The sequence below is a fragment of the Ralstonia sp. OTU4908 genome, assembly GCF_038440115.1.
Lineage (GTDB): Bacteria > Pseudomonadota > Gammaproteobacteria > Burkholderiales > Burkholderiaceae > Ralstonia > Ralstonia pickettii.
The window spans coordinates 1-56,804 of the sequence record NZ_JASATD010000021.1 but is presented as its reverse complement, the minus strand read 5'-3'; the positions used below and the strand labels follow the sequence as shown (position 1 = coordinate 56,804).

The window sequence follows — 56,804 nt, the reverse complement described above, 5'->3', positions numbered from 1 at the left end:
CGCATGGCTGGTCGAAAAGACGCGCGCCGCAGGATGGCTGCAATCGGGGCTGCATTCGGCCATCCGCTTTGCCGTGCTGCTGCCGATGGCGGTGCCCGGCCTCGTGCTCGGTCTGGGCTACGTGTTTTTCTTCAACCATCCGGCCAATCCGCTCAACGGTCTGTATGGCGGCATGGCGCTGATGGTGCTCTGCACGATCATGCACTGCGCCACGGCGGCGCACCTCACGTCGGTGGCGTCGCTGGGGCAACTCGATCCTGTATTCGAGGCGGTGTCGGCCTCGCTCAAGGTGTCGGCGCTGCGCACGTACTGGCGAGTGACGCTGCCGATGTGCCTGCCGGCCGTGCTGTCGTGCGCGCGCTATCTGTTCGTGTCGGCCATGACCACTGTGTCGGCGGTGATCTTCCTCTACAGCCCGGACACCGTCCTCGCCTCCGTGGCCGTGCTGAACATGGACGACGCCGGCGACATCGGCCCTGCGGCGGCCATGTCCACTCTCATTCTCGTCACGTCGATCGTCGTATCGCTGCTGCTCGAACTGGCCATGCGCGGCGTCGTGCGCCGCACGCAGGCTTGGCGCACAGCGACGCGCTGAATCCGTCGTCCGTCATTCGTAGTCCGCAATAGCAACAAGCAACAAGCAGCAACTGCTGAAAGGAAGCAAGAACATGGGTGATTCCTCGCCAATCACGACGCGCCAGGCAAGCGCAGACCGCCTTAACCCCGGCGGCACGCCGTTGCGCCTGGAAGCCGCCGTGCTCGACTGGGCCGGCACCGTGGTCGACTTTGGCTCGTTTGCGCCCACGCAGATCTTCGTCGAAGCGTTTGCCGAGTTTGGCGTCGCCATCACGCTGGACGAAGCACGCGGCCCGATGGGCCTGGGCAAGTGGGACCACATCCGCACGCTGTGCAACGACGGTGCCATCGCCGCGCGTTTCTCGCTCGCGCATGGCCGCATGCCGACCGATGACGATGTCACGGCCATCTACAACCGCTTCATGCCGTTGCAGATCGAAAAGGTGGGAGCGCATTCCGCCATGATTCCGGGCGCACTGGACACCGTCGCCGCGCTGCGCGAAGCGGGTTTGAAGATCGGCACGTGCTCCGGTTACCCGCGCGTGGTGATGGACCGCGTGATCGATCTGGCTGCCAAGGCCGGCTACACGCCCGACTGCGTGATCGCTTGCGACGAAGTGCCCCGCGCCCGCCCATGGCCCGCGCAGGCACTGCGCTGCGTGGTCGACCTTGCGATTGGCGATGTGGCGGCCTGCGTGAAGGTCGACGACACCGTGCCCGGCATCGAAGAGGGCCGCCGCGCCGGCATGTGGACCGTTGCGCTGCTGATGTCGGGCAATGCGCTTGGCCTGCCGTACGAGCAGTACACCGCGCTGTCTGCGGACGAGCGTGCGCGCCATCGCGTTGCCATCTCCGCCGGCTTTGCCGCCTGCCGTCCGCATTACGAGATCGACACGATTGCCGATCTGCCCGAAGTCGTGGCCGACATCAACCGCCGCCTCGCGCGCGGTGAACGCCCGCAGTGCATTTGAGTTTGTTGTCCTGTTTGTTGTCTTGTCCCCTGCATCACACCATATCGAGGAAACCATGACCGCACGTCTTTCCCTGCTGGCCGCCGCAATCACGTCGGCAACGATGGCGTTTGCCACGTCGGCGTTCGCCAAGACCACGCTGACCGTGTACACGGCGCTGGAAGCTGACCAAGTGAAGGCGTACCAGGACGCCTTCGAGAAGGCCAATCCGGACATCGAAATCAAGTGGGTGCGCGACTCCACCGGCGTCGTCACCGCCAAGCTGCTGGCCGAGAAGAACAACCCGCGCGCCGACGTGGTGTGGGGCCTGGCCGCATCGAGCCTGGCCATCCTGGACAAGGAAGGCATGCTGACGCCTTACGCACCGGCCGATCTGGCGAAGATCGGTGCGACTTACCGCGACAAGGCCAACCCGCCGGCATGGGTAGGCATGGATGCCTGGGGCGCCGCCATCTGCTTCAACACCGTCGAAGCACAGAAGCAGAATCTGCCGAAGCCGACGTCGTGGGCCGACCTGACCAAGCCCGTCTATGCCGGCAAGATCGTCATGCCGAACCCGGCTTCGTCGGGCACCGGTTACCTGGACGTCAGCGCCTGGCTGCAGATGATGGGCGAGCAGAAGGGCTGGGCCTACATGGACGCGCTGCACCAGAACATCGGCCAGTACACGCACTCGGGCTCCAAGCCTTGCAAGATGGCAGCCTCGGGCGAGTTCCCGATCGGTATCGCATTTGAATACCGCGCAGTGAAATCGAAGAAGGAAGGCGCCCCGATCGATATCGTGTTGCCGTCGGAAGGCCTGGGTTGGGACGTGGAGGCGACCGGCATCATGAAGGGCACCAAGAACCTGGAAGCGGCCAAGAAGCTGGCTGACTTCTCGGCAAGCCCGGCTGCCATGGCGCTGTACGAGAAGAACTTTGCCGTGGTTGCCACGCCGGGCTTCTCCAAGCCGGATCCGCTGCTGCCGGCCGACTACGAGAAGCATCTGATCAAGAACGACTTTGCATGGGCCAGCGCCAACCGCGATCGCATCCTGGCCGAGTGGACGAAGCGCTACGACGGCAAGTCGGAGAAGAAGTAAGTGATTGAAGCTCCCGCAACTTCCGGGGGCCTGGATGCCAGCACCGACGTCGCGATTGTCGGGGCTGGCATTCTGGGCTTGGCGCATGCGGCCGCTGCCGTCAAACGCGGCCTGCGCGTGACGGTGTTCGAGCGCAGCGATATTGCCGTTGGCGCATCCATCCGCAATTTCGGTCAAATGCTGGTGACTGGCCAGCCGCCCGGCATCATGCTGGACCTTGCGCGCGAAAGCCGCGCGCTGTATCTCGACTGGGCCGACAAGGCCGACATCTTTGCGCGAGCGAACGGTGCGTTGCTGTTTGCCCGCAATGCCGCAGAAGAAGACGTGCTGGACGAGTTCATGGCAACGCGTGCACCGGCCTTCGGCTACAACGTGAAGCTGCTGCGCAGCGCAGACCTGGCGAATCTCTACGATGGCCGTTTCCTGCGCCACCGCGCGGCGCTTCAGGGCTTCGACGATTTGCAGCTCTATTCGCGCGAAGCCATTCCGGCGTTGGCGTCGTGGCTTGCCAAGCAAGGCGTGCGTTTCCATTTCGGGACGCTGGTGCGCCATGTGGAAGGCGGCCGGCTGGAGACGACCGCTGGCGTGTGCAACGCCCAGCGTGTGGTTGTCTGCAGCGGTCACGATTACCAGACGCTGTGTGCTGACCAGCTTCGCGCGCTGCAACCGCAGGTTTGCCGCCTGCAGATGCTGCGCGTCACGCCCGAAGACGGCTTCCGCCTGGAACACGCCGTGCTGACCGGCTTGTCATGCACGCACTACGGTGCCTTTGCAGACTTGCCGACCGCCCAGGCGCTGGCCATGCAGATCGAGCATCAGCGCCCGGAGCTGGCGCGTCATGGCATTCACCTGTTGGTGAGCCCGACGCCCTATGGCGACTGGATCGTTGGCGATTCGCACGACTACGGCCAGGACGCGCGCCCGTTCAATGCCGAGTCGGTCGACAACATCTTGCTGGATCTCGCACGTGACACCTTTGGAGCCAAGGTGCGCGTGGTCGAGCGTTGGCAGGGCGTATACGGCGCGAAGTGCCGTGTGCCGGGCAGCGGCGCATTCTCCATTACCCGCGTCGATGACCGCACCACAGTCGCGCTGATGCACAGCGGCATCGGCATGAGCGTGGGCCCGGCGCTGGCGCATCGGCATATGGATGCGCTGGTCGACGGCACCGAGCTGCCGCAGTGGACACCGCCGGCAAGCGTGCCCGCAGACGTGGCCGCCTGACATCGCTACTGTTCAGCACAGACGCCCGCACGGTTCACGCCGCGCGGGCGTTCTTGTTTTCAGGCAGGAAAGAGTTCGACGATGGGCCAGCCGCGCGATTCGGCCACGGCACGCAAAGTGCTGTCGGGGCTCACGGCCACCGGATGCGAAACGGCCTCGAGCAGCGGCAGGTCGTTGCGTGAATCGCTGTAGAACACGGTGCGCGTGAAATCCGTCATGCGCTGGCCGCGCTGTGCGAGCCATTCCGTGACGCGCACGATCTTGCCCGCGCCAAACGTGGCCGTGCCGAGCGGGTTACCCGTGAAGGCGCCATCGCTCTGGCCGTTGAGGGTCTCGCCTTCCACCGCCAGCAGATGTGGCACGTTGAACGCGGCGGCAATCGGCTCGGCCAGGTAGCGGTGCGTGGCGGTGACGATGCAGCAAAGGTCGCCGGCGCGCAGGTGTGTATCGACCAGTTGCCGTGCGCTCGGCAGCACGGCGGGCGTGATGACTTCGCGCACGAACGTCGCACGCCAGGCGTCGAGCCGCGTGCGCGGGTGCTGGGCCAGCAGGCCGAGCGAGAAGCGCGCGTGTCGCGCAAAGTCGAGCGTGCCGTCGCGGTATTCCCGCATCCAGCGTTCGTTGGCTTGCTCGAACTCGTTTCGGTCCACCGCGCCCTGGGCGACCAGGAAGCGGCCCCATTCGTATTCGCTGTCAATGGGCAGCAGGGTGTGGTCCAGATCGAACAGGGCAAGCGATTGCATACAGCGGGCGGGCAGGGGCGGTTGAAAAACCGCGAGGTTACGACCCTAGCGCGTCGCGGCTGTGTCCATCGCCATAACTTTGGCGATGAACGCATCGGCCTTTTTCTCGGGTGCGTGGGCCAACTGCGGGTCCAGGCAGTCGAGGAACGCCCGCACCAGCCGCGCGTCCTTGCGCTCCTTCAGGAAGTACAGGTATTCGTGGATGACCGGCGCGTTGCCAGCAAACGGCAGCACGCGCACATCGGGCCGGCGCGGTGCTTCACGTGCGGGAACGATGCTGCAGCCCAGCCCCAGGCTGATTGCTTCGTAAATGGCTTCCCGGCTGCCGATGATGCTCGTGCGGGCAGGCTCGATGCCGGCCGCGGCAAACGCGTCTTCGGTAACGCGACGGGTGACGGAGCCCGGTTCGCGCATCAGCAATTGGCAGCCGGCAACGTCATCCAGTGTGACGCTCGGGAGACGTGCAAGTGGGTGGTCCAGCGGCACCACCAGCACCATCGTGTCTTCGGCCAGCGTGATGCGATGCAGGCGTTCGTCGTCCACGGCGTGAGAGGAAACGGCCAGGTCGATACGTACTTCGGAGAGTGCCTCGAGCATCTGCTGCGAGTTGCCGAACTCGATCGTGATTTCGATGGTTGGATGGCGCGTTCGGAACGCCGCCACGCTGGGCAGGATGTAGTAAGGGCCCGTTGCGCCCACGCGCAGGTTGCCGGTGCGCAGATCGCCGGCATTGCGCAGGAGAAAATCGACGTCGCCTTCTTGCTGCGCGAGGCGCTCGACGATGGGCATGAGGCTCACGCCCAGATCGGACAGGTCCAGCCGGCTGCCGCGGCGGTGAAACAGCTCCACGCCGTACATCTCTTCCAGTTGGCGGATGCGCCCCGTCACGGTGGGCTGCGACAGACGCAGGCGCTTGGCGGCCGACGTGACGCTGCCCTGGCGCGCCACTTCGAAGAAGGACATCAATAGATCGGCCAGCATGCTTGTGTTTCCCTGATATGTCTTTTCTTGATCGTCAGGTGCCCAGTCTAGGCAGCGTTTGTGACGCTACATGCGGTAAAACCTTACGGTCAGCCATGGACAGGCGCGTGGGCGGCGGCGATTGCCACGCGCAGGTCAACGTGGCGTGGGTCGCATCGAAAGGAAGGGCGCGCGAGGACGGCGCGGGCGCACATCGTGCTACCGTGTCCACCTATGCGCGTAATAGAGGAGAGACCATGCCGGTGCTGAAGGTCGACGTCGTCACGGCAGAAGAACGGCTGTACGAAGGCAATGCCAAGTTTGTGGTGATCCCCGGCACCGAGGGCGAACTGGGCATCTTGCCCGGCCATGAACGTCTGCTGACGCGCATGCGCCCGGGCAGTGTCCGCGTTACGCAGGAGAACAACGAAGAAGTGATCCTCTTTGTAGCCGGCGGCTTTGTGGACGTGCAACCGGAGCAGGTGATCGTGCTGGCAGACACCGCCGTGCGCGCACACGACCTGGATGAGGCGAAAGCGCAGCAGGCCCGCAAGGCGGCCGAGGAGCTTATGCAGAACAGCCAAAGCAAATTCGACTACGCACGCGCGCAGGCGGAGCTGGCCGAAGCCGTCGCGCAACTGGCCGCCATCGAGCGTTTGCGCAAGCGCCGCCGCTGAGGCTTGGCCATCACAAGAAAGGGGCCATGCTGCCCTGCACCACAACGGCGCTGACGTGTCGTCCCACCACGGGTGGGGTAAAGAACCGCGCCGGTTCTCCGTTTTAGAGCAGAACGATCGAATTTCCCGCCGAACGTCGCCCCACAGACGTGATCGGTTCCGCCGGTTCTGCTGATGTCGCCCCTTGTTGTGATTGCCCGTGCGCTTGGGCCTGGTTGCTTGAAACATCCGAGTGCAGAGCATGTGTTCTCGTTGCCAATGCGCTTGCCGTGGGCGCTGCTCGACCCGAGCCGAATTGCGCAAATGTTTGCGGTGGCGGTTACGTTGCTTTCCACGGCAGCGCTGGCCCAAACAGACGCGACAGACCTGACCGCGTTGCCTATCGAACAACTCATGCAGGTGCAGGTCGTCACGGGCGCATCCAAGTACGCGCAAGCCGCGAATGAGGCGCCCGCCAACGTTTCGGTCATTACCGCGGCGGACATCAAAGCCTATGGCTGGCGCACGCTGGCCGACATCCTGGGGAGCCTTCCAGGGCTCTACACCAACTACGATCGCAGCTACAACACGCTTGGGGCGCGCGGCTTTCTACGGGCGGGCGACTACGACACCCGCTTCCTGTTGCTGATCGACGGTCATCGCACCAACGATCCGATCTTCGATCAGGCGGCCGTCGGCACCGAAGCCATCCTCAACGTCGACCTGATCGAGCGGGTGGAGTACGTGCCCGGAGCGGGCTCGGCGGTGTACGGGTCGAACGCGCTGTTCGGTGTGATCAACATCATCACCAAGCGCGGCCGTGACATCGACGGCGTGCAGGCCAGTGGATCGACCGGCAGCGCCAATGCGCGCGATGCCCGCCTGACGTGGGGCAAGCGAGCCGAGAACGGTGCCGAGTGGCTGCTGTCGGCCAGCGTGAGCGATGCCCCGGGCCGCGACCTGTACTTTGCCGAGTTCAATCAGCCCGGCGTGAGTGACGGTGTGGCCCGCGGCATGGATTTCGACCGCGCCAAGCGTCTGTTCGCCAAGGGCAGTTTCGGCGAGTTCGGGATGACCTTCGGCTACGTCGATCGGACGAAGGGCGTGCCGACTGCGCCGTACAACCAGAGCTTCAACGACCCGCGCTCGCGCGCTGTCGACACGCGGCAGATATTCAACGGCACCTGGCAACACGCACTGGACGACACGACCGACGTGTCCGCGCGGCTGTTCTGGGGGCGGTATGCGTCGCTGGGCGATTACACGTACAACCCGCCCCCGGCCGGCATCAACCGCGATGTGTTCGATACCGGGTGGTACGGCACGGAACTCAAGCTCGTGACGCGCCGTATCGAACGCCACACGCTGGTCATGGGTACCGAGCTGCAGCGCGACTACCGTGATGCAATGCGTAATTTCGATACGGTGCCCTACGTCAGTTACCTGGACGACCATCGCACCAACAACCGCGTGGGCGTATATGTGCAGGACCAATTCATGCTGCACCCGGACTGGCTGTTGGATACGGGCCTGCGCTACGACCACACGAGCTTTACCCCGGGCATCTTCAGCCCGCGTGTGGGCCTGATCTGGCATGCCGCCCCAACGACCACCGTCAAGGCGATCTACGGCATGGCCTATCGCGCGCCGAACGATTACGAATTGAATTATCAGAGCAGCGCGCCCGGCGGCCAGCAGGCTACCCACGGGCTGTCGGCCGAACGCATCCGTACGTATGAAGCGGTCGTCGAGCAACAAGTGGCTGTGGGCGGCAAGGCGACGTTGTCGGTGTTTCAGAACAACGTTTCCAACCAGATCAGCCAGAGCGAAGACCCGAACACCGGGCTGCTCTACTTCAGCAACGTGGCGCGCGTGCGCACGCGGGGCGCAGAACTCGGCTACGAGCAGACCTGGCCGGGCGGCACGCGCCTGCGCACCAGCTACAGTTTCCAGCGTTCCGAAGACATCGACACCGGCCAGACGCTGGCCAATTCGCCGCGTCACATGCTCAAGGTCAATGCCACCACGCCCGTGTGGCGTGACGACTGGCGCGCAGGGATCGAGGCGCGATACATCAGTAATCGGCTGACGACAACGGGCCAAGTGGGCGGTTACTGGATCGCCAACCTGACCTTGCTGGCGGCGCAGCTGGCACCCAATCTGGAGATGTCGGCCAGCGTCTACAACCTGTTCGATCGGCGCTATGCCGATCCGGCCGGGCCGGAGCAACCGCAGCCATCCATCGATCAGGATGGCCGTACCTTTCGCGTGAAACTCACCTACACCTTCCGATGAACACCCCGCACGGCACCGTCCGACGCGCCCGAAGAGCAGGCCCGCGCAGGTTATGTGCGGCGCTGGGTGCCGTGCTGGCTGGCGTGGTATGCATGGGCGCTACGCACGCGCAGATGCAGGCCAGCGAGGTGCAGGTCAAGGCAGCATTCATCTACAACTTTGCGCTGTTCACCAACTGGCCGGCTGATGCCATGCAGGCCGACGCCCCGATGGTGTTGTGCGTGACAGCACAGCATCCGTTGCAGGCAGCCTTGGAAAAACTGACAGGAAAACCCGTGCGCGGACACCGCCTGGAAATCCGAAAGATCAATGACGGTATCGTTGCCGGCTGCCATGTCTTGGTGTTTGACACGCGTGCTCCGAACGTCGTGCGTGTCGATCCGGCCACGCCCATGCTGACGGTGTCCGACAGCCCCAAGAACCAGCGCGCACCCGGCAACCCCGAACCGATGATCGCGTTGACGCTGCATGACGATCGCGTGGTCTTCGACATCGATTCTGTGGCCGCGCGGCAAGCCCATCTGCAACTCAGCTCACAACTGCTGCGCCTGGCAAGGACCGTGCAATGAGCCTGTACGTTACGACCCCTCGGCCCCGCCTGGGGCACTCCATGGTGCGAGCCAATATGGCCGGTGCCGGTGCGGCACTGACCATTGCCGGCTTCCTGCTCATCGTGTTCCAGTTCATCGCGCTGCATGCGGCGCTGGTGCGCGATGTGCATGTGCAGGCGCGCATCGTGGGTGCCAACAGCGTGGCAGCGCTGCTTTTCAATGACCGCCGCGCGGCAGAAGAAACGCTGGGCGCTCTGGGGGCATCGCCGTCACTGCGCGCTGCCGGCATTTTCAGCGCGCTGCGCAAGCCGCTGGCGCTGTATCAGCACGGCGATGCCGCGCCCGTCCGCGCACCCGATGCCGCCATGCTGCGCGAGTCGGCTGTATCGACGCTCACCACGCTGGAGGTGGTGGAGCCCGTGGAATCGGAGCGCCGCGTGATCGGCTACGTGGTGGTGCGCTCCAGCCTCAGCGAGCTGTACATGCAACTGCTCGGCTATGCGGTGCTGACCGTATCGGTGGGCATCGGTGCAATGGGCCTCGCGTATCTGGTGATCGCCCGCATGCGCCGCGCGGTGCTGCAGGCAGAGGCGCACCTGGACTACCTGGCCCACATCGATTCGGTGACGGAACTGCCGAACCGGCACGCCTTCAACGAACGCCTGCAGGTGTCGCTCAAGCGCGCAGGCCAGACGGGGGCGGTTGGGCTGCTCCTGCTGGATCTGGACAACTTCAAGGTCGTCAATGACACGCTGGGCCACAACAACGGCGACCGCCTGCTGCGCCAGGTTGCACGGCGGCTGAACGACGTGATCGAGCAGGCCAACCTGCGCGCCGTGCTGTGCCGCATCGGCGGAGACGAGTTCGCGGTGATCGCAGAGTTGTCGGGGCGCGCACAGATTGCCGCGACGGAAGCCGCAACGCTGGCCGATGGGTTGGCCAAGCGCATTCTTGCCGCGCTGGCGGCGCCGTTTGCACTCGACCTGCACCAGATCTACGTGACGGCCAGCGTGGGCGTGAGCCTGTATCCACATGACGCGCGCGACGTGCAGGCCCTGACGCGCAACGCCGACACGGCCATGTATCACGCCAAGAACCACGGCAAGAATGCGTCGGCGAGCTTCACATCGGAGATGGACCAGCAGGCGCGCCGCCGCCTGCGCGTAGAAGCCGACCTGCGCCGGGCGCTCGACCGCGAAGAGTTGTTGCTGGCCTACCAGCCGCAGGTGCGCCTGCGCACCGACGATGCTCACGACGCGGTGATCTCCAGGGCGAACGTCTACGGCGTGGAAGCACTGGTGCGCTGGCGCCATCCCGAGATCGGGCTGATCGGCCCGGGCGAGTTCATCGCCGTGGCGGAAGAAACCGGGCTGATCGTGCCGCTGGGCCTGTGGGTGCTGCGTACAGCGTGCCAACAAGCCGTGCGCTGGATGCGCGAAGACGGCGTCACGCTGCGCGTGGCCGTCAACCTGTCGGCTCGGCAGACGCGCGACCCGGCGCTCGTGGAAAACGTCATGGACGTGCTGCGCGAAACCGGCATGCCGCCGCATCAGCTCGAACTCGAAATTACCGAGAGCGTGCTGATGGAAGACATCGAAGCCAACATCGCGCTGCTCGAATCCCTGCACGCGGCTGGCATCAGCCTGTCGATCGACGATTTCGGCACCGGGTATTCGTCGCTGGCGTATCTGCAGCGTTTTCCGATCCAGAAGCTCAAGATCGACCGCAGCTTCGTGCAGCGCATGCCCGGCGACGGCGAGGCCATTGCCGGCGCGGTGATCGCCATGGCGCACAGCCTGCGCATGCAGGTGGTGGCCGAAGGCGTGGAAGACCCCGAGCAGCTCGCGTTGCTGCGCGACGCCGGATGCGACCTGGGGCAGGGCTACCTGTTCTCGCGCCCGCAGCAAGCCGACGCGTTGATGGCCTGGCTCAAGCGGCTGGACAGCGCCGAGGACGACGGAACCGCCGCGTTTGCCGACGGCGAAGCGGAGCCGAGCGCGTCGTTGCCGTCGTCGTTGGCCGGATAACTTCTCTCCCAGAAGACCGTCTTCAGAATTCACCTATTTGGTATACTAACCAACTAGGTTAATTTGGCGTGCATGGAAAAACGTACGCCACACGCCAAGCTGTCGCTCATCCGTGAACTGATCCGATCGGGCAGCGTACGGGCGACACGCAGTGCATACGAGGGGGCGCTCGAACTCGGCATCACGGATCTGGCGGGCATGTGCGCAGTCGTCATGACGCTGACGCTGCACTGCTTCTACAAGAGCATGACGACCCATGCCGACCACCGCGTGTGGCAAGACGTCTATCACGCCAAGGCGCAGGGTCAAGACGTCTACCTGAAGCTGACCGTCGTTGATGGCGTGCTGATCGTTTCCTTCAAGGAGCTTTGACCATGAAATGCCCGAGCTGCGGTGCCGCCGAGCTGGTTCATGACACCCGCGATGTGCCGTACGCCTACAAAGGCGAGACGACTGTCATCCCGTCCGTCACTGGAGAGTTTTGCCCGGCATGCGACGAGATCGTGCTCGAACGCGAGCAGGGCGACCGGTATGGCGAACTGGTGTCGGCGTTTCAGCGCCAGGTGAATGCCGGCTATGTTGATCCGGCCTACATTGCGGCGGTGCGGCGCAAACTGAATCTGGACCAGCGCGAGGCCGCCGAGATTTTTGGCGGCGGCGTCAATGCGTTCTCGCGCTATGAGACGGGGAAGACGAAACCGTCTCTGGCGCTGGTGAAACTCTTGAAGCTTCTCGACCACCACCCCGATCTGCTGGCTGAAATCAAGACAGCTTGACCGCCCTCCAAAGAAAAAGCCCGCCAATGTGCGGGCTTTTTTTCGGCCACCATCGGGCACGTTCAAGCAGCCGCCCGCCGCGCCGCGCGCGTTGCCCCGGCTGTCAGCACCACCACGGCCGCGAGGATGATGCCCGTTGCGCCCAGCGTCTGCGGTGCGACGACTTCATCGGCCAGCCATGCGCCCATCAGCAGGGCGATGGGCGGGTTCACATACACATAGCTTGTCGCCATGACGGTGGACACGCGTTCCACCAGCGCCATGTAGGCCGTGAACGCGATGGCCGAGCCGAACACCACAAGGTAGCCCCACGCAAGCGCGGCATGCGTGCCGATGTGGCTGGGCCACGTTTCGCCGGTGAGGAGGCTGAGCACGACGAGCGCCACGCCGCCAAAGGCCATCTCCAATACGAAAGCCGTCATGCCCTTGGGCATGTCGATGCGCTTGGAGAGCTGCGAGCCGAACGACCATGACGCAATGGCGGTGGTCAGCGCGAGCACGCCGACCGTGCTGGCCTGAAATTCCGCTCCGCGAAACAGCACCGCAATCCCGATGCTGCCCAGCGCGATCGCGCCAATTTCATACGCCCGCAGGCGGCCGCCGGCCAGCAGCGTCCACAGCGTGGAGAACAGCGGCATGGACGCAATCATCACCGTGGTCGCACCCGACGAGATGGTCTGCTCGGCCACCGCCGTCATGCCCATGCCGCCCACCAGCATGAACGCGCCGATCAATGCGCAGTTGCGGACCTGGCGCAAGGACGGCCGTTCTTCGGGCCGCTTGCGCTGTCGCAGGACGACCAGCGGGGCGAGCAGCACCGCCGCAGCCAAAAAGCGCGAGCCCATCATCAGAAAGGGCGGCAGATCGGTCAGCGCAAAACGGATGGCGAGATACGTTGTGCCCCACACCACGTAGGTGATGAGCAGGCACAGGGCGATGAAGGGGGACATGACGGAACCTCTGCGAGGAAGTCCCGATGCTACGCAAGGTGGGCTTATGCGCAAAACGAGTTTTGTTATCGCTCGTTGTGAACATTGTTAGCAAGCAAGTGAGCTGAGGCGTGTGTGGAGTTTGGAACTCCAATCATGGGGTTCCAGACCTCGCGTTCCCGGTTATGAAACCGGCGTGCGGGGTTTGGAACCCCATGCACGGCGTTCAGAACCTCAATGTTGGCGTTCGCACTACGAGTTATCGAGGTTCTGAACGCCACCCGTCACGTTCCGAACGCCAACGGTGGAGTTCGGAACCTCAAGCGTGGCGTCCGGAACCTCAAGCGTGGAGTGTTGGAACTTCAAGTGTCGAGTTCAGAACGCCAAGCGTGACGTTCCGAACCTTGGCGGCCAGTCAGATGACCCGGAAACCGTGCGTTCCGTCGCGCCGCAGCTGCTCGACCAGCCCGAACTCCCAGTCGAGATAGGCCTGCATCGCGGTACGCGGCGCGCTCGTGCCTTCGTACGGGCGGCGATAGCGGTCGATGCGGTCTGAGGCAAGGCGGGTCTCGCCGGCTTCAACGGGCAGGCCGGCAGCCACCCAGGCTGCGGTGCCGCCGTCGAGCACCCACACCTCGGCATGCGTCAGCTTGGCGAGGTCGGCGGCGGCAAAGCGGGCGAGCTGGCTGGAACCGCACGTCAGCACATAGCGGCGTGCGGCCGGGATGCGTTCCAGCGCTGCGGGCAAGTCTGAACGTACGGCAAACCACGCGCCCGGAATATGCCGCGCAACGTAGTTGGCGCTGCGTGTGACGTCGATGACGGCGGTGTCGCCCGCTTCGAGCCAGCCTGCCAGAGCGCGGGCGTCAACGGTGCGCACGGCGGGCGGCGGCGGGGCAGGTGTCTGCCACGTCCCGGTGACGCTGCGCTCGCTCGCGTCGACCGGATCGACGACATAAACCTCCCAGCCCATCTGTGCGAGCCACGAGGCGGACATGTCGGCGCGCACGCCGTCGTCATCGGCCAGGACGATGCGCGCGCCGCGCACGGCAGCCGTATGGTCGGTTTCCTGCACGAGCTGGCCGCCGGGCGCGCTGGCAAAGCCGGGCAGGTGGCCGGCGGCGTATTCCTCGGGCGTGCGCACGTCGAGCTTGTAGACCGTGCGGTCCGGTGTCTCGAGTTTGGCAACCTCAGCCAGCGCAATGCGCGGCACGTTGGCGCGCTCGGCCACGGCGCGCGCATCGGCCTGTGCCTGCGCGCGTGTTTCGGCAGACACCTCCTGCGGGTGACGGCGGCTGGCGCCATGGTCGAGCACCTGATCGGCCAGCAACCAGCCGATGGTGCCGTTGCGCAGTGCCGCCACCGGGTTGGGAATGCCGGCATTCACCAGCGATTGCGTGCCGATGATGCTGCGCGTGCGGCCCGCGCAATTGACGATGACCTGCGTGCTCGGGTCCGGCGCCAGCTCGCGGATGCGCAGCACCAGCTCGGCGCCCGGCACGCTCGTCGCCGTGGGGATGCTCATGGTCTGAAACTCTTCATAGCGGCGCGAATCGACGATCACCACGTCGCGCTTGGCATCAAGCAGCGCCTTGACCTCCTGCGCGCTGAGCGATGGCGTGTGGCGATGCGCCTCCACGTATTCGCCAAAGGATTTGCTCGGCACGTTCACGTCCTGGAACACTTCGCCGCCGGCTGCGCGCCAGCCATCGAGTCCGCCTTCGAGCAGGTACACGCGCGTATAGCCCAGTTCAGCCAGCTTGGCGGCTGCTTGCGGAGCGAGGTCCACGCCATCGTGCACGCCGTACAGCACGATCAACGTATCGCGGCGCGGAATGCGCGACCACGCTTCCAGCTCCAGCCGGGAGAGCGGCAGGTTGGCTGCCCACAACGGATGCGCCTGGGCATACGGGTCTTCCTCGCGGACGTCGACCAGCGCGATCTCCTTGCGGGCCAGCAGGGCGGCGCGCACGTCGGCATACGCCAGCGTCGGGACGTGGGTTTCGGCCAGCGGTGCAGCGACCGGCGATTCGATGGCGTCGATAGCGTCGATGATGGTGCTCATGATGCGGGCGTGTCCTTGGAACGGTCCCAGAGATTGGGCAGATGGGTATTCGAATAGCCGGAGACGAACGGCTTGCGCTCGCCGTCTTCCGTATAGACGGAGCGGTGGATGCCGCCGATGTTGCCGCCATAGACGTGGATGCTGATCGACGTGCGATCGTCAAAGGCGTTGTGCACGCGGTGGATGTCACCCACGCGCGGCGAGACGTGTTCCACAGCGCCTGGCTCCAGGCGAATCGCCGGGCCGTCGGGTTGGGGTTTGCCTTGGGCGTCGAGCTTGAACGGCTGCGAGTATTCGGCGCCGCGCAGCATGCCGATCAGGCCCCACGTGGTGTGGTCGTGAATGGGTGTGCGCTGGCCCGGGCCCCAGACAAAGCTGACGATGGAAAAGCGCTCGCCGGAATCGGCATGCAGGAGGAACTGCTGGAAGTGCTCGGGGTGCGGCTGGGCGTATTCAGCGGGCAACCAGTCGTCGCGGGCGACAAGCGCACTGAGCAGGGCGCCGGCGCGCGAGAGGATTTCGGCTTCGGTCGGTTGCTGATCCAGCAGGCGCGACAGCGCCGTCACGAACTCACGCAGCGGCGCGATGGACTGTGTTTGTGCGGGTGCCGCAGGCGAAGCAGCAGCGGAAACAGTGGCGAGTACGGGCGTGCTCATCGACAGGTTCCTGATGTGGGATTTTTGGGCATCTTGCTGGACTTGGTTGGCGGCGTCCAGCTAAACCCCGAGCGCAGTACGGCCGGCTGCCAGCAGGATGGAGTCGTTCTGCGGCGTGTGAATGCGGCTGCACAGCACATCGCGATAGTGGCGCTCGAGCGGGTTGTGGCGCGACAGCCCGTGATTGCCGGACACCTGCAGCGCCAACTCCACGGCGCGGATCGCGTTGGTGGTGACCGTGTACTTGAGCAGCCCGCTGTCGGTGATGGAAAGCGGCGCGCCCGCATCGGCGGCTTCGGCTGCATGATCGAGCAGCACGCGGTTGGTTTGCAGCGCGGCGGCAACCTCGCCCACCACTTCCTGCATGCGCGGCAGCGTGGCCAGCGGCCCGCCCAGGTTGGCCGGTGCCCGCGTGTTCAGAAACTGGATGAGCCAGTCGCGCGCGGCCTGCGCCACAGCGTCGTACAGGCTGCCGAGCAGCACGTTCATCCAGGCTTGCTGGTCGAGTTGCGCGCCCGTGTCGGCTTGCGCGGCACTGTGCGCTGCCCATTCCGAAGCAGGGCGGATATCGACGGCGTGGTCGAGCGGAATCTCCACATCTTCGAGGATGACGTCGTGGCTGCCCGAGGCACGCAGGCCAAGGTGGTTCCAGGTTTCTTCGATGCGGATACCTGGTGTTTCCGGCAACGGGCGCGGCACGAGAAAGATCCCCACGCGCGGCTCGGCCTCATCGGTGCGGCCCCACACGGACAGCCAGCGCAGGGCAGGGCTGCCGGTGCTGTAGAGCTTGCGGCCTCGGATGCGCCAGCTGTTGCCCACGCGCGTTGCCACTGTGGCGGGCAAACCGCCGCGTGCGGGCGTGCCGAGGTCGGGCTCCACGCGCAGCGCGTTGATGAGCGCGCCTTCATTCAGCGCAGTCGCAAACACCTGTTGCCGAACATGCGCGGGCCAGCGCGTATCGGCACGCGCAATGGCGCGGTGCTGTAGGTACGTCATGGTCAGCACAAGCGCGGTGGCTGCATCGGCATGCGCGATGGACGCAATGATCTGGCGTGCCGTTTTCAGGCCCGCGCCGCCACCGCCATGCGTTTGCGGAATGACCTGCGCGATCAACCCCGAAGCATGCAGCAACGCAAAGTTTTCGTGCGGGAAGCTGCCGTGCAGATCGTGCTCTGCGGCGGACGCGGCCAGCTGCGGAGCAATGGTGGCCAGCACTTCGGCAAGCCGGTCGGGCGGCGTTGGCAGACGATGCAAGGGAGCAGGCGACATGGCGATGCAATGTGCGAAGCAGGTGACATTGGCGCACAGCGTATCCGGGTTGCCAGCCGTCACGAACGACCTATGCCGTATATGCAGCGTTGAAATTATTCGTTAGTGCAATGCAGGTGGTGACGTAACTTCATTCGCATTCATGGCGGGGCGCAACGCCTCGCAAGTCTTCTAACGATATGCGGAACGGAGCCAGAATGAGCGTCGATTTCATCGGCATGATCCAGAGCCAGAAGCAGTCGGAAATTCACCCGCCCGATCCGAACGGGCCCGTGATCGACCGCGATTACGTGCGTGCCTTTGCCCAGGCGCATGAGCAGGCAGGCTTCGACCGCATCCTGGTGCCGCATCACTCGACGGGCCCGTCGGCCACGCTCACGATTTCGTATGCAGCGGCGTTGACGGAGCGCATTCACTTCATGCTCGCGCACCGGCCCGGGTTTACCAATCCGACGCTGGCTGCGCGCCAGATCGCCACGCTGGACCAGTTCACCGGTGGCCGCCTGGGCGTGCACTTTATCTCGGGCGGGTCCGACAGCGAGCAACGTCGCGATGGCGACTACCTCGACCACGACCAGCGCTATGCGCGCACGGACGAATATCTCGGCATCCTGCGGCGCATCTGGACAGAATCGAAGCCGTTCGACCACGAGGGCGCTTTCTATCGCTTCGAGCAAGGCTTCTCCGAGGTGAAGCCCGCGCAGAAGCCGCATGTGCCGATCTACTTCGGAGGCGCATCCGATGTGGCCGTCGAAGTGGCCGGCAAGCATGCCGACGTGTACGCGCTGTGGGGTGAATCGCTCGACCAGGTGCGCGATCTGACGACGCGTGTGCGGGCCGAAGCCGCCAAGCACGGGCGCAGCATCCGGTTCTCGGTGTCGTTCCGCCCGATCCTGGCGGAAACCGAAGACGCCGCCTGGGCACGGGCAGAGAGCATCCTTGAGCGGACCCGCGCGCTGCGTGTGCAGCAGGGCTACAGCCGAGGCGGCCCGCAACAGAGCGAGGGCGCACGCCGCCTGCTCGCGGCGGCCGAACAAGGCGAGCGCGTCGACAAACGTTTGTGGACGGCCATCGCCAAGGAAACCGGTGGTCGTTCCAATTCCACCGCGCTGGTCGGCACGCCGGAGCAAGTGGCCGACGCGCTGCTCGACTACTACGACCTGGGCGTCACCACCTTCCTGATCCGCGGTTTTGATCCGCTGGAAGACGTGGTGGATTACGGGCGCACGCTCATCCCGCGTGTGCGCGAGCTGGTCGCGCAGCGTGATGCGCAGCGCAAGGCCGCGTGAGGCACGGGCATGAGCGCAGTCTTCTCCATCGAGCGCCCGGCATCGTCCACGCTCAAGCTGAACAGCACGCCGCAGCAGAAATTCTGGTTTGACCCGCCCGCCACGCGCCCCACGCTCGAGGCCGAGCGGCGCCATCGGCAGGAGCGCCTTGCGGGCGCGTTCCGCCTGTTTGCGCGGCACGGCTTCGACCTTGGGCTGGCGGGGCATATCACCGCACGCGATCCGGAGTTGACGGACCACTTCTGGGTCAACCCGCTGGGGGTGCATTTCTCACGCATCAAGGTGTCGGACCTGCTGCTTGTGAACGCGCGGGGCGAGACTGTCATCGGCAACCGGCCGCTCAACAAGGCGGCGTTTGCGATTCATGCGGCGATTCACGAAGCGCATCCGCACATCGTGGCTGCGGCGCACACCCATTCGACCTACGGCAAGGCGTGGTCGACGCTGGGCCGGCCGCTGGATCCGCTCACTCAGGACGCATGCTCGTTCTACGAAGATCACGCGCTGTTTGATGACTTCACCGGCATGGTGGTCGATTCCAGCGAGGGCGAGCGCATTGCGCATGCGCTCACCAAGCCTGACGGCGGCACGCACAAGGGCGCGATCCTGAAGAATCACGGCATTCTCACGGCCGGCCCGACCGTGGAAGCGGCGGCGTGGTGGTACATCGCGCTGGACAACGCTGCCCACACGCAATTGCTGGCCGAGGGCGCGGGCACCCCTCAGCCGATCGATGCCGCCACGGCGCGCCACACGCACAGCCAGGTGGGCGGACAGGAGGGTGCGCTGCACGCATTCGAGAGCCTTTACACCGGCCTGGTTTCGGCCGAGCCGGACGTGCTCGATTAAGCCGTCGCCTGACAGAACAGATCGAACACATCATCACGGGGAGCTTTCAATGAGCGAAGAGACCGCGGGCATCTCGCGCCGCAAGATATTGCACGCAGCGGCCGCCACGGCGCTGGCCGCACCGGCATTGATCCTGGGCCGCAAGGCCTACTCGCAACAGCGCAAGCTGACGTTTGCGTGGAACCAAAACTCGTTCTGCCTGACGCCCATCGTGGTGGCGCAGGAGCGCGGCTTCTTCGAAAAGAACGGGCTGCACGTCGATCTGATCAACTACAGCGGCTCGACCGATCAACTGCTCGAATCCATCGCCACAGGCAAGGCGGACGCTGCAGTCGGCATGATCCACCGCTGGCTCAAGCCGCTGGAGGCGGGCTTTGACGTGAAGATCATCGGCAGCTCGCATGGCGGTTGTGTGCGGCTTGTGGGTTCCAAGGCGGCAGGCGTCACGAACCTGGCGGCGCTCAAGGGAAAGACCGTGGGCGTGAGCGATCTTGCCGCGCCGGGCAAGCACTTCTTCACCATCCTGCTGGCCAAGAACGGGATTGACCCGGACAAGGACATCACCTGGCGACAGTACCCGGCCGACCTGCTGGGCGTGGCGGTGGACAAAGGCGAGATCCAGGCGATTGCCGACGGCGATCCGAACCTCTACCTGCTGGAGAAACGTACGAACGGCGCGTATGTGGAACTGGCCACGAACCTCTCCGGTGAATACGCACGCAAGGTCTGCTGCGTCATCGGCGCACGGGGCGAACTGGTGCGCAATGACCGTCCGGCAGCATCAGCACTGGCGCGTTCGATTGTGCAGGCCACGGACTTCGTCAACGAGAACCCGAATGAGGCCGCCAAGGTGTTTGCCAAGTATTCGCCCAAGGTGGCGCTGGACGACTTGCGCAAGCTCTACGCCACGCTCACGTACACGCATCACCCGACCGGCGTCGACCTGCGCGACGAGATCGCTTTCTACGCGGAAGACTTCCGCCGCATCGGCGTCATCAAGAAGACCACCGATCCGCAGCGCCTGGCACAGCACGTGTACGTGAATGTGCTGGCCTGACACACGGCACCTGAGCAGATGAGCAGATGAGCAGATGAGCACATGAGGAACACATCGACATGAGCACCATCCCGCAAACACTGGAGGCGCCCGCCGCGCTGTCCAACCCTTTTGCCGATGCCGTCGGGCGCGGAGGCGCATGGCGCACCGGCGCCGTGGCCGCATTGGCTTGGGCCGCCTTCGGCCTGCTGACGTGGCGCTGGCCCAATCACGTGGTCGGTTTCAGCGACTGGGCATTCACGGTGGAGTTGGGCGTTACCGCGTTGATCGTTGGCATTGCGCTGTTCGTGGTGGCGTTGGCGGCGGGCCATGTGTCCCCGTTGCGGCCCGTGCAGGAAGCGCTGCAGCCGGCCGGGCCGTGGTTGATCGCTGTGCCTGTGGTGCTGGCATTGTGGGAGGTGCTGACCGCCAAGTCCGGTGCATTGCCCACACCGTTCTTTGCGCCGCCGCAGGCATTGATCGAGGTGTATTCGGAAGACTGGCCGCGTCTGGGCGACAGCGTGCTGAATACGCTCAAGCTGCTCGGCATCGGCTATCTGCTCGGCGCGTTGACGGGCTTTCTGGTGGGCGTGTCGATCGGCTGGTCGCGCGCAGTGGGTTACTGGGTGCATCCGGTGCTGCGCATTCTCGGGCCGTTGCCGGCGACGGCGCTGTTGCCGATCACGTTCTACTTCTTCCCGTCGAGCTATTCGGCGGCGGCTTTCCTGATCGCCCTGGCTGCCGGTTTTCCGGTGGCGGTGCTCACGTGGTCCGGCGTGGCGGGCGTGAGCAAAAGCTACTACGACGTTGCCCGCACGCTGGGCGCATCCAACGCGTTCCTGGTGCTGCGTGTGGCGATTCCGGCAGCGCTGCCGCAGGTGTTTGTGGGGCTGTTCATGGGGCTGGGCGCGTCGTTCACGGTGCTGGTGACGGCGGAGATGATGGGCGTGAAGTCGGGCCTCGGCTGGTACCTGACCTGGGCGCAAGGCTGGGCATCGTACGTCAACATGTATGCCGCGCTGATTGTCATGGCGCTGCTGTTCTCCAGCATCATCACGCTGCTCTTCAAGGTGCGTGACCGCGCGCTGGTCTGGCAGAAGGGGACACTGAAATGGTAGCCGTGCTCGAACGCGAGGCGCCGCCTGCGGCCGCTGTCGGCGCACGCATCGACGTGCAGGGCGTCAGCCACTGGTTTGGCAGCCGCGCCAATCCGCTGCAGGTGCTCGACGGTGTGAGTCTGACCATACAGCCGGGCGAGTTCGTGGCGCTGCTTGGGCCGAGCGGTTGCGGCAAGTCCACCCTGCTGCGCCTGATCGCGGGGCTGGAACCGCCCACGCATGGCCGCATCCTGCAGGACGACAAGCCCATCAGCGAGCCCGACCCATCACGTGTGGTGGTCTTCCAGGACCCGACGCTCTATCCGTGGCGCCGCGTGTGGGACAACGTCGCGCTGGGCCTGCAAGCCCGCGGCGTGCTCAATGCAGAGCGTGACCGCGTGGACGACGCGCTGGAACGCGTGGGCCTGGGCGGCTTTCATCGGGCGTTTCCGCATGAGCTGTCGGGCGGCATGGCGCAACGTGTGGCGCTGGCGCGTGCGCTGGTCAACGATCCGCAGTTGCTGGTGCTGGACGAGCCGCTGGGCAAGCTGGATTCACTCACGCGGCTGGCCATGCAGAGCGAGCTGGTGACGCTGTGGCAACGCGCCCGCTTCTCGACCGTGCTGGTGACGCACGATGTGGAGGAGGCGCTGTTTCTGGCGCAGCGTGTGGTCATTTTCAGCCCGCGCCCGGCGCGCATCACGGCGGAACTGACGGTGGACCTGCCTTACCCGCGCCATCGCGGCGACCCGCGCTTGAGCGCGTTGCGGCACGAGGCGCTCGGTCATCTCGGCTTGGGTGAGACCTGGTAGATGGCGGCACCATCATGAGCGGACCGGAAGCGACGGTCTGGCTCAACGCGTTGCTTGGCTTTCTGCAATGGGCGCAGCACGGCGTGCTGGTGCTGCTGCACACGCTTGGGCTGACAGGCGAGGCGCACGGGCAGCCCGCGTGGCCATGGGATGTACGCATCGCCGGTGAAACCCTGCTGATCGATCTTGGGCAAGCGCGGCAACTTGGCCTGACGCTGATTGCCTCGATGCTCGCGTTGGTGGCCGTCGTGATCGCCGTGCTCGTGCGGCGGTGGCGGCCGGTGTTAACCGGCGTCGCGGCGGGCCTGCTTGTGGTGACGCCGTGGCCGTCGGCGGTTGTGGTGGCGCCCGCCGTGCCGACGAGTTTCCATGTCAGCCCGACGGCGTTTTCGGTGGCATCCATCACGCAGGGCACGCGCATCTACAACGCGGCCTGTGCAAGCTGCCACGGCGCAGATGGCCGAGGCGAAGGCCCCTTGGCGGCCACGCTCAGGCGCTGGCCGCCCACGGTGGTCGGCCCATTGCTTGGCCGTCATGCCGATGGCGAACTGTTCTGGCACGTCGCCCACGGCATGGTCGATACACAAGGCGCGTCCACCATGCCTGCATTTGCCGATCGATTGAGCGACGCCGATATCTGGGCGGTGCTCGACGCGATGAAGGTGCTGGCCGCGAGTGGTGGCGTGCGTGCCGGAGGCTGGCCTCTACCTGTGGCGCTGCCGGCGCTGTCCGTGCGTTGCGGGGATGCGCCGACTCAATCCTTGGCGACGTGGCGCAACGGCCAACGCGTGAGGGTGGTGGCGGTGGATTCGGCATCGAGACACGACATCCCGCTGGAAGATCCGCGTTTCCAGACGTTGCTGATCACGCCGGATGGCACGTTGCCACCGCCAACGCGCGCGTTCCAGGCGCGTTGCGTGGCGACAGGCGCCGACGCCTGGAGCGTCTTCGCCGCCATTGCCGGTGCTGCGCCGCAAGCGTTCTCCGGCACGCAGTTGCTGGCCGATCGCAACGGCTGGTTGCGCGCACGCGGCGCTCCGGGCACGACGTGGTCCGACGCCGATTTCCTGTGCACTTCGGCTGCGCGCGGAACCGCCCGCAGCACAAGCGGCCTCGATTCCTTGATAGCCCGCATGGACGCCGAACCGGTGCGCTATGTGAAAGGCGGCTTCATCCACTGACCCTCGACCGCATCGCTCCATCACCATGCCGCAACATCGACGACGTTTTCTGCAATCCACGCTGGCGCTCGCTGCCGCGCCTGCCTTGTCCATCGCGCAACCCCGCCTCGTGCTCAAGGCGGGCGACCAGAAGGGTGGCCTGCGCGCGCTGCTGGAAGCGGCCGACGCGCTCAAGGGCGTGCAGTACGACATCCAATGGACCGAATTTCCGGCGGCCGCACCGCTGGCCGAAGCGCTGAACGCAGGTGCGGTCGACCTGGGCCCGATTGGCGATGCGCCGGCCATCTTTGCCTTGGCGGCGGGTACGCGCATCAAGCTGATCGGCGCCAACCGATCGGACCCGTACGGCACGGCAGTGCTGGTGCGGCCCGATTCTCCGCTGAAGACCGCGGCAGACTTGAAGGGCAAATCCATCGGCACAAACCGCGGGTCGATCGGGCATTTCGTGGCGCTCAAGGCGTTGGAGTCGGCCGGGCTGGGTCCGGACGATGCCAACTTCCGCTTCCTGCCGCCGGCGGATGCCAAGCTTGCGCTGGTCAACGGGTCGATCGATGCGTGGTCAACGTGGGAGCCCTACACGGCGATGGCCGAAACGGCCAAGCATGCGCGCGTGCTCGTCAGCGGGCGCGGGTTGTGGTCGGGCCTCAGCTACCTGGCAGCGACCGACGCGGCCCTGACCGCCAAGCGCGACGCGCTGCGCGATTTCCTGCAGCGCGTGGTGCGCGCGCAGGTGTGGTCGTATCAGCATGTCGATAGCTTTTCAGCCACGCTGGCCCGCATCATCGGCATTGCGCCGGAGGCCGCGCGGCTGCAGTTTGCGCGGCGGCAGACCGTGTGGCGCGCCATCGATCCGCAGCTCATTGCCGAGCAGCAGCGCACGGCCGATTTCTACGTGAAGGTGGGCCTGCTCAAACAGCGGCTGGAAGTGGCCACCACGTTTGACACGGGGTTTCCGCTGGTTGCCTAGCGGGCGTTGCCCGAATGGGATTCCGCACTGGGTCGCGAGCCGCCATGCGGGCCCGCCGTACCCGGCGCTTCTGCGACGTTCTTGGGCAGGTTGGCGACCGGCGTGACGGCGTCTGGCGCGTTGTTGCCGCCCTTGCCAAAGCGCGCCGCCAGACGGTCCTGCACTGCGGTCAGCTGGGCCTGCTCCTGTGCTTTCTGGGCGCGCTCGGTCTCGGCCTGCTGGGCAGCGGCGGCTTGCTCAGCCGGCGTGGGCGGTGGCAGTTTGCCGTGAGCCTGGTGCGGTAGTGTCACCGCGCTCAAGCCGATGGCCACAGCGGCGGGCCACATGGCGGAGCGTCGATAGTTTTGGCGTGTTTGCGGCATGGAGGCCTCCTTGTCGAGGGATCGCCCCATGGCCTCAGCAAATGCGGTGCCGGGTGAATTCAGCGCCCCTCGGCAAGCGCGTTGTGCAGCACCTTCTTGAGCAGGTTGAAGACGGGGTTGTCGTTGTCCTTGCGATAGGCCATCCAGAGTTCGACCGGCTTGGCCGGCGTGGTGCGTACCGGGCGATAGACCACGCCCTCGAAGTGCAGCATGGCCGCCGCTGCGGGAATGAGCGCTACGCCGATGCCGGCACGCACCAGCGCCAGCATCGAGTGGATCTGACTGACGTATTCAACGATGTCGGGCAGCACCTCCGCGCGCTCCAGCAGGCTGCTGACCATCTGGTGGAAATAGCGCGCCTCGTATGGGGAATACATCAACAGCGGCTGGCCCTCGCAGTCGCGCAGGCTGGGGCGTTGCGGCCAACTGTCGGCCACGGCTTCCGGAAGGGCGATCACCAGCGCTTCCTGCGAGCACGGCACGGCAATCAGCTCGCCGTGCTCCACCGGCGGGCGCAGCAGGCCCACGTCGATCTCGCGCGCATCCAGCGCCGAGAGCTGCGCGCCGCTCACCATCTCCTTGAGCGTCAGCCGCACGCCCGGTGAAGCCGCCCGCACGGCGCTCACCAGCGAAGGCAACTTCCCATAGCCGACCGACGCGGTAAAGCCGATCGCCAATTGCCCGGCAGCCCCCGTCGCCACGCGCCGGGCCGTGGCCGCAGCTTCGTCCGCCAAGCGCAGGATGCGAGACGCATCGGGTAGAAAACTGCGCCCAGCCGCCGTCAGCTTGACCGAGCGGCTGTTGCGTTCCAGCAGTGCCGTACCGACCTGATGTTCGAGCAGCCGCACCTGGCGTGACAGCGGCGGCTGGGTCATGTGCAGGCGTTCTGCCGCGCGCCCAAAGTGCAGTTCTTCGGCCACGGCAACAAAGCAGCGGAGTTGGCTGAGTTCAAACATCGATTCAAAAACTGTATGGATAGAGTCAGTGCCTATCTTGAATCGGAAAGATCGCCGATGCAAGAATCGGCTCGGTCTTAGCGCATCGGCGCGGGAAATAGCGGACTTTCACTTTGGGAATGCGCTTTTTACGTGGGGGCCGAGGGCGCCGTGTGACGCGGCGATGAGCCGGCGCAGCCAGCCGCCACGTGCAGCCGCAGCATCCGCATCGTCGACTCAGGGAAGACCCTGTATCAATACAAGTTCTGTATCAATCGAGTCAGCAGTTGGCTTGGACTTGAATCAATCCCAATGCAAGAATTCGCTCACCAACAACACGCATTCATCACGAGCGAGACATGTCCCGATACAGCCCTAAAGAATTTGCCCAACAGATTGGCTCCGGTCTGCTGTCCTTTCCGATCACGCACTTCAAGGCGTCGGATCTGTCGTTCGACGAGGCCGCGTATCGCGCCAACCTGAACTGGCTGTTCAGCCACGAGGCCGCCGGCCTTTTTGCGGCGGGTGGCACGGGCGAATTCTTCTCGCTCACCGCAGCCGAGACGGACCACGTGGTGCGTGCTGCCGTGGCTGAAACCGCCGGCAAGATTCCGGTGATCGCCCCGGCCGGCCGCGGCACGGCCGAATCGATCGAATACTGCAAAGCCGCAGAAGCTGCCGGCGCCGACGGCATCCTGCTGCTGCCGCCGTATCTGACCGAAGCCTCTGCCGACGGCGTGGCCGCGCACGTGGAGCAGGTCTGCAAATCGACCAAGCTCGGCGTGATCGTCTACAACCGCGCCAACCAGGTCCTTGACGAGAACCACCTTGAGCGCCTGGCAGACCGCTGCCCGAACCTCGTCGGCTTCAAGGATGGCGTGGGCGATCTGGAACTGATGACGCGCATTTACGCCCGCCTCGGCGACCGCTTCACCTATGTCGGCGGCCTGCCGACGGCCGAAACCTTTGCGCTGCCGTACCTGACGATGGGCGTGACGACGTATTCGTCGGCCATCTTCAACTTCGTGCCCAAGTTCGCGCTAGAGTTCTACGCCGCCGTGCGCGCGTTCGACAATGCCAAGGTCTACAAGATGCTCAACGAGTTCGTGCTGCCGTACATCCAGCTGCGCAATCGCAAGCGGGGTTATGCGGTGTCGATCGTCAAGGCCGGTATGAAGGTCATCGGCCGTGACGCAGGTCCGGTCCGTGCTCCGTTGACCGACCTGACCGACGCCGAGATTGCAGAACTGTCGGCGTTGGTGTCGCGCGTTGCCGAAGTGGAAAAGCTGGCGGCCTGAGCGCAACCGAAAACACAAGGAATCCTTATGCAATTGAGCGGCGAACTGTTGTTGGGTGCTGCCCGCGTGGCGGGTGGTGCCGGCAAGGTTCGCGCCATGAACCCCGCCACCGGGGAATGGCTCGAACCTGAATTCACCCTGGCCTCCAAGGCCGAGGCCGCGCGTGCCGCTGAACTGGCCGCCGCGGCTTTTGACGTTTACCGCGAAACCGCGCCGGAAACCCGTGCAGCCTTTCTGGAAGCCATCGCCAGCCAGATCGAAGCGCTGGGCGATGCCTTGATCGAGCGCGCGATGGCCGAATCGGCATTGCCCCGTCCGCGTCTGGAAGGCGAGCGCGGCCGCACGTGCAATCAGCTGCGCTTGTTTGCAAGCGTGGTGCGTGCCGGTGATGCCGTGGGCGCACGCCTGGATTCGGCTCTGCCCGAACGCAAGCCGTTGCCGCGCTCGGACCTGCGCATGCGCCGCATTGCGCTGGGCCCGGTGGCCGTGTTCGGCGCGAGCAACTTCCCGCTGGCATTCTCGGTAGCGGGTGGCGATACCGCGTCAGCGTTGGCTGCGGGTTGTCCGGTGGTCGTCAAGGCGCATCCGGCGCATCCTGGTACGTCTGAACTCGTGGGTCGTGCCATTCAAGCGGCGGTGGCGCAATGCGGCCTGCCGGAGGGCGTGTTCTCGCTCATCCTGGCGGACAACGATGTGGCGGGCGCACTGGTGGCCGATCCGCATATTCAGGCAGTGGGCTTTACAGGCTCGCGTGCAGGCGGTCAGGCGCTGCTGCGCATTGCGCAGGCCCGTCCGCAGCCGATTCCGGTATATGGCGAGTTGAGCGCCATCAACCCCGTCTTCCTGCTGCCCGATGCACTGGCCAAGCGTGCTGCTGCGCTGGGTCAGCAGTACGTGGCGTCGCTGACGATGGGTGCGGGCCAGTTCTGTACGAACCCGGGCCTGCTGCTCGCCATCGACGGGCCGGAACTGGATGCCTTTGAGGCGGCCGCCGCTGCGGCCATGGGCGGCGTGGCCGCGCAGCCGATGCTCACCGCAGGCATCCACAGCGCCTACACACGTGGCGTCGACAAGCTGGCCTCCGAGGCCAACGTGCGCTGCGTCGCGCGCGGGCAAGACAGCGACCAACCCAACCGCGGGCAAGCCGGCTTCTACATCACCGATGCGAAGAGCTTCCAGGCGCAACCGGCGTTGCACGACGAGATCTTCGGCGCCACCGGCCTCGTCGTGCGCTGCCGCGATGCGGACGAGTTGCGGGCGCTTGCCGAATCGCTTGAAGGCCAGCTGACGGCCACGCTGCATCTGGATGCGGGCGACACGGCGATCGCGCGTTCGCTGCTGCCGATTCTGGAACGCAAGGCGGGGCGCATTCTGGCCAATGGCTGGCCAACCGGTGTTGAGGTGTGCCACGCCATGGTGCACGGCGGGCCGTGGCCGGCAACGACGGATGCACGCACGACTTCGGTCGGCACGGCGGCCATCGAGCGCTTCCTGCGCCCGGTGTGCTACCAGGATCTGCCGGCTGAACTGCTGCCCGAAGCGTTGCAAGACGGCAACCCGCTGAAGCTCCGCCGTCTGGTGGATGGAAGCTGGGCGTGAAGCCGTAGCAGTCGATTAGAAAAAAACAACACGCCGGGCCGCACAGGACCCGGCGACTTGATCCTGCCGGCACGGCTGGTGCCGGCGCAAGGAGGAGACGATGGACATCAAGGCCCCCGCAGTGGGAGCGCAGGCCGTGCCGCGCACTGAGCGCATGAGCCGCGTGCGTTTCGTGATCCTCGCGATGCTGTTTATCGTGACGACCATCAATTACGCCGATCGGGCGACCATCTCCATTGCCGGCTCGGCCATGCAGAAGGAACTCGGCATCGATGCCGTGTCGCTTGGCTACATTTTTTCGGCGTTCGGCTGGGCATATGTGATCGCGCAGATTCCGGGCGGCTGGCTGCTCGACCGCTTCGGTTCGAAACGCGTTTACACGTTCAGCATTCTGCTGTGGTCGGTCTTCACGCTGGCGCAGGGAGCGATCGGCTTTTTTACCGGCGCTGCCGCCATCGCCATGGTGTTCTGCCTGCGCTTTCTGGTGGGCGCAGCCGAGGCGCCGTCCTTCCCAGCGAACAGCCGCATCGTGGCTGCATGGTTTCCAGCCAACGAGCGGGGCACCGCAGCGGCCATCTTCAACTCTGCGCAGTACGCCGCCACGGTGGTGTTTGCCCCGCTGATGGCCTGGCTGGTGCACGCGTTCGGCTGGCATCACGTGTTTATCGTGATGGGCGTGATCGGCATCGTCATGGCGATCGTGTGGAGAACCTTCGTGCACGAACCGAAGGACCACCCTGGCGTCAACCGTGCCGAAATCGAATACATCGAAGCCGGCGGCGGCCTGGTGAACATGGATCGCGCGGGTGTGGCCAAGACCGAGGGCCCGAAGCTCGGCTACGTGAAGCAGCTCCTGCAGAACCGCATGCTGATGGGTGTGTACATCGCGCAGTACTGCATCAATGCGCTTACGTACTTTTTCATCACGTGGTTCCCGGTGTATCTGGTGCAGGCGCGCGGCATGTCGATCCTGAAGGCGGGCTTCGTCGCGTCGATCCCGGCGGTGTGCGGCTTCCTGGGCGGCATTCTGGGCGGGATCATCTCAGACGCGCTGCTTCGGCGTGGTGCCTCGCTTTCGGTGGCGCGCAAGGTGCCCATCGTGCTGGGCATGCTGCTCTCCATGACCATGGTGATCTGCAACTACGTCGACGCGCAGGCCATCGTGGTGGCGGTGATGGCGCTGTCGTTCTTCGGCAAGGGCCTCGGTGCGCTGGGCTGGGCGGTGAACTCCGATACGGCGCCTAAGCAGATCGCCGGCTTGTCGGGCGCGCTGATGAACACGTTCGGCAACCTGTCGAGCATCACCACGCCCATCGCCATCGGTTACATCGTCAACACCACGGGTTCGTTCAACGGTGCGCTGGTGTACGTGGGGATCCACGCGCTGGTCGCCATCGTCTGCTACCTGTTCATGGTGGGCGAGATCAAGCGTGTGGAACTGAAGCCGCTGTAAGCCACGGGAGCCTCGTAAGTGACGTTGCAATCGATCGAGTCCGGCGCACGCACCTACACACCGCGGGTGACGGAGATGCAGGTGATTCCGGTCGCGGGCCACGACAGCATGCTGCTGAACCTGTGCGGCGCGCATGCTCCGTTCTTTACGCGCAACCTCGTGATCCTGAAGGACAACGCCGGGCGTACCGGCGTGGGCGAGGTGCCGGGCGGGGAGGGCATCCGCCAAGCGCTGGAGCGTGCGATTCCGCTGGTGGTCGGTCAATTGATCGGTCGTACCAACGGCGTGCTGAACAACGTTCGCCGCGCGCTGGCCGGCGGCGGCAATGCCGCGCATCAGGCGACAGTGCACCAGGTGACCTCCGCTTCGGAAGCGGCCGTGCTGCGCCAGCCGCACGAGATCAACCTGCGCATGGACAACGTCATCACGGCGGTGGAAGCGGCGCTGCTCGATCTGCTTGGCCAGTTTCTGGAGGTGCCGGTGGCAGAGCTGCTCGGTGCCGGGCAGCAGCGCGATAGCGCCCCGATGCTCGCCTATCTGTTCTACGTGGGCGACCGTCGCAAGACCGATCTGCCGTATCTGGATGGCGCGAACGGCACCGACGACTGGCTGCGCCTGCGCCACGAAGCCGCGATGACGCCCGACGCCATCGCGCGCCTGGCCGAAGCCGCCACCGCGCGTTACGGTTTTGCCGATTTCAAGCTCAAGGGCGGCGTGATGCACGGTGCGGATGAGATGGAAGCGATTGCGGCCATCAAGGCGCGCTTTCCGCACGCCCGCGTCACGCTGGACCCGAACGGCGCGTGGTCGCTCAACGAGGCGATTGCGCTGTGCAAGGGCCAAGGCCATCTGCTGGCCTATGCCGAAGACCCGTGCGGCCCCGAAGCCGGCTATTCGGGCCGCGAGGTGATGGCGGAGTTCAAACGTGCCACCGGCATCCCGACGGCCACCAACATGATCGCCACCGACTGGCGCCAGATGGGCCACGCCGTGCAATTGCACGCGGTCGATATTCCGCTGGCCGATCCGCATTTCTGGACCATGCAAGGCTCCGTGCGCGTGGCGCAGTTGTGCGTCGAGTGGGGCCTGACGTGGGGCTCGCATTCCAACAACCACTTCGATGTGTCGCTGGCGATGTTCACGCATGTGGCCGCCGCGGCGCCCGGCAACATCACGGCCATCGATACGCACTGGATCTGGCAGGAAGCCGAGGAGCGCCTGACGCACGAGCCGCTGCGCATCCATGGCGGCCACGTGGCCGTGCCGGAGCGCCCGGGCCTCGGCATCGAAATCGACATGGAGCGCGTCATGGCAGCCCATGCGCTGTACAAGACTATAGGCCCCGGCGCGCGTGACGACGCCATGGCCATGCAATACCTCGTGCCGGGCTGGACGTATGACCCGAAACGTCCGAGCCTGGGGCGTTGAAACAAAACCCGTTTGAATCAATCACGGAGTCTGTGATGTCTGAACCGACGCTGGCCCCTGAGGCCGGCAACGCAACTGAAAAGGCGCTGACGATTCGCGTGCACGACGGTGACAACGTCGCCATCGTCGTCAACGCACGCGGCCTGCCCGCCGGCACGGCGCTGGCCGATGGCACGGTGCTCGTCGAAGGTGTGCCCCAAGGCCACAAGGTGGCGCTGGTCGACTTGGCCGAAGGCGACGCGATCATCCGCTACAACGAGGTGATCGGTTACGCTGTGAAGCCGCTGCCGCGCGGTAGCTGGGTCAATGAGCACGCCGTGAAGCTGCCGTCCGCCCCCGCGCTGGACGAACTGCCGCTGGCCACGCGCCCGGACCCGAAGCTGGCAAAGCTGGAGGGCTATACCTTCGAGGGCTATCGCAATGCTGATGGCACGGTCGGCACGAAGAACGTGCTCGGCATCATGACCAGCGTGCAGTGCGTGGCGGGCGTGACGGATTACGTCGTGGGCCGCATCAAGCGCGAGCTGCTGCCGCGTTTCCCGAACGTTGATGATGTGGTGGCGCTCAACCACGTGTACGGCTGCGGCGTCGCCATCAACGCGCCCGCCGCCATCGTGCCGATTCGCACGCTGCAGAACCTGGCGGTCAATCCGAACTTCGGCGGCGAGATCATGGTGATCGGCCTGGGCTGCGAAAAGCTTGTGCCCGAACGCCTTGTGCCGGAAAAGCTCGCACCGGGTGGCCGTATTCCGATCGAAGTTGCCGGCACGGCGGATTCGCCGGTGCTGCGTCTGCAGGACGAAGCCTTTGACGGCTTCATCGGCGTGACCGACGCCATCATGGAGATGGCCGAGCGCCGCCTGGAACACCTGAACAAGCGCCAGCGCGAAACCTGTCCGGCATCCGATCTCGTGGTCGGGGTGCAATGCGGCGGCAGCGATGCGTTTTCGGGCGTGACAGCCAACCCGGCGGTGGGCTTTGCGGCCGACCTGATCGTGCGCGCGGGCGGCACGGTGATGTTTTCGGAAGTGACCGAGGTGCGTGACGCCATCCATCTGCTCACGCCGCGCGCCATCGATGAAGACGTCGGCCGCGCGCTGCTGCGCGAGATGGCCTGGTACGACGACTACCTGAGCGGCGGCCAGACTGACCGCAGCGCCAACCCGTCGCCGGGCAACAAGAAGGGTGGCCTGTCCAACGTGGTGGAAAAGGCGCTGGGTTCGATCGTCAAGTCGGGCAGCACGCCCATCGTCGATGTGCTTGGCCCGGGTGAGAAAGTGCGTCGCAAGGGCCTGATCTTTGCTGCGACGCCCGCCAGCGATTTCGTGTGCGGCACGTTGCAGCTGGCCTCCGGCATGAACCTGCAGGTGTTCACGACCGGCCGCGGCACGCCGTACGGCCTGGCCATGGCGCCCGTCATCAAGGTGTCCACGCGTAAGGCGCTGTCGGAGCGCTGGCATGACCTGATCGACCTTGACGCCGGTCGCATCGCCACGGGCGAAGCGAGCATTGCCGACATCGGCTGGGAGCTGTTCCACCTGATTCTTGACGTGGCGAGCGGCCGCAAGCAAGTTTGCGCCGACAAGCTGGGTCTGCATAATGCGCTGGCCCTGTTCAACCCCGCCCCGGTAACCTGATATGACCACTGAAGTCCACGTTCAAACCGACCCGCTCGCGGGTGTGACCACGCGTTGCCACCGCCTGCTGCTGACGGGCGCCGGCGGCAACCTCGGCAAGGTGCTGCGCGAGCGTCTGCCCCAATACGCCGATTCTTTGCGGTTGTCTGATATATCAAATCTCGGCGAAGCACGTGCCAATGAAGAGATCGTGCCGTGCGACCTTGCCGACGCGAAAGCCGTCGATGCGCTTGTCGCCGGCACGGATGCGATCGTGCACCTGGGCGGCGTATCGGTCGAGCGGCCGTTTGAAGAGATCCTGCCGGCCAATATCGCAGGCACCTACAACCTGTACGAGGCGGCGCGTCGTCATGGCGTGCGCCGCATCGTGTTTGCCAGCTCGAACCACACGATCGGCTTCTACAAGCAGGGCGAGGTGATCGACAGCGCCGTGCCCACCAAGCCCGATGGCTACTACGGGCTGAGCAAGGTGTTTGGCGAACAGCTCGCCAGCTTCTATTTCGATCGCTATGGCATCGAGACGGTCGCCATCCGTATCGGCTCTTCGTTTGCCGAACCGAAGGACCGCCGTATGCTCGTCACCTGGCTCGGTTACGACGACCTCGAACAGCTCATCCGCCGCGCGCTGTTCGTGCCGAACGTCGGCTTTACCGTGGTCTACGGCATGTCGAACAACCGCGACCGCTGGTGGGACAACCGTCACGCCGCGCACCTCGGCTACCAGCCTACGCAGACGAGCGAGATCTTCCGCGCGCAAGTCGAAGCGCAACCGCCGCTGCCTGCCGATGACCCGGCAGCGCTGTATCAGGGCGGCGCGTTCGTCAAAACCGGCCCGTTCGGAGACTGACGCAATGCACGTGAATGTAGAGCCGACTGTCGAGCGGATTGGCAGCATGCAATGCGGTGTGGGCGAAAGTCCCATCTGGCATGCCGGTGAACAGGCGCTGTACTGGACGGACATTCCGGGCCGCACGCTGTGGTGCTGGAACTTCTTTTCCGGCCAGACCGACAGTTGGCCACTGCCCGAGATGGCCGGTTGTATTGCCATGGCGCCCAACGGTTGGGCGGTGGCGATGGAAACGGGCATCTTTCTCGCGCCACCGCCCAGTGCCGGCATCGCGCTTGGGCCCCTGCAGCGCCTTGCCACGGTGGCGCATGCTCGCCCCGACATGCGTTTCAACGACGGTCGCTGCGATCGCCAAGGCCGGTTTTGGGCCGGCACGATGGTGCTGGACACTTCGCTGGGTCTGCCGCTCGGCAAGCTGTATCGCTTTGATGCAGATGCCGCGCGCACTGGGCGTGTCGATGCCGTCATCGACGACCTGATCGTCCCGAACGGCCTGGCGTTCAGTCCCGATGGCAAGACGATGTATCTGTCGGATTCGCACGCGAGCCGTCAGACGGTCTGGGCTTTCGATTACGACGTGGACACCGGCACGCCGCACCACCGCCGCGTCTTCATCGACATGAACGCTTACCCCGGTCGCCCGGATGGCGCCGCCGTGGACGCCGACGGTTGCTACTGGATTTGCGGCAACGATGCGGGGTTCGTGCACCGCTTCACGCCCGACGGCCGCCTTGATCGAAGCATCGCTATTCCTACATCCAAACCGGCCATGTGCGCATTCGGCGGCCCCGGGCTGGACACCCTGTTCGTGACGTCGATCCTGATCGGCGACGACCCGCTCTCGGGCGCCACCTTTGCCGTGCGCCCGGGCGTGACTGGATTACCGGAACCCGTCCTGCACCTCTGAAACCGAGTACGCCCCGCCCACAAAAACAACCGGGGGCTTTAGGAGACAACACATGAAACCCATCAAAGGCTTGCGCTGGTGGATCATCGGCCTCGTGCTGAGTGGCCTGATCATGAACTACCTGGCGCGCAATGCGCTGGCGGTGGCGGCGCCTGAAGTGAACAAGGTGCTGAACATCAGCACACAGCAGTACGGCTACATCGTCGCGGCATTCCAGGCGGCCTACATGGTGATGCAGCCGGTGGCGGGCTATGTGCTCGACGTGCTGGGCACCAAACTGGGTTTTGCGCTGTTTGCGGCGGCGTGGTCGGTGGTCTGTCTGCTGCACAGCACGGCGGGCGGTTGGCTGTCGCTGGCGGCATTCCGCGCCATGCTGGGGATGACGGAGGCGGCAGGCTTTCCATCGGCGCTGCGGGCAACGGCGGAGTGGTTCCCGGCCAAGGAGCGGTCGATTGCCACCGGCTGGTTCAACATCGGCTCGTCCGTGGGCGCGGTGGTGGCGCCGCCACTGGTTGTCTGGTGCATCCTGCACGGCAACTGGCGCTTTGCCTTTGCCGTCATCGGCGGGATGGGACTGGTGTGGAGCGTGCTGTGGTTCCTGCTGTACCGCGTGCCGGCCAAGCACCATCGCTTGTCGGCCGAAGAGCGCGAATACATTCGTGCCGGCCAGGAAACGTCGGATGACAACGCGGATGCGCCCAAGCCGTCGTGGGGCAAGATCGTCAGCGGCCGCCGCTTCTGGGGCATCGCCATCCCGCGTTTTCTCTCGGAGCCGGCGTGGCAGACGTTCAACTATTGGATTCCGCTCTACATGGCCACCGAGCGCCATATGAACCTGAAGGAGATCGCGCTGTTTGCGTGGCTGCCATTCCTGGCGGCGGACGTGGGCTGCGTGCTCGGCGGCTATCTCGCGCCGTGGTTCCAGAAGCGGTTCTCGGTGTCGCTCGTCACATCGCGCAAGCTGGTGATGGTGACGGGCTGCCTGTGCATGATCGGCCCGGCCTGCATCGGACTTGCGACGAGCCCCTACACGGCGATTGCGCTGTTCTGCGTGGGCGGCTTCGCGCATCAGACGCTTTCTGGCGCGCTGTACACGCTCACGTCCGACATGTTCGGCAAGCACGAAGTCGGCACAGCGGTCGGGCTGGCGGGCATGTCGGGCTATATGGGCGGCATGCTCTTCTCGCTGGCCGTGGGCACGCTCGCCACGACCATCGGCTACAACCCGCTGTTCGTGGCGCTGGCGGTGTTCGACATCGTGGCGGCCATCCTCGTGTGGACGATGCTCAACGACAAGCAGGCGCGCCCCGTGCCGATGCAGCCCGGTGGAACGGCACCGAGCACGGCGACTTGATTCTGCGTTTGCAGACGTGGGTCAGGCGATCTGCTGGGCAACCTTCGGATTGAGCTTGGCCGGGCTGAGCGGATCGAAGTCGACCCACTCGCCGTTGCGCCAGCGGCCGGCGGCTTCTTCAACGTCCATGCCGCCGGCACCGGCCAGGATGCGCGCGGCTTCGGCTTCCCGGTCCGGTGTCACGCGCACTGCCAGCAGCACGCCGGAATGGCGTGTGCGCAGCGTGGCATCGGGCGGTTGTGCAGGCTGGGGCGCGTCGCGTGTGGCGAGCATGGCACCCGCCAGCGAGCCGATATAGGCGCCCACCCCGGCCGCCACCACCGAGAACAGCACGGCCACGTGCAGCGCAATCAGCACCACCACACCAACAACAGCGCCAACCGCCGCGCCAATCGCCATCCCCTTGCCGGCGCCCGCATGTGCGCGGACGGCGCCGGGGTCGGCATTGCGGTCCCCGCCAATCGGAAACGCTGCGTGCTGGCCGGACGGGTTGACAAAGAAGACGTTCACATCGTCCTCGGGAAAGCGCTGGGCAAACAGCGCACGCGCGGCGTCTTCGGCGCGTTCAAACGTGTCGAAACGGGCTGCGACGATGAGCGACATGGGGCCTCCTGAGAAACGCATTTCCCATAGCGCAAGCAAGCAGGGGGCCTGCGGCCAAAGTCGACCCGAAGTTACCTAAAGCAGGTGATTGGCTGGGCAATCACGCGTCGCCATACTTGCGTCCCAAAGGCCCGGTCGAGGCCGTTCCATTGCCAGACAGACGATAACGAAAACGTGGCCGCCTGGAGCAAAGGGCGGCCAGCCGATACCGCCCGGCAATCCGGCAGTCTTTTGGTATTACAACGGGAGGGTGTCATGTTCTACGGCTTTTCTGCGGTGCCGGGCGCGATCGTGCCTTACGCATACGACTGGCTGCTGGTGGGGCTGTCGTATCTCATCTCGGTGGCGGGGGCGTATGTCGGCTTGCGATGGTCAAGACGCGTGCGCAACACGAACGGCACCCTCGACATGGACCGGCTGATCTGCGCCAGCGTAGCGCTCGGCGGCGGGGCGGTCTGGTCGATGCACTTCATCGGCATGGCGGCCTACCGGACACCCGTCCGGATCGAGTTCGATCTCTTCATGACCATGGTGTCGCTGCTGGTGGTGATGATCTTTGCCGCCGGTGGCCTCGTCATTGCGTCGCGCACCACGGGCAACCGCCTGCGCAACATTGCCGAGGGTGGCGTGCTCACCGGCCTCGGCGTGGCGGTGATGCACTACACCGGCATGGCTGCCGTGCACACCAACAGCAACTTCGACTGGGACGTCTCCATCATCGGCGTCTCGGCGTTGATCGCGGTGGTGGTGTCGATGGTTGCGCTGTGGCTCGCCACAACCGTCAAGACACGCGGCCAGCAGTTCGGCGCGGCGCTCATCATGGGCGTGGCCGTCTGCGGCATGCACTACACGGGCATGACGGCCGGCACGATGATCTGCACGGGGCAGAGCTATTCGCCGTCGCTGTTCGCCATTGAAGGCAGCAACATCGGCTATGCCGTCTTTGCGCTGGCGGGCACCATCCTGATGATCATCCTGCTGATCGAGGCGTCGCGCAGCGCCAGCAGCGCACGCGCCACTGCCTCGGGCACGTTGCGCTGAAACGTGTTGCCAGAACGCCCGGCCGCGTGTTTTTCGGCCGGGCGATTCTCATGGCGGTGGCGCGCCCCGCTACAATCGCGGCCTGGCATTTGTAGATGGCGTTTGAAATGGTGCTTGGCTGGTTTGGCATTTCCACCGTGTGGCTGCTGCCGCTGGTGTGGCGGTATGTGACGCGCGTGCTGGCGGGGGAGCGGGACTTCCTCAAAGGCCGGGGCACCGTGCGGCTCTGGCTGGTGACGCTCGTCGCGCTGAGCGCCAGCGCCGCGCTTGAAGCCCTGACTTCTGGCGCCGACCCGCAGGACAAGGCCGGCGGTGCTGCCGGGCGCGCATTGTCGTCGCTGTTCTCACACATGCTGGGCTGGACGGGCGCGTTCCTCCTGATGCTCGGCGTGCTGATCTGGGTCGCCCCCATGGTGTTCGGACGATCGTGGGGCCAGGTGTTCAACCGCCGTCGCGTCGCTGATGCCGAGGCGTCTTCCGACCCGCACACCGCCCACGACGATCCCATCGACGACGGCTTGCCGACCGCGCTCGGCCTCGGCGGGGCAGGGGAGGCGCGTTGGAGTGGTAACACTGGGGCCGCGCAGCCAGCCGTGCGACACCGTGGCATCGAAGCCGTGTCTGCGCGCCGCCAGCCCGCATGGCAGCCACCCCCGCGCACGCGCCCCTCGCCGCCGCAGCCGGGCGAGATCTGGCCGCTGCTTGACGCAAAGAAGGGCGCACCGGTTGAAGCGCCGGCCACTGTGAAGACGCCGCCCGCAGCTCCGCCCACTCCACCGCAGACGCCTGCGGCACGCCCAAAACCGCGTGCCACCATCGTCAGCAGCCCGTTCCATCAGCCGCAACTTGGTTTGCAAACGCAGGCGCCAGCGCCAGCCCCGGCCGCCCCGCCGCACGCCATGCCCGCTGCCGAGCCGGTTGTCCTGCCGGAAACGACGGTGCCGGAGTTGGTGGAGGCGAAAGCCGCGGTTGCAGAAACTCCAACGGTCGACTTGGACGCCGTACGCCAAGAAGCCGAGGCGCTCCTGGCCGAACTGCGCGGCCTGATGGCGCCCGCCGTAACGCCGACGCCCGCGCAGGAGGTTGCCGAGCCGAGCGGGGAAGCGGAAGCCGAAGCCGCCCCGATTGTCGAAGCACCGCCCGAGGCGGAAGCACCGCCCGTTGCGCCGTCGATCGAGCCGGCCGCGCAGCCGGAAGTCGCGCCTGCCGTGCCTGCGCCCAAGCCGCGCATCGTCTTGCCGGCCGTAGTGGGGGAGGTGGTGTCACGCGCCGCGCCGGCCATTGCCGCAGCGTCCGTGCCGGCGCCCGCACCCGCGCCAACTGCGGCACCTGCCGTACCGCGCATCGTTGACTATCGCCTGCCGGGCGCCGCATTGCTGACCGCTGCAACCCCCAGCGCGGAAGCCGTCTCCGCCGAGCACCTGGAAGAGACCAGCAACCTGATCGCCCAGCGCCTGGCCGAGTTCAAGGTGCCAGTCACGGTCGTTGGCGCATCGGCGGGCCCGGTCATCACGCGGTTCGAGGTCGACCCGGCGATTGGCGTGCGCGGCGCGCAGGTTGTGGGGCTGATGAAAGACCTGGCGCGCGCGTTGGGCGTGACGTCCATCCGCGTCGTCGAAACGATCCCCGGCAAGACGTGCATGGGCCTGGAGCTGCCCAACGCCCGCCGCGAAATGATCCGCCTGTCGGAAGTCGTGAACGCGGCGGATTTCCAGTCGCATGCGTCGCACCTCGTGCTGGCCATGGGCAAAGACATCACCGGCAACCCGGTGGTGACGGATCTCGCACGCGCCCCGCACCTGCTGGTGGCCGGCACGACGGGCTCCGGCAAGTCGGTCGCCGTCAACGCGATGATCCTGTCGATGCTGTACAAGGCCACGCCCGACGACGTGCGCATGATCATGATCGACCCGAAGATGCTGGAACTCTCGGTGTACGAGGGCATTCCGCATCTGCTCGCGCCTGTGGTGACCGACATGAAGCAGGCCGCGCACGCGCTCAACTGGTGCGTGGGCGAGATGGAAAAGCGCTACCGGCTGATGTCGGCGCTGGGCGTGCGCAACCTGGCCGGCTACAACCAGAAGATCCGCGCGGCAGAACAGGCCGGCCGCAAGGTGCCGAATCCGTTCTCGCTGACGCCCGATGCGCCCGAGCCCCTCTCGACGCTGCCGATGATCGTGGTCATCATCGACGAACTGGCCGACTTGATGATGGTGGCCGGCAAGAAGATCGAAGAGCTGATCGCGCGCCTCGCGCAGAAGGCCCGTGCCGCCGGCATCCATTTGATTCTGGCGACGCAGCGGCCGTCGGTGGACGTCATCACCGGCCTGATCAAGGCGAACATTCCGACGCGCGTGGCGTTCCAGGTGTCCTCCAAGATCGACTCGCGCACGATTCTCGATCAGATGGGCGCCGAATCGCTGCTCGGCCAGGGCGACATGCTGTTCCTGCCGCCGGGCACTGGGTATCCACAGCGCGTGCACGGCGCGTTCGTCGCCGATGAGGAAGTGCACCGCGTGGTCGAACACTGGAAGCAGTTTGGCGAGCCCGAATACGACGAAGCCATCCTCGCCGGTGATCCGGGTGAAGCTGCCGCGAGCGGCGATTTGTTCGGTGGCGATAGCGGCGATGCAGAAGCCGATCCGCTCTACGACGAGGCCGCGGCGTTCGTGCTCAACACGCGCCGCGCGTCGATTTCCTCCGTGCAGCGGCAACTGCGCATCGGCTACAACCGTGCCGCGCGGCTCATCGAACAGATGGAAGCGGCCGGGCTGGTGTCGCCGATGGGGCGGAATGGGCAGCGTGAGGTGTTGGCGCCGGGAGGCGGGGAGTGACAGGCGGTGTCTGCCACTCCTGAAGGGTGCGGCGCGACCGATTCATTGCGTCCTGCGGCGGACCTGAAGACCTTGGCCGACTGACGCTTTCCCAGAAGCCCAGTCAGGTATCAACTGCCGGCGCAGCTCAACTTTCGGCGGTGATGTTCAACGATTGCAGCCACGCCCCGAGCCGCACCTCGCCTTCCTCATCCAACTGCCCCGACAACACGCCATACCACTGAGCGACCGCCTCGGCCGGCAGGGTGGCCTTGAGAATCGGCAGGCTGTTTTCCAGAAAGCTCGGGAAAAACGGGATGCCGCGCATGTACAGGAAGTGCGAATCGGTGATGCCAACGTGCGCGTAGACACCGCGCAGCCAATCCAGATACGGCAATGCCTCGGCCATGTGCCCGCTCTGCGTGAGCGACGAGATGAACTGCGTGCGAGCCGTGACGCTGGACATCTCGTGCGTCTGCTCGTTGATCTCGTCGAACTTCATCAACCACGCTTCGCCGCGCTTCAGTTCGCCGCATATGACGGACGTCGTCGCCAGCTGCAGCGCGTTGTGCGCGCTCGGTTCCTGTTCGAACAACGCAAGCCAGTAAGGAAAGGCCTCGGGATAGCGGCGCATGTCCGAATAGGCGAGCGCGCATAGGCGGTTGGCGTCGGCGTGGCGATTCGCGTGGGGTGCTGCCGCGGTGATGGCCGCTTCGTACTGGCCTTGTTGGTAGGCCTCCAAGGCTGGGGCGAGTTCGGGGGCGATGTCGGGCGAGGTGTCGTCGTCTTTCGGCGGTGGGGGCGGGTTGGCGTCCCGGGCGCTGGCGTTTCGGCCGAAGAGTTTTTTCAGTAGGCCCATGGTGTTTTGTTCCTGAGGTGGGGCGTCAGCGCGGATTGCTGGCGGGGTCTGCAACCCGCTTTTTCCCTGGGTATTACAACTTCGGATCAGACTGATCGCTATCCCACTGCCAGATTGTCGAACCGTAGTCCGATACTTCCTCCGGCATCGGGGCTCCCTGCGAGAAGAAACGGCGAGAGCCTGATTTGGCTGGCGTTATCCAGTAGCCGCTCTTCGTGCAGGCTTGCCCTGCTTCACAGCGCATATGCAGAGTAGTTGTGGGCATGGCCTGGGCAACGGGTTGCGATACGAAGTACCAGGTTGTATCGACCGCTTTTGTCTCGGTCAGCGTGATCGATCGCTCCTCCACATCGTCATCGTCGGGCATCGGGAAATCCGCCCAAACGTCGACCGGCTTACCCCAATAGATCTGATATGCAGGTTGCATGGGATATCCCTGGACGCAGAATGCGAGGCTGAAGTCGTTAGCGCCGTCTATCCACTGCTTGGGTACCCACACGCCCGTGCGGGGGCAGGGAGCGCCGGGGCTCACACGCTCGCTGGCGTCAATGGGGTGCTTGGGATATGGAGTTGGAGGCGACATGATCCCGTATCCTTGGGCAAATTTAATCGCGTCAGCAGAGTCGCCTATGTGGCTGTCGTCCCGATCGAGATAGATTTGACTGCTTCCAACTGAGCCGCGGTTTAGCCAAAGCCTCCCACCTGCCTCGTTATTGCGTAACGTTTCGCTTCCCGTACCGCAGGCATAACTCAAGCGGCGGAAGGCTAGGTCCCATTGCTTACGCTGGTCCTCATTCATCCATCCCAGAGGTTGTTCGACGAGCCCGCGGTAGTCTGCTGAGGGAGCCCTCAGAAAATCAATCATCGGCATGTAGTCGTCGCCGTTCTTGATAAACCCGATACCACGTCGGATGTTCTCGGCATGCGTCAGGTAGCGAGATACCCAGTAGTCCAGGCGAGCGGCGCCATGAATCCCATGCCCGGTAATGAGGTTGTTGTACAGCTCGGCGAAGTCTTCGCAGAGGCGGGCGCACAGTTCGTAGTACGCGATCGACGTGGTTTGATAGAGAAACCACGCATCTTGGTCAAGGTTGCGCGGTAAGTTGTAAGGCTTCAGATTTATCGAACTCATTGAATGTCGTCGGGTGAGCGACGAGTCAGCCGGTTGTCGCTTTAAGGCGATAAAGCTGGTTACGCCCGCGCGAGCGTCCAACGAGATTTTCTTCCCTGATGCATCGGTAAGATTTCTCCGGCTTGGAGTGTGATGCTGGCTTGCAGGTCATGCTCTGCTAGCCAGCGGCCCGTTTGGGGAGCCGGTTGCCCACTTTCAGCCCAGATGAGCGGATCGTAAGCGTCAGATCCTACAGATAGCGTTTGCTCCTCTGCGGGATCGGGTTTCAAGAAAACGTAGTCGTCTTCTTCGGCGGGGACGCTCCCGTCCTCGTAGCGTGTATCGCGCCAGAGTAGGCGCCAAGTAACACTTACCCGCAAGCTGTCATCTGCAGTTTCTTGTTTCGCTATTGGCGCAGGCGACCCGCCATGCAAATAGTTCATGCAACCAATGATAGGAAACGGCCCCTTAGGTTTCTCATTGTTGCGGAACAGGCTGAACAGTTGGGGCTTCGGCGCATCCACGGGTTCCCATATGCCCGAATAGGGAATTGTCTTGCCGGTGGGAATGAGTACCTCATCTCTAGGGTTAGGTACGTCAGGTAAGGCAGAGGGGAAATGCATCTTCGGCAGGTTTTCCCGGAACCAATCGCCGTAGATCGTGTGGGCAGGCTCATTTAGCCATTGGCTTTCGAGAATGTCGGGAGAGCATTCGCCCCAAGCCGCACACAGGTTCACCAACGCTCGGTGAAACTGTGTCCAGCCGGGGGTGTTGGCTTCATCGCGTTGCAGTGTTTCCCCGTCCTCCATGCGGAATAGCATCTTCTCCCAATACGTGGGTAAACGGTCGGCCATGGCCAGCTCGCCATTAGCATCAAATTTAAAGATGCGTTTGTCGCCTTTCTTGAGGCGAAGCACCGCCTCTTCGCAATGCGCTAAGCCGTTGAGAATGAGTCTGTAATCTGCAGCAGGCCCCGTCGGTTCTGTGGCCCGTCGGGCACACTCTTCGGTCGCTTGAGCCCAAGCCTGATAGAAGCCGAAGATGCGGTTCCAGGCAGTATAAGAACTGATTTTCTTGAGCCAGTAGAAGATCTGCTTGCGCTCGTGTTCGGTCGGCAGCATGACGCCACCTTGTGTAGCAAGATTCGTGGTCATGGAGTAACAACGACTTCGTGGTTGTCTTTGGAGGCTTCTTCGTGTTGAGCCACCTTGGCAGTATGCACGGTGCGGTTGCCGGGACGCCACAGGTAGCCCCAGATGCCGTTAGCATCAGTCCAACCGGTGGGCCGTATGTGGAATGACATGCCACTGACTGGATCGACCAGCGTCATGGGCTTGCCGCTTGCGACGACTTGCTCGCCGTGGGCCACCAGTTGTTCTGCGAGGGCTTTGTCGAGATAGAAGTAGGCCTGCGTTGCGCCACCCGGCAGGTACTGTCCGGGTAGTTTGGTGCCAGCCTGCTCTGACACGGTGCCGACTGCCGCCTTAGGTCCAACTTTGCCTTCGATTCTGCCGGTCACCAGGAAGCCGTCACGATTGAACTCGTCGAGCACGCCGAACATTTCTCGCCACTCCTTGGCGTTCTTAGGAGCGGACCCCAACCCCCACCAAGCGCCGCCGGCTTTACTGGGACCAATGTCTATCCCATGTGTGACACCTCCCGGCCCAAAAAGCCGAAAGACCTCTTCTCCCTGTTTTAATTCTCGATTGACGATGCGGCCGCTGTAGGCTGCGACCTGCTCCAGTTGGCCTCTCTTGTCGACACGCTTGGTAAGGTCTGGGTATTCGGGTTCAAGTTTGTAGAATTTTTCCCAACTTTTCTTGTCGTTTGCCATTGCCGGATTTTGCTTCCAGCCTCCCCGGGCGGATCGCGTCGGCAACGCCCCTTCCTCCACAAGCCGTGCCTCTTCCGCTCGTGTGGTGACACGTTCGCCTGTCGCAGCTTCATGTAGTGCAACGCGGCTGGTGGTTTCTCCCCCTGAGCGGACGTACGCCTGCAATTCGCGCAACTCCTGATCCAGTTCCTTGATGGCCTTGGGAATCATCTCACTCCCTTTGGCTTTGATTACCGCAAGGCCGTTGCGCAGGGCATCAATTCGCTGGGCGAGGCTCGCCGGGATCATGGAGCCCGCTTTGGCTTTGATCAGCTGTAGCGCGATGTCGAGCACATCCATCAGCGCACCAAAGCGGTCCATGACTTTCGCTTGATACTCCGCAAACCGGAGTTTCAGCAACCACTGCTCCGCGTGCTTGACACCGATACGATTCAGGAACGCAATGATTTCCTGCGCGCCCTCCATGAGCTTTGCGGCACGTGCCGCGCCTGTCAGCAAAGCGGCTTCCTTGAACACTTTGATTAGGATCCGACCAACGCCTTTCACTACGCCGCCGATCACGGGTATCAAAGCGAAGACGAGAACGACCAGCAGTATCCACTCGAAGATTTCGTCCCGTTTTTTGGGGTCGTTGATCAAGCCCATGATCACAGCGATCAGATCGCGTACCGCAGTGCCATCGCCCACCAAGGGAATCATGCCGATCACGGCATCGACGAGGATTTGTGAGAAGGTCGCCTTTTCGTTGAAGGCTCCTTGGACCATACCCCAGGTCCAATCGGCGACGTCGGCACAAATGGATTTGAATTTGCTTAAGCTCAGGCCACCCGGCGCCTGTGCGGTATCAGAAGAAGACATGACGTGCGGACAGAGGATGCTTAGGCGGAAGAGGTTGGCGTGTTGCTCGCCGACAAGTACTTATCGACGAGCTTGGAAAGCTTGCTGTCCGATGGATTCGGATCGTGATTAGGCATCGGCGTCTTGTCTTTGCGCTCAAAGGCACCTGGCATGGGGCCGTAGCTGACTTGCACACTGCCAGGAGGTACGTTTTCCAACGTCGCGCGACCTTGGCTATCCAAAATGCCTTGCCGCTCCGATCCATCTGCAAATTTGGCGAAGTACTTGGCGCCAGCTAGGCCCTGACCGTCGTGATATGTGTGTTCAAGCAGCACGGTTGACGGGGGTAAAGCACCCACCGGCAACGCCGGCAACGCCGCCGCCTGCCCCCCAGGCCCCTCAAACGGATGCCCAGCCCCCTTCACCGACAACAACCCCGACGTCTCAAACGTCACCGCATTCCCTTCCAGCCGGATCAATGAATCCCCACCATGCAGCACGATGTTCTGCTGCGCGAGGATCTCGACCGAGTCGGCCGACGAGGTCACGGTAACGGCCTTGTCTGCCAGCACGGCCAACGCATCGGTATGCGCCTGGATGGACACCGGCCCGCCTTCGGCAATCGCCCGGATGCCGTTGCGTTGGGCGAACAGGCTCACGCCCTTTGCAGCCGCGGCGGCGATGACATTGCCCGCGGCGAGGTGCCAGTCGGCCTGCGCGGTGCCGTGCAAATGCCGCCCGGCGTAGACAGTGGTCGTGGCCTGCGAAGCGAGCGCGATGCTGGAGGGCGATTCGGTCACCAGCAGCGGCTGGCCGAATTTATCGACGGGCTGCGGTGAATCCTGGCCATTGACGTTGCTGGGATACTTGCCGTCCTGCGCAGGGTCGAGCGCCTTGTCGATCGGCTCGAAGGCTTCGTTGGCGGCCAGCGGTAGCGCTTGTTGGCTGGAGGCCGCGTCGGACAAGCGCTGTGCGGTCTTTTGCGCGGCGGTGAGCTGCCCGCGCGCTTCATGGGCGTCGAGCAGCGGGCCGACGGCTTGCGCACGCGCGGTGGTCGAAAGCAGCAGGCCTCCGCCAGCGCGGACCACCGCCCAGGCGTCGGTGCGCAGTTCGGCGCCGGTGCCGCGCCACGTGCCGCGGTCTCCGCCCGTGGCGCCGTGCGAGGTGACATAGCCGAGGTTGAGCTGGCTGTTGGCGGTCGAACTGGCCAGGCGCGTGCGCAACTGGCCGGGATGATCGTCGACGACCCACTGGTTGTAGCCGTCGCCGCCGAGGCCCTGCGAGTGCCAGCCGGACAGGGCTTGCCCAAGCGGCGCATCGGCAGGGGCCCAGGGCAGGGCGTCCTGCGTGTTGTGCAGCTGCACGGCGATCATCGGCCGGTCGATGTCGCCGTCGATAAACGTCAGCAGGACCTGCGTGCCAGCGCGCGGCAGGTGATTGCCGCCCCAGTTCGGGCCCGCGCTGGCGCTGGCCACGCGCACCCAGGCGGTAACTTGCGACCGGTCGCTGTTGGACGGATCGGAAAACGCATTGACCTCCGGCGCGCGCAGCCATGGGAAACGCACGCGCACGCGATGGTCGCGGTCGGTTGTGAGCGGCGCGCCGTCGTCGGCAATGACCACGGCAGCCTGGCCTTCAGGCGCCGTTGGGCGACGCCGGTAGGGCGGCACGATCGGCGCCTCAGCCGGTACGGCGACGAAACGATTGCGGTAGCTGCCCGATTCGATCTCGGTGGTGGAGAGCAAGCGTGCGATGTCGGCGCCGAGGTTGTTGGCGGCTTCGTGTTCCACCTGCAGCGTGACGAACGCGCTGTGCTTGCTGTCGAAATGCTGCGTGAGCGTGAAGCGCTGGCCGGCGCCCAATTGGCGCACGCTGCCTTGGCCTTCGTAGCGCAGGTACGCGCCTTCGTGTGCCTGCATGCGCAGTTGCGCTGCGCGGCTGGCCTCTTGCGTATTCGAGTATTGATACGAGCCCGAGGCTTCAAAGCGTTCCAGCGTGGGCAGCTCGCCGCCGGGGTCGCTGGCGCTGGCTTGGGCGCTGGTCGCAGCCAGTGCCTTGTAGTCCCACGAAGCGAGCGTCATTGCATTGGTGCCCACGCTGTGCGCGTGCGAGAAACGCTCGATCGCGTCTTCGCTTTCGGTGGCGTCAACGCGATGGAAGCGGATCTCCGGCTGCGGGCAAGCCGGACGTTGCGCATCGTTGTCGAAGATGACGACGGTGTGACGTGATTGCGTGCTGCCTTGCTGTTGCTTGTCGTCGCTTTGCTCGTGCTCGATGCGGAACGACAGGCCTTCCTCGGCCAGCAGGCGCATCACGAACGCGTAGTCGGTTTCGCGATATTGGCAGCAAATCGATCGTTTGGAGCACGGCTGCGTTGTCGCAATCTTGTAATGCGCGGTTGGGTATTCGCTGAAGACGTCTTCGATGATCTCCAGCGCGGTCTTGTCCTGGTAGACGAAGCAGTCGCTGCGCGTGCGCAGGCGATCCAGCCAAGGGACGACGCGCAGCCGGTAGCGTGCGAGGCCGCCGTCGCCACCAAGCGACGCGCAATCCGCTACGTAACCGTGCCACGCGCGCCGCTTGCCGTCGGCTTGCACCAGGCGCAGCGTGACCTCCTGTGCGGCCAGCTTGGCCGTATCCAGATGTGCCGACGGGCTCAGGCAATCGATATGCAGGACGAACGAGGCCGACACCGCTTCGGTGGCGGTAAAGCGCTCCACGACGAGGTTGTCGGAAGCGAGCGCCGTCTCCAGCGTGATCTGGCGGGTCTGCTGCCCGAGCAGCGCGCCCAGGACGGCTTGTGGCACGGCGGCCGGCAGGTTGGACAAAGGCTTCATCGGAACAGCGTCGCGCTGGGGTTCGTGTTGCGGTTCAGCAGAAGGATGGGCGCGCGGCCCATCGTGGCCATCACGGCAGCGAAATCGTCAGGTGCGAGAAGCGCGGCCCGAGCTTGATGACCTGCGAATAGCCTTCCAGCGTTTCGTTGGTCTTGGCGCTTAGCGTGTGCGACAGCCCGAGGAAGCCCAGCAGCCCGATCAGCGCAAACACGGCGCCGAAAATCCACAGCGGCGTTTCGCGCTTGAGCATGTGCGCGACCTTGTCGGGCAGCGGCCAGTGCGGTGCAAACGCGGCACGCTTGCCCTTGATGGCAGAAATCTCGTCGCCCAGGCGTGCGGTGAGGTAAGCGAGTTTCTCAGGCCCTTCGAGGATGTACTTGCCGCGAAAGCCCAGCAGCAGGCACATGTGGAAGACCTCCAGCGCCTGCAGGCGCGGTGCACCGTGCGCACGCAGTTCTTCGAGCTTGACGAAGAAGGTCTCGCCGGCGAGCTGTTCGCCAAACAGAACGAGCTGCAGCGGGCGGCGCTCCCAGGCCGGGCGGATCGCAAAGTTGGACGACAGGATGGTTTCGTCCACCGCGGCGCAGAAGGCGTACTTGGCGTCGAACACGTCTTCAGCCGACACGTTCAGGCGCTTGGCGCCGCGGTCGAAATCGTCGAGGAAGGCGCGTACGCGCGAGAGGAAATCTTCTGCGCTGGTCGGCTGCTGGCCATTGCGCAACTGGAACAGCATGAAGAAACCGTCGTACAGCAAGTCGAGCAGCGTGCGGGCGTGCGGGTTGGATTCACGTGCATCCGCCGCAGCGGTTGCCGGTGCCGAACCGCCAAACAGCGAAGGGGTGGAGGTAGCGCTCATGAAGTCACCGCGATCAGTTCAAGTTTGAGTTCCCGGATGCCGGCCGGGGCATAGATGGTGAGGGTCTGCGCCTGCAGCATGCGTTCGTACAGCATGCCGCGCGCTTCCACGGCGAAGTAGCACGCGCCTGGGCGCACCGGAATGGCGGGCGGCACTTGCGGCGTATAGGTGAGCGGCACGCCAGGCATGGACGACAGCACGAGTTTTTCCACGTCGTCGGGGGCGCCGACCTTGAAGCGCGCCGGAATGGCTTCCACCAGCTCGGCGGCGGGCATGTCTGCCGACACCGACAGGTAGAAGCTGGTCTGGTCGTCGATCTTGCCGGAGTCGATGCGGCCGAGGTGGAACGACGGGCGCGTCTCTTCGAGCGCAATCGCAAAGTAGCGCGTGGAGATGACGGTATCGAGCAGCTCGCGCACGATCGTGTCGAGCTTGGCAAACACCGGGCCCGGGTTGTCGTGATCGTAGGCGGGCAGGTCGGCCAGCGTGTAGCTCTTGGTGAACGTCATCAAGGCGCCCGCCAGGCGCAGCATTTCCTGGAACAGGCGCTCAGGGTGCAGGTCCGGGTGGTGATACAGGTGCGACAACGCCGCAAACGCTGCATTGGCCGTATGCAGCAGCCAGAACGAGGCAATGTCGCCGGAGCGGAATTCGATGATGTTCTTGGTCGGCTCGCGGTGGAAACCGTACAGCGCATTGACCTTGGCCTGCAGTGCATCAAGCAGCCGGCGCAGGCGCTGATACAGCACAGCCGAGGCGTTGATCGCCATGCTCGGCGCGACAAAGTTCTCGTCCAGCTCAAAACCACCGGTGCCGGTGCGCCGCACGCGCACCACGGGCAGCGAGATGAACTGCTCGCGCGGTTCCGTCTCGGCAATCAGCTTGACCGACTTCTTCAGATACGTGATGGCGGCGGGCTCGGCCTCCGTATACAGGTCGGCCGTTTCCTCTTCCGTGCCGACAAAGCGCGATACCGATGCGCCTTCGATCTGCTCGCGATAGTTGCCGCCGTTGTCTTGCAGCGGATACAGCGCGATATGGAACGTCAGCTCCGACACGCCGGCAGGAACCGCGTCGAGCACCAGCGGCGGCGGAAGCGCATCGGCCTGCGGCGCGAAGTACAGCTCGCCGTCCGGAAAGAACAGCGACAGCTCGACCACGCGCAGCACGCCGCTGGCCAGCGCATCGGTATCGAAGCGTGCATGGCGGATACCCCATGCATAGGGCTGGATGACTTGCGCAGTCGCATGCAGGCGCGACTCGTGATACGCGTCCTGACGCTGGAAGTGCTGCGGACGCAGGAACAGCCCTTCGCCCCAGAGAATCTTTGCGGAGTAACTCACGTTGGCCCTTGTTGTTCAGCTACCGCACACCGCGGGGGAGAGCAGGTTGAGATCGGTCAGCGGCGTGGCGCCGGCCGGCGTGGTCAGCGTGCCGGATGTCACCGTCATGGCGCAGGCGTGCAGCCCGATCACGATGCCCGACTTCTCGTTCTTCTCGGTGTTGAAGGCAAACTTCCAGCGCTGCGACGCGGGGCTGCGGAACAGCGCCACGATGCCCAGCGTGGTGGCTTCGCGCGAAACTTTCTCGGTGAAGTCGTAACGCTGGCCCGGGATCAGCGTCATCTCACGCACGTTGACGAGGTCGGCGCCCAGCGTTTGTTTCTCGCGCGCCGGGTCGATGAAGGTGTCATACGGCGCCTGCAGGAAGCTGGTCGGGTCCTTCAACGAATACAGGCGCACCACCACCGCAACCGGGCGGCGGTCGTTCGCTGCGTTCAGGTTGTTGCCGGCCGTCATCTTGAGCGGCACTTCACGCGGCGGCTTTTGCGCATCGGGCACGTTCGACGATTTGAGCCCCATCGCTTCCAGCGCGCCGTTGGCCGCACCCGCCAGCACGCTTGCGCCGGTGGAGCAGGCGGCCAGCGCGACCACGCTCGCGCTTACCAGCATCAGCTTGAGCGCCGCCGCAAGATGGTGCTTCAGAGACCGCTTCAGAAGGCCGCCGCAGCCCGGCTGCCTCGCCGCTTGCTCCCAAGCGGCATCGAATTTCATCATCTTCATGCCTGATTTCTGAATTATTTAATTCTCTTTGTTTGACTGCCGCGAGGCCCGTTCGGCTAAAGGAGGCTGTTGAATTGTTTCGGTTCCTTAATAAAGGAAAACAGAAGAATGTTTCGGTTTCTTAATAATCGGAGATCGTTGCAGGGCGCCGCTCTAAGGTACTGAATACAAAGGATGTTTCGGTTTCTTAATAATCCGTTTTTGGTTGTCAACGGCAACGAGCGGAGTGTACTATTTCGCGCCAGTCGAGACCAACATTTAACTCGCCAATTCCGGCGAATTTGACTGGGTATCGACACACCGCTTTGAAACTTTGAAGAGTCTCGCCGTGGCCAAATCCTCGTCTATTTCCGTTCTCCGTTCCTTCATCGTGCTGTCTGCTGCCGCCGCTCTGTTTGCAGGCTGTTCGACCACCAACCCCGGACCCCAAACCGACGAGGCCTTCGGCCAGAGCATGTCGGAGGCGGAAGCTGCGGCCAAGGGCGGCCAGCAGGACAAGGCGATTGATCTGTACCAGCAGATCGCCAAGCAGAACCCGACCCGTGACGAGCCGTGGGTGCGCATTGCGCAGATCCAGTTCGGCGCCGAGAAATATCCGCAAGCCATCCTGGCTGCCGAAGAAGCGCTGCAGCGTGACAACGCAGATCGCCAGGCGAAGAGCATCCTGGCGGTGAGCGGCCTGCGCGTGGCGCGCCGTTCGTTGCAGGAGCTGCGTGCCGACAGCGCGCTGGCCGGCGACGTCAAGACCGACGCGCAGGTGCTTGCCAAGATGCTGCGCGACACGCTGGGCGAACAGGTTCTGTTCCCGGGCGAGCAGACGGCCAAGCAGCCGGTGCGCCGCCCCGCGCGTGTTGTCCGCCGTGCAGCGCCGGCCGCCGAGCACGGCACCACGGCTGCACCTGCAGCCGCCACCGGTGCTGCCAGCGGCAGCGCTGACCCGTTCGGCGCACTGCGTTAAGCACAGCGCTGGTTCCGCATTCCTGGAGGAACGTGATGGCCAAGAAAGAAAGCGTACAGAAGCGTCTGCAGAAGGTGCGTCCGCCGCGCGTGCAGCTGACGTATGACGTCGAGATCGGCGACGCAATCGAGACGAAGGAACTGCCATTCGTGGTGGGCGTGGTGGCAGACCTGTCGGGCCAATCCGAAGTGCAGCAGCCCAAGCTGCGCGACCGCAAGTTCGTCAACATCGACCGCGACAACTTTGACGAAGTGATGAAGGGCGTGGAGCCGCGCGCGGCGTTCCAGGTGCCGAACACGCTGACGGAAGACGGTGGCCGCTTTGGCGTCGACCTGAAGTTCCGTTCGCTTGAGGACTTCAGCCCCGAAGCCGTTGTCGAGCAGGTCGAGCCGCTGCGCAAGCTGCTCGAAGCGCGCTCCAAGCTGGCTGACCTGCGCAACAAGATGGCCGGTAACGACAAGCTCGAAGACCTGCTGTCGGAAGTGCTGAAGAACACCGAAAACGCGAAGAAGCTGGGCGCCAAGCAAAACGGGGGCGAGGATGCTTGAGAACCAATCCGCTGCGCAAGGCGCCTCGGTTGCGGAAGAGGTGAGCCTGCTCGACAGCATCGTCGAGCAAAGCCGCGTCGCCAAGTCCGACTCCGAGCGCGCGCGCGCAAAAGACATCATCGGCGAGCTGGCAAGCCAGGTGCTGAGCGGCACCGTGGTGGTGTCCGACAACCTGTCGGCCACGCTCGATGCACGTGTGGCCGAGCTGGACCGCCTGATCTCGCAGCAACTGAGCGCGATCATGCACGCGCCGGAATTCCAGAAGCTGGAATCCACCTGGCGCGGTCTGCACTACCTCGTCAAGGAAACGAGCACCGGCCAGACGATCAAGATCAAGGCGCTCAACGCGACCAAGCGCGATCTGACGAAGGACTTCAAGACCGCCATCGAGTTCGACCAGAGCGCGCTGTTCAAGAAGGTCTACGAAGAGGAATTCGGCACCTTCGGCGGGGCCCCGTTCGGCGCGCTGATCGGCGACTACGAAATCACGCGTCAGCCCGAAGACATGTACTTCATCGAGCAGATGGCGCACGTGGCTGCGGCTTCGCACGCACCGTTCATTGCCTCGTCGTCGCCGGAGCTGCTGGGCCTGGAATCGTTTGCCGACCTGGGCAAGCCGCGCGACCTGGCGAAGGTGTTCGACACGGTCGAATACGCCAAGTGGAAGTCGTTCCGTGACTCGGAAGATTCGCGCTACGTCGGTCTGACGTTGCCGCGCTTCCTGGGCCGTCTGCCGTACAACCCGAAGGACGGCACCGTGGTCGAGAGCTTCAACTTTGTTGAAGACGTGGATGGCACCGATCACAGCAAGTACCTGTGGTGCAACGCCGCCTGGGCGTTCGGCGCGCGCCTGACCGCGGCGTTTGACGACTTCGGCTGGTGCGCGGCCATCCGCGGTGTGGAGGGCGGCGGCCTGGTCGAAGACCTGCCGACGCACACCTTCAAGACCGACGACGGCGAAATCGCACTCAAGTGCCCGACCGAAATCGCCATCACCGACCGCCGCGAGAAGGAACTGAGCGACCTCGGCTTCATCCCGCTCGTGCATTGCAAGAACACGGATTACGCCGCGTTCTTCGCTGCACAGTCGGCGCAGAAGGCGAAGAAGTACGACTCCGACAGCGCCAACGCCAATGCGGTGCTGTCTGCGCAGCTGCAGTACATCTTCTCGGTATCGCGCGTGGCGCATTACCTGAAGGCGATGATGCGCGACAAGATCGGCAGCTTTGCCTCGGCCAAGAACGTTGAGACGTTCCTGAACCGCTGGATCTCGCAGTACGTGCTGCTGGACGACAACGCCACGCAAGAACAGAAGGCGCAATTCCCGCTGCGCGAGGCGTCGATCCAGGTGGCGGAGGTGCCGGGCAAGCCGGGCACGTATCGCTCGGTGGCGTTCCTGCGGCCGCACTTCCAGCTCGATGAACTGTCGATCTCGCTGCGCCTCGTGGCGGATCTGCCCAAGTCGGCCAACTCGTAATTCCTGACCGGACTCTCCCCGGGGGGGAATGTTCGGGCATAACCACCCGTTACGCTCGTTACCCGTTGCAGTACCAACAACCAATCTATTGAAGAGGGTCTCTGTATGAAGGATATCTACGTCAAGTTCGACAGCCCGGCAATCAAGGGGGAGTCGCAAGACAAGGATCACAAGGACTGGATCGAAATCAACAGCTGGTCGCAGGCCATCAGCCAACCGCGTTCGGCCACGGCTTCGACCGCCGGCGGCCACACGGCTGAGCGTTGCGAGCACCGCGACATGGTCTTCACGAAGGATCTGGACGTCGTCAGCCCGCTGCTGTACCAGCACGCTTCGGGCGGCACGACGTTCGGTGAAGTGACCATCGAATTCTTCCGCGCAGATGGCGAAGGCAACCGCGTGAAGTACCTCGAAGTCAAGCTGAAGAACGCCATCCTGAGCGAAGTCGATTCGCAAGTGGTGGCCCAGGGCATCCCGACCGACACGTTCAGCCTGCGCTACGCCGCTGTGCAATGGAAGTACACGCAGCAGAAGAGCGCCGGCGGCCAAGGCGGCAATTCGCAAGGCGCCTGGAGCCTCACCAAGAACGACAAGACCTACTCGGTTTAACGTTTGGTGTTCTCCTGATGACAAGAGCCGCAGCCGCCGTGCTGCGGCATCTTGTTTTCTAGCAGCATATGAAAGGCTTCGAACCCAGCCTGCTCGACAAGCTCTTCGACGACGAGCCGCATGCGCCCATGCCCACGGCATTGCGCCAGCTCTCGCTTGAAGAACTCAAGAGCACCGTGGCACGCGACATTGAATCCTTGCTCAACACGCGCATCGTGTTGGAAGAAGAGGATTTGCACGGCTTGCCCGAATGCAAGCGGTCGCTGCTTACGTATGGCCTGAACGATTTTTCCGGCCTGAGCCTGGCCAGTTTCTACGACCGCAACTACATCTGCCAGTCGCTCACCAAGGCGATCGAGCGGCACGAGCCGCGACTGCAGCATGTGAATGTGTCGCTGGAAATCAATGAACGCGCGACCAATGCCTTGTGCTTTGGGATCAGCGCAGTGCTGCTGGTGGGGCCCGCACGCGAGCCCGTGAGTTTTGACGCCATGCTGCAACCGTCGACGCTGCGGTATTCCGTGTCACGCGGACGCGGCTGAGACTGCTCGGACCTGCACAACGCACCACTCGCAACACGCTGAAGTACCCGCAGGACCGCCACCGGACCGCCACGAAGAATGGAAGAGTTGCTGCCCTATTACGAACGAGAACTGGCCTTCCTGCGCCGGTACTCGCGCGACTTCGCCGAGCGGTATCCGAAGATCGCCGGCCGCCTCGCCATGTCGGGCGACGGCTGCGACGATCCGCATGTCGAGCGGATGATCGAATCGTTTGCCTTCCTGACCGCACGGGTCAGCAAGAAGCTCGACGACGACTACCCCGAATTTACCGAGGCGCTGCTGGAAGTGCTGTATCCGCACTACCTGCGGCCCTTTCCATCGTGTTCCGTGGCGCATTTCGATGTGCGCGGCGTCGCGGCGCAACTGAGCGCGCCGGTCACGATTGCGCGCGGCACGTTCCTCACCACACGCATGGTGCGCAAGGTCGAATGCCGCTTCCGCACCGCATACGACGTCACGTTTGCGCCGGTGCGCGTTGCCGCGGCGACGTTCGAGCGCGCGGTGTCTGCGCCGGCCGCTGTGCAACTGCCCAAGGGCGCGACCGGCTCGATCGCCATCACGCTGGAATACGTGGGCGAACGCGGCGGTTTCGAATCGCTGTCGATGGACAAGCTGCGTGTCTACATGGACGGCGAGCCGTCGTTCGTGGCCGCATTGGGTGATGCGCTGTTCCTGCACACGGCGGCCGGATATGTGGAAGCCGAACGCGCCGGCGTGTGGAAGCGTCTGATTTCTGTGCCGTTGCACGAAGTCGGTTTTACAGAAGACGAATCCCTGATCGATTGCCCGGCGCGCTCGCACCCGGCCTATCGGCTGTTGACCGAGCACTTCAGCTTTGCCGAGAAATTCAACTTTTTCGACATCGACCTGGCCGCATTGCGACACGGCCTGACGCCGGGCGTGCCGGTGCGCCGTCTGACGTTGCATCTGGTGCTGAAAGACGTGCGCAGCGATTCGCACGCCGCACGCCTGCTCGAAAACCTGCAGCCCGAGCACCTGCGCCTGCATTGCACGCCCGTGGTCAATCTGTTCCAGCAAAAGGCCGATCCGATCCGCATTGAACATACGGCCAGTGCGTACCCTGTGGTGGCAGACAGCCGGCGCGCGCACGGCTTTGATATCTACTCCATCGACAACGTGCAACTGGTGCGTGAAACCACGGCGCACGAGAAGGTGACGGAGTTCCGGCCGTTCTATTCGCTGCATCACGGCGAGGAGCCCGGTCGCGCGGGGCATTACTGGCTGGCACGCCGCAACGAACTGATCGCACAGCGCAGCCCGGGTTTCGAAACTGAAATCTCCATCGTCGATACGCAGTTCGACCCCGCCAGCCCGCAAACGGACACGCTGAGCCTGACCGTCACCTGCACGAACCGGGACTTGCCTTCGACGCTGGCGTTTGGCCAGCCCGATGGCGATCTGTCGATGGAAGGCAGTTCCATCGCCCGCAACATCACCTTCCTGCGCAAGCCGACGCCGTCGATGCGGTTTGGAGGCGGGCGCGCGGCGCAGTGGCGGTTGATCTCGTTGCTGGCGCTCAACCATCTGTCGCTCGTGCAGAACGGTCTGCCGACGCTGAAAGAGATGCTGCGCCTGCACGACCTGCCGCGCAATGCGATCTCGGCGCGGCAGATCGAGGGCATCGTCGGTCTCGACTACCAACCGGCGACGCAGTGGCTGGCCGGCAAGCCGTTCGCCACCTTCGTGCGCGGCCTGGAGGTGCGCCTCACGCTGGATGAGGACGCCTTTGTGGGCACCGGCATGCACCGGTTCATCCGTGTGCTGGACCACTTCTTCGGCCTGTACGTCCACATGAACAGCTTTGTGCAGTTGATTGCGGTCTCGCGCCGCACCGGCAAGGAATTGGTCAAATGCGCACCCCGCAGCGGCGAATCGATCCTGGTGTGATCCGGCGGCGGGGGGCGCCCGCGCCCCCCCGCGCGCATGTAAAAGCGCGGCGGCGCC

50 protein-coding genes (1 of these 50 running past the window's edge) are annotated in these 56,804 nt (G+C 64.4%); 33 read left to right on the top strand and 17 right to left on the bottom strand.

Annotated features, from left to right (window positions below):
* From AAHM38_RS17465 to AAHM38_RS17450, 4 genes are all read left to right on the top strand, one after another.
* Positions 1–595, top strand: partial view of a putative 2-aminoethylphosphonate ABC transporter permease subunit gene (locus AAHM38_RS17465; RefSeq protein ID WP_116576010.1) — the end only. 1,169 nt of this gene lie to the left of the window's left edge; 595 of the gene's 1,764 nt are visible here — the last part of the coding sequence; its start codon lies beyond the left edge, outside the window; it ends in the stop codon at positions 593–595.
* Positions 596–668: 73 nt separating this feature from the next.
* Positions 669–1,547, top strand: coding sequence for a phosphonoacetaldehyde hydrolase (phnX, locus tag AAHM38_RS17460; RefSeq protein ID WP_116576009.1), 879 nt, complete (start codon positions 669–671; stop codon positions 1,545–1,547).
* Between the two features lie 55 nt (positions 1,548–1,602).
* Positions 1,603–2,628 carry a putative 2-aminoethylphosphonate ABC transporter substrate-binding protein gene (locus tag AAHM38_RS17455; RefSeq protein ID WP_009241857.1) on the top strand — a complete coding sequence of 342 codons (1,026 nt, stop codon included), beginning with the start codon at positions 1,603–1,605 and terminating at the stop codon, positions 2,626–2,628.
* Positions 2,629–3,852 carry a TIGR03364 family FAD-dependent oxidoreductase gene (locus AAHM38_RS17450; protein WP_116576008.1) on the top strand — a complete coding sequence of 408 codons (1,224 nt, stop codon included), beginning with the start codon at positions 2,629–2,631 and terminating at the stop codon, positions 3,850–3,852.
* Between the two features lie 59 nt (positions 3,853–3,911).
* Here the strand turns inward: AAHM38_RS17450 and AAHM38_RS17445 are convergent, their stop codons facing one another.
* The gene (locus AAHM38_RS17445; protein WP_009241855.1) at positions 3,912–4,595 is read right to left on the bottom strand and encodes an HAD family hydrolase; all 684 of its coding nucleotides are present in this window, start codon (positions 4,593–4,595) and stop codon (positions 3,912–3,914) included.
* A 45-nt stretch (positions 4,596–4,640) separates the two neighbouring features.
* Complete coding sequence (locus AAHM38_RS17440; protein ID WP_116576007.1) at positions 4,641–5,576, bottom strand: LysR substrate-binding domain-containing protein; 936 nt, start codon at positions 5,574–5,576, stop codon at positions 4,641–4,643.
* A gap of 236 nt (positions 5,577–5,812) precedes the next feature.
* On the opposite strand from AAHM38_RS17440, the gene AAHM38_RS17435 reads away from it, so the two are divergent.
* The 6 genes from AAHM38_RS17435 (at position 5,813) to AAHM38_RS17410 (ending at position 11,860) form a co-directional block, all read left to right on the top strand.
* Entirely contained in the window at positions 5,813–6,232 is a 420-nt protein-coding gene (locus tag AAHM38_RS17435; protein ID WP_004633929.1) for a F0F1 ATP synthase subunit epsilon, read from the top strand.
* Positions 6,233–6,490: 258 nt separating this feature from the next.
* Positions 6,491–8,506, top strand: a complete 2,016-nt coding sequence (locus AAHM38_RS17430) for a TonB-dependent receptor plug domain-containing protein (RefSeq protein ID WP_116576006.1) — start codon at positions 6,491–6,493, stop codon at positions 8,504–8,506.
* Entirely contained in the window at positions 8,503–9,075 is a 573-nt protein-coding gene (locus AAHM38_RS17425; protein ID WP_116576005.1) for a YfiR family protein, read from the top strand. The genes AAHM38_RS17430 and AAHM38_RS17425 overlap by 4 nt, the downstream gene beginning before the upstream one ends.
* Complete coding sequence (locus AAHM38_RS17420; protein ID WP_116576004.1) at positions 9,072–11,084, top strand: putative bifunctional diguanylate cyclase/phosphodiesterase; 2,013 nt, start codon at positions 9,072–9,074, stop codon at positions 11,082–11,084. The genes AAHM38_RS17425 and AAHM38_RS17420 overlap by 4 nt, the downstream gene beginning before the upstream one ends.
* 72 nt (positions 11,085–11,156) lie before the next feature.
* Positions 11,157–11,456, top strand: coding sequence for a type II toxin-antitoxin system MqsR family toxin (locus AAHM38_RS17415; protein WP_116576003.1), 300 nt, complete (start codon positions 11,157–11,159; stop codon positions 11,454–11,456).
* 2 nt (positions 11,457–11,458) lie between these two features.
* Positions 11,459–11,860 carry a type II toxin-antitoxin system MqsA family antitoxin gene (locus AAHM38_RS17410; RefSeq protein ID WP_103519026.1) on the top strand — a complete coding sequence of 134 codons (402 nt, stop codon included), beginning with the start codon at positions 11,459–11,461 and terminating at the stop codon, positions 11,858–11,860.
* Positions 11,861–11,922: 62 nt separating this feature from the next.
* Here AAHM38_RS17410 and AAHM38_RS17405 read toward each other — a convergent pair whose 3' ends face one another.
* The 4 genes from AAHM38_RS17405 to AAHM38_RS17390 form a co-directional block, all read right to left on the bottom strand.
* Entirely contained in the window at positions 11,923–12,810 is an 888-nt protein-coding gene (locus AAHM38_RS17405; protein ID WP_116576002.1) for an EamA family transporter, read from the bottom strand.
* 394 nt (positions 12,811–13,204) lie between these two features.
* Entirely contained in the window at positions 13,205–14,854 is a 1,650-nt protein-coding gene (locus AAHM38_RS17400) for a rhodanese-related sulfurtransferase (RefSeq protein WP_116576001.1), read from the bottom strand.
* On the bottom strand, positions 14,851–15,510 hold the full coding sequence (locus AAHM38_RS17395; protein WP_116576000.1) for a cysteine dioxygenase family protein: 660 nt from the start codon (positions 15,508–15,510) through the stop codon (positions 14,851–14,853). The genes AAHM38_RS17400 and AAHM38_RS17395 overlap by 4 nt, the downstream gene beginning before the upstream one ends.
* 60 nt (positions 15,511–15,570) lie before the next feature.
* Positions 15,571–16,779, bottom strand: a complete 1,209-nt coding sequence (locus tag AAHM38_RS17390; protein WP_116576027.1) for an acyl-CoA dehydrogenase family protein — start codon at positions 16,777–16,779, stop codon at positions 15,571–15,573.
* Positions 16,780–16,976: 197 nt separating this feature from the next.
* On the opposite strand from AAHM38_RS17390, the gene AAHM38_RS17385 reads away from it, so the two are divergent.
* The 7 genes from AAHM38_RS17385 to AAHM38_RS17355 are packed head-to-tail and all read left to right on the top strand — an operon-like array spanning position 16,977 to position 24,010.
* A complete protein-coding gene (locus AAHM38_RS17385; RefSeq protein ID WP_116575999.1) occupies positions 16,977–18,068 on the top strand; it encodes an LLM class flavin-dependent oxidoreductase in 1,092 nt (363 codons plus the stop codon).
* 9 nt (positions 18,069–18,077) lie between these two features.
* Positions 18,078–18,917, top strand: coding sequence for a class II aldolase/adducin family protein (locus AAHM38_RS17380; protein ID WP_116575998.1), 840 nt, complete (start codon positions 18,078–18,080; stop codon positions 18,915–18,917).
* Positions 18,918–18,966: 49 nt separating this feature from the next.
* Complete coding sequence (locus tag AAHM38_RS17375; RefSeq protein WP_065854764.1) at positions 18,967–19,974, top strand: ABC transporter substrate-binding protein; 1,008 nt, start codon at positions 18,967–18,969, stop codon at positions 19,972–19,974.
* Between the two features lie 59 nt (positions 19,975–20,033).
* Positions 20,034–21,071 carry an ABC transporter permease gene (locus tag AAHM38_RS17370; protein WP_116575997.1) on the top strand — a complete coding sequence of 346 codons (1,038 nt, stop codon included), beginning with the start codon at positions 20,034–20,036 and terminating at the stop codon, positions 21,069–21,071.
* Positions 21,065–21,862: an ABC transporter ATP-binding protein gene (locus AAHM38_RS17365; RefSeq protein WP_116575996.1), complete on the top strand. Its 798-nt coding sequence runs from the start codon at positions 21,065–21,067 to the stop codon at positions 21,860–21,862. The genes AAHM38_RS17370 and AAHM38_RS17365 overlap by 7 nt, the downstream gene beginning before the upstream one ends.
* Before the next feature lie 14 nt (positions 21,863–21,876).
* Positions 21,877–23,043 (top strand): c-type cytochrome, encoded by a 1,167-nt coding sequence (locus tag AAHM38_RS17360; RefSeq protein WP_116575995.1) that lies wholly within the window; start codon positions 21,877–21,879, stop codon positions 23,041–23,043.
* A gap of 25 nt (positions 23,044–23,068) precedes the next feature.
* Positions 23,069–24,010, top strand: a complete 942-nt coding sequence (locus AAHM38_RS17355) for an ABC transporter substrate-binding protein (RefSeq protein ID WP_116575994.1) — start codon at positions 23,069–23,071, stop codon at positions 24,008–24,010.
* Here the strand turns inward: AAHM38_RS17355 and AAHM38_RS17350 are convergent.
* Positions 24,007–24,372: a hypothetical protein gene (locus AAHM38_RS17350; protein ID WP_116575993.1), complete on the bottom strand. Its 366-nt coding sequence runs from the start codon at positions 24,370–24,372 to the stop codon at positions 24,007–24,009. The genes AAHM38_RS17355 and AAHM38_RS17350 overlap by 4 nt on opposite strands.
* Positions 24,373–24,431: 59 nt before the next feature.
* A complete protein-coding gene (locus AAHM38_RS17345; RefSeq protein ID WP_116575992.1) occupies positions 24,432–25,328 on the bottom strand; it encodes a LysR substrate-binding domain-containing protein in 897 nt (298 codons plus the stop codon).
* A 338-nt stretch (positions 25,329–25,666) separates the two neighbouring features.
* Between AAHM38_RS17345 and kdgD the strand changes: the two genes are divergently transcribed.
* From kdgD to AAHM38_RS17305, 8 genes are all read left to right on the top strand, one after another.
* Positions 25,667–26,605: a 5-dehydro-4-deoxyglucarate dehydratase gene (gene kdgD / locus AAHM38_RS17340; RefSeq protein WP_116575991.1), complete on the top strand. Its 939-nt coding sequence runs from the start codon at positions 25,667–25,669 to the stop codon at positions 26,603–26,605.
* A gap of 27 nt (positions 26,606–26,632) precedes the next feature.
* Entirely contained in the window at positions 26,633–28,204 is a 1,572-nt protein-coding gene (locus AAHM38_RS17335; RefSeq protein ID WP_065854748.1) for an aldehyde dehydrogenase (NADP(+)), read from the top strand.
* 100 nt (positions 28,205–28,304) lie between these two features.
* A complete protein-coding gene (locus AAHM38_RS17330; protein ID WP_065854746.1) occupies positions 28,305–29,657 on the top strand; it encodes an MFS transporter in 1,353 nt (450 codons plus the stop codon).
* Between the two features lie 18 nt (positions 29,658–29,675).
* Positions 29,676–31,085, top strand: coding sequence for an enolase C-terminal domain-like protein (locus AAHM38_RS17325; RefSeq protein WP_116575990.1), 1,410 nt, complete (start codon positions 29,676–29,678; stop codon positions 31,083–31,085).
* A gap of 35 nt (positions 31,086–31,120) precedes the next feature.
* Positions 31,121–32,722 (top strand): galactarate dehydratase, encoded by a 1,602-nt coding sequence (gene garD / locus AAHM38_RS17320; protein ID WP_116575989.1) that lies wholly within the window; start codon positions 31,121–31,123, stop codon positions 32,720–32,722.
* Between the two features lies 1 nt (position 32,723).
* Positions 32,724–33,569 carry an NAD-dependent epimerase/dehydratase family protein gene (locus AAHM38_RS17315; protein ID WP_116575988.1) on the top strand — a complete coding sequence of 282 codons (846 nt, stop codon included), beginning with the start codon at positions 32,724–32,726 and terminating at the stop codon, positions 33,567–33,569.
* A 4-nt stretch (positions 33,570–33,573) separates the two neighbouring features.
* Positions 33,574–34,476 (top strand): SMP-30/gluconolactonase/LRE family protein, encoded by a 903-nt coding sequence (locus tag AAHM38_RS17310; RefSeq protein WP_116575987.1) that lies wholly within the window; start codon positions 33,574–33,576, stop codon positions 34,474–34,476.
* Positions 34,477–34,528: 52 nt separating this feature from the next.
* Positions 34,529–35,830, top strand: coding sequence for an MFS transporter (locus AAHM38_RS17305; RefSeq protein ID WP_116575986.1), 1,302 nt, complete (start codon positions 34,529–34,531; stop codon positions 35,828–35,830).
* A 21-nt stretch (positions 35,831–35,851) separates the two neighbouring features.
* On the opposite strand, the gene AAHM38_RS17300 is transcribed toward AAHM38_RS17305, so the two are convergent.
* Entirely contained in the window at positions 35,852–36,433 is a 582-nt protein-coding gene (locus AAHM38_RS17300; RefSeq protein ID WP_116575985.1) for a hypothetical protein, read from the bottom strand.
* 255 nt (positions 36,434–36,688) lie between these two features.
* On the opposite strand from AAHM38_RS17300, the gene AAHM38_RS17295 reads away from it, so the two are divergent.
* Both AAHM38_RS17295 and AAHM38_RS17290 read left to right on the top strand, forming a co-directional pair.
* The gene (locus tag AAHM38_RS17295; RefSeq protein ID WP_116575984.1) at positions 36,689–37,474 is read left to right on the top strand and encodes an MHYT domain-containing protein; all 786 of its coding nucleotides are present in this window, start codon (positions 36,689–36,691) and stop codon (positions 37,472–37,474) included.
* Positions 37,475–37,569: 95 nt separating this feature from the next.
* Positions 37,570–40,308: an FtsK/SpoIIIE family DNA translocase gene (locus AAHM38_RS17290; protein ID WP_116575983.1), complete on the top strand. Its 2,739-nt coding sequence runs from the start codon at positions 37,570–37,572 to the stop codon at positions 40,306–40,308.
* A 127-nt stretch (positions 40,309–40,435) separates the two neighbouring features.
* Here the strand turns inward: AAHM38_RS17290 and AAHM38_RS17285 are convergent, their stop codons facing one another.
* The 8 genes from AAHM38_RS17285 to tssJ form a co-directional block, all read right to left on the bottom strand.
* On the bottom strand, positions 40,436–41,146 hold the full coding sequence (locus AAHM38_RS17285) for a hypothetical protein (RefSeq protein ID WP_116575982.1): 711 nt from the start codon (positions 41,144–41,146) through the stop codon (positions 40,436–40,438).
* A gap of 73 nt (positions 41,147–41,219) precedes the next feature.
* Positions 41,220–42,278 (bottom strand): hypothetical protein, encoded by a 1,059-nt coding sequence (locus AAHM38_RS17280; protein WP_116576026.1) that lies wholly within the window; start codon positions 42,276–42,278, stop codon positions 41,220–41,222.
* A gap of 59 nt (positions 42,279–42,337) precedes the next feature.
* On the bottom strand, positions 42,338–43,411 hold the full coding sequence (locus tag AAHM38_RS17275) for an Imm71 family immunity protein (RefSeq protein WP_116575981.1): 1,074 nt from the start codon (positions 43,409–43,411) through the stop codon (positions 42,338–42,340).
* A complete protein-coding gene (locus AAHM38_RS17270; RefSeq protein WP_116575980.1) occupies positions 43,408–44,949 on the bottom strand; it encodes a hypothetical protein in 1,542 nt (513 codons plus the stop codon). Before AAHM38_RS17270 ends, AAHM38_RS17275 begins: the two co-directional genes overlap by 4 nt.
* A gap of 20 nt (positions 44,950–44,969) precedes the next feature.
* Positions 44,970–47,765 (bottom strand): type VI secretion system Vgr family protein, encoded by a 2,796-nt coding sequence (locus AAHM38_RS17265; protein WP_116575979.1) that lies wholly within the window; start codon positions 47,763–47,765, stop codon positions 44,970–44,972.
* Between the two features lie 70 nt (positions 47,766–47,835).
* Positions 47,836–48,621, bottom strand: coding sequence for a DotU family type IV/VI secretion system protein (locus AAHM38_RS17260; RefSeq protein ID WP_116575978.1), 786 nt, complete (start codon positions 48,619–48,621; stop codon positions 47,836–47,838).
* Positions 48,618–49,964 (bottom strand): type VI secretion system baseplate subunit TssK, encoded by a 1,347-nt coding sequence (gene tssK, locus AAHM38_RS17255; protein ID WP_116575977.1) that lies wholly within the window; start codon positions 49,962–49,964, stop codon positions 48,618–48,620. The genes AAHM38_RS17260 and tssK overlap by 4 nt, the downstream gene beginning before the upstream one ends.
* A 15-nt stretch (positions 49,965–49,979) precedes the next feature.
* Positions 49,980–50,573 (bottom strand): type VI secretion system lipoprotein TssJ, encoded by a 594-nt coding sequence (gene tssJ, locus AAHM38_RS17250; protein WP_254659080.1) that lies wholly within the window; start codon positions 50,571–50,573, stop codon positions 49,980–49,982.
* 439 nt (positions 50,574–51,012) lie between these two features.
* Between tssJ and AAHM38_RS17245 the strand changes: the two genes are divergently transcribed.
* From AAHM38_RS17245 to tssF, 6 genes are all read left to right on the top strand, one after another.
* Positions 51,013–51,642 carry a hypothetical protein gene (locus AAHM38_RS17245; RefSeq protein ID WP_065854821.1) on the top strand — a complete coding sequence of 210 codons (630 nt, stop codon included), beginning with the start codon at positions 51,013–51,015 and terminating at the stop codon, positions 51,640–51,642.
* A 35-nt stretch (positions 51,643–51,677) separates the two neighbouring features.
* Entirely contained in the window at positions 51,678–52,190 is a 513-nt protein-coding gene (gene tssB, locus AAHM38_RS17240; protein ID WP_009241817.1) for a type VI secretion system contractile sheath small subunit, read from the top strand.
* A complete protein-coding gene (tssC, locus tag AAHM38_RS17235) occupies positions 52,183–53,667 on the top strand; it encodes a type VI secretion system contractile sheath large subunit (RefSeq protein ID WP_009241816.1) in 1,485 nt (494 codons plus the stop codon). The genes tssB and tssC overlap by 8 nt, the downstream gene beginning before the upstream one ends.
* 105 nt (positions 53,668–53,772) lie before the next feature.
* Entirely contained in the window at positions 53,773–54,276 is a 504-nt protein-coding gene (locus AAHM38_RS17230; RefSeq protein WP_009241815.1) for an Hcp family type VI secretion system effector, read from the top strand.
* Between the two features lie 68 nt (positions 54,277–54,344).
* A complete protein-coding gene (gene tssE, locus AAHM38_RS17225) occupies positions 54,345–54,818 on the top strand; it encodes a type VI secretion system baseplate subunit TssE (RefSeq protein WP_009241814.1) in 474 nt (157 codons plus the stop codon).
* A 78-nt stretch (positions 54,819–54,896) separates the two neighbouring features.
* Positions 54,897–56,747: a type VI secretion system baseplate subunit TssF gene (gene tssF / locus AAHM38_RS17220; RefSeq protein WP_116575976.1), complete on the top strand. Its 1,851-nt coding sequence runs from the start codon at positions 54,897–54,899 to the stop codon at positions 56,745–56,747.
* Positions 56,748–56,804: the final 57 nt, after the last annotated feature.

What these genes read in the sequence shown, in the direction of transcription:
- AAHM38_RS17355 (WP_116575994.1), top strand. Translation starts at nt 23,069, where the DNA reads ATGCCGCAACATCGACGACGTTTTCTGCAATCCACGCTGGCGCTCGCT.
- AAHM38_RS17425 (WP_116576005.1), top strand. Translation starts at nt 8,503, where the DNA reads ATGAACACCCCGCACGGCACCGTCCGACGCGCCCGAAGAGCAGGCCCG.
- AAHM38_RS17280 (WP_116576026.1), bottom strand. Translation starts at nt 42,278, where the DNA reads ATGAGTTCGATAAATCTGAAGCCTTACAACTTACCGCGCAACCTTGAC.
- AAHM38_RS17375 (WP_065854764.1), top strand. Translation starts at nt 18,967, where the DNA reads ATGAGCGAAGAGACCGCGGGCATCTCGCGCCGCAAGATATTGCACGCA.
- AAHM38_RS17290 (WP_116575983.1), top strand. Translation starts at nt 37,570, where the DNA reads ATGGCGTTTGAAATGGTGCTTGGCTGGTTTGGCATTTCCACCGTGTGG.
- AAHM38_RS17360 (WP_116575995.1), top strand. Translation starts at nt 21,877, where the DNA reads ATGAGCGGACCGGAAGCGACGGTCTGGCTCAACGCGTTGCTTGGCTTT.
- tssC (WP_009241816.1), top strand. Translation starts at nt 52,183, where the DNA reads ATGCTTGAGAACCAATCCGCTGCGCAAGGCGCCTCGGTTGCGGAAGAG.
- AAHM38_RS17265 (WP_116575979.1), bottom strand. Translation starts at nt 47,765, where the DNA reads ATGAAGCCTTTGTCCAACCTGCCGGCCGCCGTGCCACAAGCCGTCCTG.
- garD (WP_116575989.1), top strand. Translation starts at nt 31,121, where the DNA reads ATGTCTGAACCGACGCTGGCCCCTGAGGCCGGCAACGCAACTGAAAAG.
- AAHM38_RS17435 (WP_004633929.1), top strand. Translation starts at nt 5,813, where the DNA reads ATGCCGGTGCTGAAGGTCGACGTCGTCACGGCAGAAGAACGGCTGTAC.
- AAHM38_RS17310 (WP_116575987.1), top strand. Translation starts at nt 33,574, where the DNA reads ATGCACGTGAATGTAGAGCCGACTGTCGAGCGGATTGGCAGCATGCAA.
- AAHM38_RS17270 (WP_116575980.1), bottom strand. Translation starts at nt 44,949, where the DNA reads ATGTCTTCTTCTGATACCGCACAGGCGCCGGGTGGCCTGAGCTTAAGC.
- AAHM38_RS17275 (WP_116575981.1), bottom strand. Translation starts at nt 43,411, where the DNA reads ATGACCACGAATCTTGCTACACAAGGTGGCGTCATGCTGCCGACCGAA.
- AAHM38_RS17445 (WP_009241855.1), bottom strand. Translation starts at nt 4,595, where the DNA reads ATGCAATCGCTTGCCCTGTTCGATCTGGACCACACCCTGCTGCCCATT.
- AAHM38_RS17295 (WP_116575984.1), top strand. Translation starts at nt 36,689, where the DNA reads ATGTTCTACGGCTTTTCTGCGGTGCCGGGCGCGATCGTGCCTTACGCA.
- AAHM38_RS17305 (WP_116575986.1), top strand. Translation starts at nt 34,529, where the DNA reads ATGAAACCCATCAAAGGCTTGCGCTGGTGGATCATCGGCCTCGTGCTG.
- tssB (WP_009241817.1), top strand. Translation starts at nt 51,678, where the DNA reads ATGGCCAAGAAAGAAAGCGTACAGAAGCGTCTGCAGAAGGTGCGTCCG.
- kdgD (WP_116575991.1), top strand. Translation starts at nt 25,667, where the DNA reads ATGTCCCGATACAGCCCTAAAGAATTTGCCCAACAGATTGGCTCCGGT.
- phnX (WP_116576009.1), top strand. Translation starts at nt 669, where the DNA reads ATGGGTGATTCCTCGCCAATCACGACGCGCCAGGCAAGCGCAGACCGC.
- AAHM38_RS17395 (WP_116576000.1), bottom strand. Translation starts at nt 15,510, where the DNA reads ATGAGCACGCCCGTACTCGCCACTGTTTCCGCTGCTGCTTCGCCTGCG.
- AAHM38_RS17285 (WP_116575982.1), bottom strand. Translation starts at nt 41,146, where the DNA reads ATGGGCCTACTGAAAAAACTCTTCGGCCGAAACGCCAGCGCCCGGGAC.
- AAHM38_RS17350 (WP_116575993.1), bottom strand. Translation starts at nt 24,372, where the DNA reads ATGCCGCAAACACGCCAAAACTATCGACGCTCCGCCATGTGGCCCGCC.
- AAHM38_RS17400 (WP_116576001.1), bottom strand. Translation starts at nt 14,854, where the DNA reads ATGAGCACCATCATCGACGCTATCGACGCCATCGAATCGCCGGTCGCT.
- AAHM38_RS17420 (WP_116576004.1), top strand. Translation starts at nt 9,072, where the DNA reads ATGAGCCTGTACGTTACGACCCCTCGGCCCCGCCTGGGGCACTCCATG.
- AAHM38_RS17345 (WP_116575992.1), bottom strand. Translation starts at nt 25,328, where the DNA reads ATGTTTGAACTCAGCCAACTCCGCTGCTTTGTTGCCGTGGCCGAAGAA.
- tssF (WP_116575976.1), top strand. Translation starts at nt 54,897, where the DNA reads ATGGAAGAGTTGCTGCCCTATTACGAACGAGAACTGGCCTTCCTGCGC.
- AAHM38_RS17415 (WP_116576003.1), top strand. Translation starts at nt 11,157, where the DNA reads ATGGAAAAACGTACGCCACACGCCAAGCTGTCGCTCATCCGTGAACTG.
- AAHM38_RS17440 (WP_116576007.1), bottom strand. Translation starts at nt 5,576, where the DNA reads ATGCTGGCCGATCTATTGATGTCCTTCTTCGAAGTGGCGCGCCAGGGC.
- AAHM38_RS17405 (WP_116576002.1), bottom strand. Translation starts at nt 12,810, where the DNA reads ATGTCCCCCTTCATCGCCCTGTGCCTGCTCATCACCTACGTGGTGTGG.
- AAHM38_RS17335 (WP_065854748.1), top strand. Translation starts at nt 26,633, where the DNA reads ATGCAATTGAGCGGCGAACTGTTGTTGGGTGCTGCCCGCGTGGCGGGT.
- AAHM38_RS17390 (WP_116576027.1), bottom strand. Translation starts at nt 16,779, where the DNA reads ATGTCGCCTGCTCCCTTGCATCGTCTGCCAACGCCGCCCGACCGGCTT.
- AAHM38_RS17455 (WP_009241857.1), top strand. Translation starts at nt 1,603, where the DNA reads ATGACCGCACGTCTTTCCCTGCTGGCCGCCGCAATCACGTCGGCAACG.
- AAHM38_RS17380 (WP_116575998.1), top strand. Translation starts at nt 18,078, where the DNA reads ATGAGCGCAGTCTTCTCCATCGAGCGCCCGGCATCGTCCACGCTCAAG.
- AAHM38_RS17330 (WP_065854746.1), top strand. Translation starts at nt 28,305, where the DNA reads ATGGACATCAAGGCCCCCGCAGTGGGAGCGCAGGCCGTGCCGCGCACT.
- AAHM38_RS17230 (WP_009241815.1), top strand. Translation starts at nt 53,773, where the DNA reads ATGAAGGATATCTACGTCAAGTTCGACAGCCCGGCAATCAAGGGGGAG.
- AAHM38_RS17370 (WP_116575997.1), top strand. Translation starts at nt 20,034, where the DNA reads ATGAGCACCATCCCGCAAACACTGGAGGCGCCCGCCGCGCTGTCCAAC.
- AAHM38_RS17430 (WP_116576006.1), top strand. Translation starts at nt 6,491, where the DNA reads ATGCGCTTGCCGTGGGCGCTGCTCGACCCGAGCCGAATTGCGCAAATG.
- AAHM38_RS17260 (WP_116575978.1), bottom strand. Translation starts at nt 48,621, where the DNA reads ATGAGCGCTACCTCCACCCCTTCGCTGTTTGGCGGTTCGGCACCGGCA.
- tssE (WP_009241814.1), top strand. Translation starts at nt 54,345, where the DNA reads ATGAAAGGCTTCGAACCCAGCCTGCTCGACAAGCTCTTCGACGACGAG.
- AAHM38_RS17410 (WP_103519026.1), top strand. Translation starts at nt 11,459, where the DNA reads ATGAAATGCCCGAGCTGCGGTGCCGCCGAGCTGGTTCATGACACCCGC.
- AAHM38_RS17385 (WP_116575999.1), top strand. Translation starts at nt 16,977, where the DNA reads ATGAGCGTCGATTTCATCGGCATGATCCAGAGCCAGAAGCAGTCGGAA.
- AAHM38_RS17315 (WP_116575988.1), top strand. Translation starts at nt 32,724, where the DNA reads ATGACCACTGAAGTCCACGTTCAAACCGACCCGCTCGCGGGTGTGACC.
- AAHM38_RS17365 (WP_116575996.1), top strand. Translation starts at nt 21,065, where the DNA reads ATGGTAGCCGTGCTCGAACGCGAGGCGCCGCCTGCGGCCGCTGTCGGC.
- tssJ (WP_254659080.1), bottom strand. Translation starts at nt 50,573, where the DNA reads ATGCTGGTAAGCGCGAGCGTGGTCGCGCTGGCCGCCTGCTCCACCGGC.
- AAHM38_RS17300 (WP_116575985.1), bottom strand. Translation starts at nt 36,433, where the DNA reads ATGTCGCTCATCGTCGCAGCCCGTTTCGACACGTTTGAACGCGCCGAA.